Origin of the sequence: Staphylococcus shinii, from assembly GCF_017583065.1 — a bacterium.
Taxonomy (GTDB): domain Bacteria; phylum Bacillota; class Bacilli; order Staphylococcales; family Staphylococcaceae; genus Staphylococcus; species Staphylococcus shinii.
On the sequence record NZ_JAGEVL010000007.1, the window covers coordinates 1 to 57,671 of the forward strand.

The window sequence follows — 57,671 nt, forward strand, 5'->3', positions numbered from 1 at the left end:
AAATGACTAAGGTAATAAAGGTTCGCCTGAGCAAAAGCTCATGCATAAAAGCACCTAAGTCATAAAATGACTAAGGTAATAGAGGTTCGCCTGAGCAAAAGCTCATGCATAAAAGCACCTAAGTCATAAAATGACTAAGGTAATAAAGGTTCGCCTGAGCAAAAGCTCATGCATAAAAGCACCTAAGTCATAAAATGACTAAGGTGCTTTAATAATTACTTTTTCGAGTTCTAATATTTTTAAGAATTCGCTTGTTGCGTATTTCATCGCTTTTTCATCAATATTAAAACACGGGCTATGATGTGGGTGTACGGCATCGATTTCAGGATTGCCACATCCAGTTAAAAAGAATGCGCCAGGACGTACTTTTAAATAGTGAGAGAAGTCCTCGCCAATCATCATTAGATCTGACTCATTAAATCTTAAGTTCATATCATTAGCAGCTCGTTTAACTATTTCATAGTTGTTTGGATGATTGTGTACAGGTAAATAACCTTTAATATAGTCAAAGTCATATGTTATGTCATTGGCCACGGCCAAGCCTTGTAGCAATTTCTCCATTTTAGTCATAACATGAGTTTGAATTTCTGTATCAAATGTGCGTACAGTCCCTTTACAAAATGCAGAATCTGGAATAATATTATCCGCGGAACCTGCTTGTACCATGCCGAAACTAATCACAGCTTGTTTTACTGGGTCAATAGTACGGGATACAATTTTTTGTGCACTCATAATGAACTCTGCCATAATCACAACAGGATCTATCGTTTCTTGTGGCTTAGCACCATGCCCACCCTTACCTTGAATCGTAATGCTAAATTCATCAGGGGAAGCCATTAATGCACCAGGACGTGAATAAATCGTACCTGTAGGGTATCCAGACCATAAATGATTGCCATATATCTTATCAACGTCTTGTAGACAGTCATCATCAATCATTTCTTGAGAGCCACCTGGCATAATTTCTTCGCCATATTGAAAGATTAATACCACATCACCATTTAAAGAGGATAAATGGTTTTCAATAATCTCTGCAACACCTAATAAGATTGCCGTATGTCCATCATGCCCACATGCATGCATAACACCTGGGTTTTTAGATTTATAGTCTACATTTGTTAATTCTTCTATAGGTAATGCATCAAAATCTGCACGAAGTGCAACAGTAGGGCCATCACCATGCCCTTTAAACGTAGCCACGATACCATTACGTCCTACAGGTGTACGAATTTCACATGATAATTGACTTAATTGATTAAGTATAAAGTCACGTGTGTGATATTCCTCAAACGATAATTCGGGATATTGGTGAAGGTAACGTCGAACTTGTACCATTCTACTTTCTTTTTGTTGTGCTAGTTGAAACCAATCAAACAACTTCAACCCTTCTTCCTTAAGCATTTTTAACTATTATACCATTTAATAATGGACAACTGTAGGTGCAATTGATAGGAGATAAATTATATTGTGGGAAATGCATTGTGACGTGTGTTTATAATACTTTCCACTTTTATTAAAATAGGTTATGATTAATTTGAAAACTAAGATAATTCAAAGGGGGACTTGCAGTGGTTCAGTCACTACATGGCTTTTTAGATGAAAATATTCAATATTTAAAAGATAATGGATTATATAATGAAATAGATACAATTGAAGGTGCAAATGGCCCTGAAATTTCTATTAACGGGAAAAATTATGTAAACTTATCTTCCAATAATTATTTAGGACTAGCAACAGACGAAGACTTAAAGCAAGCAGCAAAAGATGCAATCGATACACACGGTGTTGGTGCCGGTGCGGTACGTTCAATCAACGGTACTTTAGACGTGCATGATGAATTAGAACAAACACTTGCAGAGTTCAAAGGAACTGAAGCAGCTATTGCATATCAATCAGGATTCAACTGTAATATGGCAGCTATTTCAGCAGTTATGAACAAAAATGATGCTATTCTGTCAGATGAATTAAACCATGCTTCTATCATTGATGGTTGTCGTTTGTCTAAAGCAAAGATTATTCGCGTAAACCACTCAGATATGGAAGATTTACGTGCTAAAGCGAAAGAAGCTGTAGAATCTGGTCAATATAATAAAGTAATGTATATCACTGATGGTGTATTTAGTATGGACGGTGACGTAGCTAAGTTACCAGAAATCGTTGAAATTGCAGAAGAATTTGGTTTAATTACTTATGTCGATGATGCTCATGGTTCAGGCGTAATGGGTAAAGGTGCAGGAACAGTTAAGCATTTTGGATTACAAGATAAGATTGATTTCCAAATTGGTACGTTATCAAAAGCAATAGGTGTTGTTGGTGGATACGTAGCAGGTACTAAATCACTAATTGATTGGTTAAAAGCACAATCTAGACCATTTTTATTCTCAACATCATTAGCTCCTGGAGATACAAAAGCAATTACAGAAGCTGTGAAGAAGTTAATGGCATCTACCGAATTGCATGATAAACTTTGGGAAAATGGTAATTACTTAAAAGAAGGATTACAAAAATTAGGCTTCGATATCGGTAACTCAGAATCACCAATCACACCTGTAATTATTGGTGATGAGAAGGAAACACAAGCCTTTAGTAGTCGCTTGAAAGATGAAGGCGTCTACGTGAAATCAATCGTTTTTCCAACGGTTCCTAAAGGTACTGGACGTGTACGTAATATGCCTACAGCAGCTCACACAAAAGAAATGTTAGATAAAGCTTTAGCTGCTTTTGAAAAAGTTGGTAAAGAACTAGGTACAATTAAATAATAATCATACAAGTCATTTATTGAAAATGTGCTCGATTGTGTTGATGATAGCGAGGCAAAATTCTAGTTGCATAACTTAGAATTCTGCCTCGTTTTATTTTTAATGTATAATAATCAAATAAATGTAATGATATAAGGTTGAAAATAGAGGTGGAATTAACAATGCAACTTATTATTATTAGGGGTAATTCTGGTAGTGGCAAATCAACAATTGCTAAACGAATACAACAGTATTTAGGAGAGGGCGTAATGTTGATAGGTCAAGATGAAGTACGCAGACAAATGCTTAATGTTCATGACCGACCTGGTAATTTAGCAATTCAATTAATAGAAGAAATCGTAACTTATGGCATTAATCATTGTAACTATGTCATACTAGAAGGCATTTTAAATAAATATAAGTATGGGACGATGCTCAACAACTTTTTTGAAAAGCCTAACGTCAATGTGCACGTGTATTATTTTAATCTTTCATTTCAAGAAACAGTTCGTAGACATCATACGAAACAGCAGACAGATTTTGATGAAAATGCGATGTCAAAGTGGTTTGTGCCGCAAGACACATTGAACATCCAAGGAGAAATATGTATTACCGAATCGATGAGTGAGGATTATATTATAAATATGATACTTAAAGATATAGGCGTATTATAATTCAATTCATTTAAACGACTTTATCTACTGCAAAGAAAACAAAACGGGCATTAATTTATGTTAAAGTGATTTTGCTGTATTAAGCAATTTTATCACGGATGCCTAAGCTAAAATGGTTAATATAAAAGTTAGGCATGAGTTCCACAGCTCATGCCTAAGAGTAAGTAATCTACAAAAACTATAGAACTTGCTTAAGTTCTACTAAGCTATAAAGTTGGAACGCCTGAACAAATGTTCATGTGTAACAACCGCTAACTGAATAAACTAAGAATTGGATCTTTAAAGGTTATTGCTATTTAAATGGATTTATTTTTGCTTTAGTATTATCTCGGCTTTCTTTATTTTGCATAAAAGGAATTGCAAACCATAAAATATGAAGCATACTTGCTAATATTACAAGTATAATTGGAATGAATATTTCAATTATACTAATGTTTATAACAAAAGATGCTAAGATAAATGCTGTTATAGAAGGCACAGCACAGACAACAACAACGGTTAATAAAACAAACTGAACCACTTGTGTAGCAACAGGACTATAAATGTCCAAAATTAAAATTGCAATGTAAAATAGCGTAATAAATACGAGTAACAAAATAATCCATCCTGTTGCCATTCCGCCTTGAGTTTTAATGTAATCTTGGTAAGGCGGAAGTGTAGGTAAAATAAATAGAATCATAGCTGACAACCATGACAAAATACCGAAAAACATAAAGAAAATTTTTGACGTGTCTGTTTTATTCATAAATAACAACCTCCTAAGATATGAAATCTCTATTGGCTATAGTAAATATTATTTGTAGATATCAATAAGACAGTACAAGTTGCTTTTATAAATGATAACGCTTTCATAACTTTATATACCCCTTTAAAGAAAGTTTTAACGCATAGTAAAAAGGTAATATATTAATAATACTGTAGTAGATTCATTTTATTATTATAAAAATTTACAATTTAACTCTTTAAATGATGTTATTACAGTGAAGAAGCGTGTAATAAGGGGATAGTTAATGAATAAAAATTTATGGTTGCATTTCACAACACAACGTCTTATCATTAGACCGTTGGAAGAAAAAGATTATGAATCATGGTTACAAGGTTTTGTAAACCGAAAGCCATCTCAATATAAGCATGATAAGGGCCAATTAGATATGTCAGAGGCCACTGAACCGTGGTTTGCGGCTTTGGTAACTAGACAGCAAGAAGCAATTGAATCGGATGATTTATATATCTTTGGTATCTTTGATAAAGCACACAATCACTTGGGAATGCTTAATATCAAAAATTTAAGCCGTGATAATTTTCAGTGGGCTGAGATTGGATATTTTATTCATAACCAGCATTGGCATCAAGGCTATGCTTACGAAGCATTAACAGAATTAATAAAACAAACTCGTGATACACTGAAATTTCATAGAATTGAGGCCCATATCAATATTGACAACCCGAGGTCTGTAAATTTAATTGAAAAAGTAGGATTCCAATTTGAATGTATCCGCAAGGGTTTTATTTTTGAAAATGGACAATGGACTGATCATTACGTTTATTATTTAAATACGCATGATGAAATATTAAAAATGTAAACCAAGAAAGGAAGGAGTGTCAACATGGAGTTTAGAGAATTAACAATGGGAGACGAAATGATGTATTGTGATTATATGAGAGAGTGGATTGATCACGATGAGAAAGTTGTACCTGAAATCACTAACATTACAAAATATAATAATTTTGAAGATTTAGTACATGAATTAGAGGATAATAAATCACATGATGCATCAGTAGACAATACGACGTTATTTTTAATCGATGACGATGAAATTATCGGTGCGGCAAATATTCGCCATAATTTAAATGAACAACTTAAAACAGTTGGTGGCCATGTTGGCTATGGCATCCGAAAGAAACACCGCGGCAAAGGCTTTGGTAATAAATTATTGAAAAAATCTTTAGATTATTTATCAAGAATTGGCGTACAAGAAGCATTAATTACATGTGAGAAGGAAAACAACGCCTCAGCGGCCGTCATTAAACATAATGGTGGAGAAGAAATTGAAGCTTCAACATTAGAAGATGGTACAGTAATACGTCGTTTCCAGATTGAAATCGCCTAATAATTAATTACAGAATATAAAACCTAATTTAAATTATGTAACAATAAATTCACCGGCAAGAGTCTTATGACTTTTGTCGGTGTTTTTTGTTGTTTTAACTGTCGAACATCAAGTACACGGTTTATTATGATTAAAGATATTTGTGTAAAATAACTCTTTTATGTTAAAACTATTTAAAAATTTTATAAAAAAACAGATATTAATAAAAATCTAATAAAAAACAATTATTGTTAACAATAAAGATTAAATCTAAAATCAAATGTATGTTTATAGTAAAATATATAGATTTTAATAAAGCGATACAGTATAATATAACCTAAATGATTTTTTTGATATTTTTTTATTATAAGAGTGAAATGTTCATAAGGGCGAAATAATAAATGAATGGAGGATGCGTTTATGAATATCAATATTTTGGGGTTCAATATTTTCGCTAAAGGTGGTACTTCAAGAAGTAACATTAATTTGATTAAATCTTTTTTAAAGCAGGGGTATATGGTTAATTACTTTAATAATTTAGACTTTGATCAAGATGCAATTACACGTTTATTTATTCATGAAGATATTGATAATGAAAACCTAAATATGTATAAATTTAGAGATATAAAATTATTATCTAAATGCGATATATTGATAATAACAAGAGAAGATTTATTTCAGTACGCCAAAGATGTCAAAGCTATTAATAACGCAACTAAGATTATTGGAGAAATACATGGTCCAATGGAATATATAGATGATTCCATAGATCTTTGCTTAGAAACTATAGACGGTATAAGAGTTAGTACAGAAGGAATTAAACAGAGGTTTATTTCTAAATATAACTATAAAGCAGTATTTAACAAATATGTTAATGCAGAACATATTAAAATTAAACCAGAACCTATAAACACAAAGAGAAATCTTTTAATAAAAGCACGTTTTGAAGATGGCATCAAAGATATTTCGTACGTAATTAAATTGGTGAATTATATCATTAAAAATACTAAAAGAGACGATATTCAACTTTATATTGTTGGTTATGGCCCATCAGAAGCATTATATAAAAATCTGATAAATTATTACAACTTACAAGACAATATACATATAAACGAGAAAGAACCGCTAAATTATATTTATATTTCATCATCTCCATATGAAACTTTAGGATATTCAATTTTAGAAACACTGGCTAGAGGCAACAGAGCGCTTATTTATCCAGGTAACGACGGGGTACTCAAAGAAGTTTATGACAAATATTATGGAATTCAATTTTTAGAAAAAAACCTTTCAAGGGACAGCAAATTATTGCTTTCTATGTTAAATAATAAATATTCAAAAGAAGATAGACTAACAGATGTTGAAGCTTTAAATTCAGAATTTCTTGATAATGAATACAGTATCCAATACTTAGAACAATTTAAAAAAACATCTCAAAATAAACGCCCTCTTGTTCCAACAAAATATAAAAAAAGAGTGCGTCTTAAACCCAAAAATAAAATTGAAAAATTAGATAATGGCAGGGTTTTATATAAAGATTTAAAAGAAAAGCCCTTTTTGAGTAAGGTGCTAAAGAATAATATTTTCTTCGAAGGATTAAAAAAATATTATAACAATCGCAAAGAAAGACTTAGTAAGAAAATATTAGATGATATAGAACCAGAAGAAAGCAATGTATTTATTGAATCATTCCATGGTAATAATTTTAGCGGGGATCCTAAATATATCGCACTTAGTATTCAAAAAAACTACCCACAAAAAAATGTTTTTGTAAGCTCAGCTAATTCTTTAGTAGACATTGAAATTAGAAACTACGGCTTTAAACCAATACGTTTTGGAAGTGAGGAATACAAGACTAAATTTAGACAATGTAAGTATGTCTTTATGAATAGTAATTCATGGGATAAAGTATATAAACATCCAGATCAAGTATTTGTACAAACTTGGCATGGCTTCCCTTTGAAGAAAATGGTAAATGATTTAGGAGACGAAAAAGAACGAAAAGATCAATTAAAAAAATTTAGACCACGTATGAAAAAGTGGGACTATTTATTAACATCTTCAAAAATGAATACGATGTTACTTGAATCTGCATTTAATTTAAAAGAAAATAAAAACCTACAAATACTGGACTATGGTGCTCCTAGAAATGAATATTTACTTAACCAAGTAACTATAGATGAACGTAAGAAATTGCAAAAGAAATATTTATTTACAACAAATGAACATAAGAAATATATCTTATTCTGCCCAACATGGAGAAAAAAAGAAAGAGAAAATTTAACAAGTATTGATTTAGTTAAATTGTTAGAATCTCTTCCTAAAGAATATGAAATCATTGTTAAATTACATCCAAACGAAGGTTTACTCAGAAGTAAATATAATAGTTTAGATGCTAGAATACATTGTTTTTATAATGAATTTGTAGATATTCAAGAATTATATATCCTTAGTGAAGCTATGATCACTGATTATTCATCAACAATCTTTGATTTTGCACATTTAAATAAGCCAATTCTATTACTACAAGAAGATATAGAGATGTATCAGAAGGACATTGGCTTCTACTTTAATATTTTTGAATTAGGCCACTTCCCAATTGTTTCTTTAGACGAAGAAAAACTCGCGCTGCAACTTAAAGGCATGAATTATATGGATTATTCAAAAATCGTGAACCGACTGATTTCAAAAGATAGTAAAGAAAGTTCGCAACAAATCTTAAAGACTGTTTTTGCAGAAACTAATAGTAATGGGATGGGTAAATAACATGAGTACAGAAATGATTTATAGAATCAATGAGCCAATTGACTTTAATAATGATAAAAGAATATTGATAGATACTGCGAGTAACTTAAACTATTTAGAAATGGTTAGAAAAAAACCTGAACTTCATGAACAATATAAGACATTATTAAAAAATGATTATATACTTTATTTTCATCAAGGGACTATTTCTAAATTTTATAAAAGAAAACATGTCAAAGAGCTTTTTCAAAGAAAAGATTTGAAACAATTTCGTGATCTTTTCTATACTTTAGATGAACCAGAGGGAAGAAAAGTAAATGAAAATGTTCCTAAGAAATTGTTAGTTATTTTTACTTGTATGCCTAATTTACAAGAATATGATAGTGCATTGATGCCTAAACGTATGTTTCCTAAATTCTTTGATGGTATTGAGAAGAGTTTAGTAAAAAACGTTTATACGATGCGTATTATGGATTTGAATGTTTCACATGGTTCTCATTATATTAGTACGACTAATTATCCAGAGTACGAAGAAGATATTCAAGATGCGATTAGAAATGTCGCGCGTAACTTAGGTATTAAAGATGAAAACGTGGTCCTATACGGTGGGTCGAAAGGCGGGACAGGTGCGCTATATCATGGTTCAGCATTAGACTTTAAGACAGTAGCTGTAGATCCAATCGTCAATATAGGTGGCAATTTAGCCCAAAACGATAGACGATTTATGAAAGGATTGAGAAAAGAAGATTTAGTTCCAACAATTGAGCATTATTTGAAGCAATCAAATCACGCAAAAAAACATGTGATTTGTTGTGATAATGTTAAATATTATTTTGATGAAACAAACCGAATTGATAGTAAGTTAATTAATAAAATTAACTTAGATGATGATATGATTGTGAACCATCCAGACGTTTCCCGAAACAGCGTGCCAGAACAACTTATGTTGTTAAATGAAATGTTATTAGATAAATAAAATTAATACGTTATAAGAGAAATTGTAGAATGATTGCAGTTTCTCTTTTTTTATTAGCGCAATATCTTCCATGCAAATGTAAGCGCACACATAAATAAAAGACTTCACTTAAATTTTCACGTATAATTGTTTTAGCACTAGGTGTTAAAAGTAAACTTAGAAATGAGGTTAATATATGTCGAAAGTAATTAAAGAAATACATAAAGCTTTTGAAAGTTTAGATGATGGATTGACTGTTCTAGCAGGAGGATTTGGATTGTGTGGCATTCCAGAACATAGTATTGAAGCAATTCGTGACAAAGGTACGAAAGGGTTAACGGTAGTTAGTAATAATTGTGGCGTCGATAATTTTGGTTTAGGTCGTTTACTAGAGCATAAACAAATTGATAAAATGATTAGCTCTTATGTAGGGGAAAATAAAATTTTTGAACAGCAACTTATTAGTGGAGAATTAGATGTTGAATTAACGCCCCAAGGAACGTTAGCTGAAAAATTACGTGCTGGTGGTGCAGGGATACCTGCTTTTTATACTAAGACAGGTGTTGGTACACAAATTGCTGAAGGTAAAGAAACACGCGACTTTGATGGCGAAACATATTTAATGGAACGTGCAATTAAAGGTGATTTTGGAATTGTAAAAGCGCAAAAAGCAGACACTTTTGGAAATCTTGTCTTTGAAAAGACAGCTCGAAACTTTAATCCGTTATGTGCAATGGCAGCTACAACAACAGTAGTTGAGGTAGAAGAATTAGTTGAAGTAGGCGAAATTGATCCGGATGAGGTGCATATGTCTGGTATCTATGTAGATTACATCTATTTGGGTTCACATTTTGAAAAAAGGATTGAGAAACGTACGTTTAAGGAGGTTAACCATGGATAAGCAATTACAACGTAAAAAGATTATTAAGCGTGCAGCGCAAGAAATTAAAAGTGATATGGTGATTAACTTAGGTATTGGTATGCCTACCTTAGTAGCAAATGAAATAAACGATCACGTAGAGAATGTTTATTTTCAATCGGAAAACGGATTGCTAGGTATCGGTCCATATCCTACAGAAGCAGAAATTGACCCAGACTTAATTAACGCAGGTAAGGAAACAGTAACGGCTGCAAAAGGTGCATCTTATTTTGATAATGCTGAATCGTTTGCCATGATTCGAGGAGGTCATATTGACTTAGCTATTCTTGGTGGTATGGAAGTTTCAGAATCAGGTGACTTAGCAAATTATATGATTCCTGGAAAGTTAGTAAAAGGAATGGGAGGGGCAATGGATTTAGTTGTCGGTGCACAAAAGGTTGTCGTTATTATGGATCATATGAATAAGCATGGAGTATCTAAGATTAAGACTCAATGCGAACTACCACTGACAGGTGCCGGTGTGGTGAATACATTGATTACTGATTTAGCTGTATTTAAATTTGAGAATGGTGTTATGAAACTTATTGAATTGCAACCTGATACGACGTTAGAGCAAGTAGAAGCTAGTACAGAGGCATATTTTGAAAATGAATTAAAGTAGGTGGAACAATATTGGTAAAAGATAAAGTGACGATTATAACAGGCGCAGCTAGTGGTATAGGGTTAGGTATTGCCAAAGTATTTTTGGAAAATGAAGCAAAAGTAGTATTAGCGGATTTAAATCAAGAAAAGCTCTTTGAAGAAACAGATAAATTGAAAGCCCAAGGCTATGATTGTATAGCTATACAAGTAGATGTTACAGACGAAGAGGCAGTGAAATCAATGGTTGAGCAAACTGTCGCATATTATGGACGATTAGATATCTTGTTCAACAATGCTGGTTTGCAACACGTTGAAAGTATCGAGTCTTTTCCTACAGAAAAATTTAGACAGATGATAGACATCATGTTAACAGGAAGCTTTATCGGAACTAAATATGCATTGCCTATTATGAAACGACAACAATTTGGTCGTATTTTGAATATGGCTTCGATTAATGGTGTTATTGGTTTTGCAGGAAAAGCGGCATACAATAGTGCGAAACATGGAATTATTGGCTTAACAAAAGTAGCAGCGTTAGAAACAGCGACAGCTGGTATAACAGTCAATGCAATTTGTCCTGGCTATATAGATACACCCTTAGTGCGTAATCAAATGGCAGATTTAGCAAAAGACAGAGGCGTTGAGGTAGAACAAGTGTTAGAAGAGGTATTGTACCCGCTAATCCCACAAAAACGTTTGTTAGATATTAAAGATATTGCAGATTATGCTTTATTCTTATGTAGTGATAGTGGTAAAAGTGTAACAGGGCAAGCGGTTCTTATAGATGGGGGCTACACAGTACAATAATTTAATACTAGGGCAATTCATTTTTAAATCAATGATAATTTCCAATTGAAATATGTTACGTTAATGTTAACAGCGTAAAGTTTAATTGGAGGTAAGTTGATAATGAAAAATTCAGAGGCAAATGATAATTTCACCTTGTTTGCTAGTTCTATAGCTTTTGCTATACTTTCTGATATTTTAGATAAACAAATTTATACAAAAATTCTCACAGCAATCATGATTTTAGTATTGATTTTTGTAGTGATTCGAAATCTTAAATTCACTTTATACCATATTAAAAATGAGAACCCGAATATTCAAACATTTATTAGCGTGAAGGTTGATTATTGGCTACTATTTGTTCGAAACCTTGTGATTTATGGTTTTTTAGCTTCATTGTTTTTTGTAACAGCTTATCTTAATGGGCGTACAATGTGGCTTTCAATATTAGCATTAGTAATAGTTATTATTGCATTTTTTATAGTTATATCTAAATTTGAAGATAAAACAGATATTATTAATAGTGAAGAAAATCATACAGATTAGAGGTGGCTTATGCGTTATATAGATGCACAAGAACAAGCAAAGTTGTTAAATATGGAAGAGATTGTTGATGCAGTGGCAGAATCACTAAAAGCATATTCTGAAGGTAAGACAAATACCCCACTGCGTTATTCATTACCTTTTAATGAAGATAATCGCTATCTCGTTATGCCAGCACTTTCGGATGAGTTAAAGATTGTAGGGCTTAAGACTGTGACAGTAGCTCCTAATAATACAAAAATTGGTAAAAATACCATTGTTGGCTCCGTTATTCTGTCGGATTATGAAACAGGGGAGACATTAGCTGTTTTAGAAGGATCTTATTTAACTAAGATTAGGACAGGTGCTATTTCTGGCGTGGCTACGCGATATCTTGCACGAGAAAATGCGAAAACACTGTGTGTAATCGGTACTGGAGACCAAGCACAAGGACTTATAGAAGCGGTATTAGCCGTTAGAGATATAGAGCGTATACAATTTTACAATCGTACTTATGATAAGGCAGTTAACTTTTCTAAACAGATTGAAAAAGACCATGAACATTTAAATCTAGTTGTATGTGATGATGTTGAAACAGCTATAGCAGATGCAGATATCATCGTAACAGCGACAAATGCACAAGCACCTGTATTCAAACAACGCCTAGCGCAAGGTGTACACGTAAATGCGGTTGGCTCATTTAAACCAGATATGCAGGAGTTACCCTCTCAAGCGATTGTGGATGCAGATAAAGTGGTGGTTGAAGCGGTAGAAGCAGCACTGGAAGAAACAGGAGATTTGATCAATCCAGTATCAGAAGGTGTGTTTGGCCGAAACCATCTGTACGGTGAACTTGGACATATCGTTGCTTCAAAGTTAGAAGGGCGCGTGTCTGAAGATGAAATCACGATATTTAAATCTGTAGGTGTTGCCATTGTAGATATTGTGGTCGCAAATTACTTTTATCAAAAAGCGATAAAATCATAATTAAAGTTTAAAAAGTGAGCTAAGGCAAACTTTATTGTCTTATCCCATTTTTAATATATAGTAATATACTGAATTTTAAGATTTTGTAATAACTCTTTTTTTAATAAAAGTCGCTTTTTCGTCATATAATAACGATAATTTATTACAGCAATAGTGCTTTTATCTATCATAGAACAGATAAAAAATTTAAAAAATGATGATAAATTGTAAAAAAACAATAACTTAACCTTTAAAAAAACATAGTATATTATAATTGATATTTTATATCTATGAAGGAGGTTAAAGTGAAACAAATATTAGTTGTATTATTCATTTTTATTTTAATACTATCTCAACCTGCCTATGTATTTGCTGAGTCGTCTATTGATGTAACAAGGGCGCATGGTAATAGCATAAGTGATTTTTATCAACCTAAAGGTAGCATTATAGCAGACAGTCAAACAGGTAGAATATTATGGGAAGAGCATATTGATAAACCATGGAGACCTGCAAGTATGTCTAAACTAATGACTTTATCAATTGTATTAGAAAAAATTCAAGATGGTACTTTATCCATGGATAAAGCGGTGACCGTAACTGCAGATGATGAACGTTTTAGTCATCACCCGTTACTAAGTAATAATATCATGCATAAGGGAACGCAATATACTATAAGAGAACTTATCAATTTACTAATTGTACCTAGTTCTAATGTCGCAACACGTATGCTCATGCAACAGATAGAGCCTGACACAGGTAAATTTGTAGCAATGATGAACCAAAAAGCTAAAGCGCTTAAGATGGAGCACACCCATTTTACCAATCCATTTGGCGCTGAAAATCGTAGTATAGGAAAAAAATATTTACCACCTGGTAGTAACTTAGATGAAGACAATTCGTCGACCCCGAGAGATTTTGCTAAACTGGCTTTTTATATAAAAAATACATACCCATATATAACGGCTTTTACAAAACATATTACGTATACCAGTAAACCCAATACTCCATATGAAGAACATTTTCATACGTATCATCATTCATTGGAAGGCGATGTTCATGAATATAAAGGGACAAACGGATTGAAGACTGGGTCGAGTGATAAAGCAGCATACAACTACACTGCTACAATAGACAGAGAGAACTTTGGGCTCGTACAAGTTGTTATGGGAGTAGGACATTGGGATGTTGATGATTCAGAGTATAAACGTCACGTTATCGGTAATGCTTTATTAGATAAAGTGTATAATCGATTTGAATATAGAGAAGTTATGCCTAAAGGTAAACAATATATCAATGGTAAATGGTATGACGTGGCAACATCCTTGCATGATGTCGTTGAAAAGGGACAACAAATTAAGTTTGAAGTTAAAAATAACCAATTATTAGTTGCGGATACTAAGCGACAATATCTCACAAGTGATATGAAACAACCAAGTGTCATGGTGACCCCCCTTAAACAAAATTATCTACATATAGCAAGTCAATATGGATGGTATTTACTAATTGCGCTGTGCTTAAGTGTTGTTTTATATATATTTATTAGAACTAAAAAAATACAGATAAAATGAAATAGGTTATGTAAGTAATAAAACGTTCAACCAACATTAAAAAAACTCCTAGAGTTAAACTTTAGGAGTCTTTAATGTTTAATTATTTAATTGAATTCATATCTTGTTTCCATGATGGATATATTAATTTCCCACCTTGATTTTTGAATTTAGTATTATCAGCACCACGTTCATGTGATTCTGAAGTTTGAATATTGATTTCAGGGTTCACATTTAATAAGCCTGCATACCATTCTGCCCATACATCACCTTTGACTGGCTCATCATCTACGATATTATAAATACCGGATTCAAAGTTTAATGCTTGAATTGCTACTTCTACTGCGTCATCAATATGAATAAATGATTGTATCCCCTCAGTCATTGTGACCGTTCCTTCAATAAACGAGTTATAAATCATACCATCTTTACCGTACCATGTACCTGGGCCGTATAGTAAGCCGTAACGAAGTACAACATGTCACTTTTCTTTTTATATTGTAGTAATTTTCTTTGTTAAATTGCAAAAAGTTTCGCTTATATTTGAATATCACTTTACTTGGTATATTAGAAAAGTAACATTTAAAAACAAAAAGCATCCTACATTAGTTTGTAGGATGCCATATATGCTAAGAAAGATAGCTCTAGGCTAGGAAACTATAATTAGATAGCAACAATAAAGGTTAAAAGTATACAAAACAATATACTTATAAATTGATTTGTATACTATTTATAAAATGAATTAAACCAACAAGGCCATTAAAACTTTTAAGTAACAACGATACCTAAAAAAATCTGAGTAAAATAATACCAATAATTATTAAAACAATTCCTATGGATTTACGGAAAGTTATTTTGTTTTTAGGTATACCAAGCAAACCAAACTGATCAATAATTAAGGCCATTAGCATTTGCCCTAACATACCAGCTATAGTTGTAAGCGCAGCACCTAAGTAAGGCATTAAAAAAATATTAACAGTAATAAAAATAACCCCAAAAATCCCTCCAACAAAATAAAAGGGATTAAGTTTTCCATGCTCTTTATCATTGTTTTTTAAAGAGAAATTTCTGTTTGTTAAAATTTTAATTAGTAATAGTGTAATAAAACCTACCATAAAAGAAATTAAAGAAGCCATGATTGTAGAATCTAATTGTTGGCCAAGCTGACTGTTAATAGTAGTTTGTAAAGGTGGACAAAAACCGAAAATAAATCCTAAAAACAACCATACATATAAATATAAACTTGATTTCTTTTTATTTGGATTTCTTACATAATTCATTAAAACAATACCTAAAATTAATAAAATAATACCTACAGCTTTAAAGAATGTAAAAGGTTGAACGGATGCTCCTAGCCAACCAAACGTATCGATAATAACTCCCATAATCATTTGGCCTGTTAAGGTAATAACAACAGTTAAAGAAGCGCCTAATTTAGGTAATAATAGTAAATTTCCGGTTAAAAAGATAACACCTAAAAGTCCCCCAGTAATCCAATAAAAATTTACTGATTGCTGTTCTATATAACTAAAAGTTAGCATAGTTGGGTTTAATAGTAGATTGAGGAATATTAGAAATACAGTTCCTACTGCAAAAGAAATTGTAGATGCATATATCGGTGATTTTGTATACATATTCAGTTTTGAATTGATAGATGTCTGAAAAGGGATAAACATCCCGCCAATAATGCCAATAAAAAATAGCCCAATTAACATTTTTACCACGCTTTCCATAATATAAGAATTTAAATTTTTAAATCGTAATCATTGGTTAATTAGTCTTGTAGTAAAATTATATAGGTAGTAGTATATTTTTTTATAATTCTTAATAGAAGATATTAATTATCTTCTTCAAGAACAAATGATATCCAATGTCCGAATTCACATGCTAAATGCATTTGATGTTGCCTTATCATTGAATTTGGTAAAATACCTGGAAATTCAACGAGAGCTTTAAAACGAAAGCCATCATTTTCTTTTTTAATTTGATGTCTCATTCCACCAATAATAGTGCCGTTATTTAATTTTGCAACGCCAGGGAGTTCAATGTCATAATCTGATGATTTTTTGGATTTTAATTTACTTTCATCATAGTAGTGAGCAAAAAATCTTGTTGGCAAGGGTGAACCACCTGTTAACTCAAGCACTTCTTGAACTTCTGAAGTTATCCCTTGTAGCACATAGTGATCTGGATTAGAACTAATATTCATAAAATCATGGTTTTCATTTTTTTCCATCATAATTTGATTTATAGATGCCATGACTTGCTCAGGATTTAGACTGCTATTAGGAACAAATATTTCTGCGATACTGAATTTTCTTTTTCCGAACGAGAGTTTTTCAGCGATCATGGACATAGCATTACCTATTGTATATCTCTTTTTCATCACATTTCTAATCTGGTCAAAACCTAATTCCATTTTTGCATTTACAATTTCGTTTCTCATCGCATTAATATCTTTGTTTTTTTTCAAAGCTGAAAAATTCTTTTCGAATTTTGCGTTAGCTTTTTTGTTTAAGTATTTGTGAGTAGCTGCTAATCTTTTGATCTCCCATTCCTTTATTTCATTGAATGTTAATTCATTTCCGTTAACTGAAAAAATTAATCTATTTTCTTTAATCATTATTAATCCTCCTAAGCATTTGATTACTCTTTATAGTAGACAATTTGACTAGTGGTAGCTAGTAATTGCCCCTCTGCCGTCCATAATTCTGCTGTTTGATCAAAATATCCATTGTAAAATTGAAACGCACGGGCGTAACCTAAGACTTCCTTATCACCATGTTTTTCTAGGACTTTGGAATCAGTATGGAAATAAATGGTAAGAGATACTGTACCGATAGGTACTAAGGCATTTCTTTTAACATAAATACGTGGGAAAAATGCATCACACATAGCTGTTAATGATATAAAATCAATGTTTCTTTTGGGGTTGTCTTTCATCCACTGAACCGTAATAGAGTCAGAAGGATCGTCTGAACTTGATGCAGAAAACATTTTTGGGATTCCTTTGATGATTCTTATGTCATAGTTATCTAACCAGGGAGGCATCTCTCCAAATTGAATAGGTTTTATATATTCTTCGGATGGAACATTTGGGAATTTAGCTTCTAAAGAGGACCAAGTCTCTCTTCGATTAGACAAAACTGCAGTTCCTGTAATGACAACTTCCTTATTTTGAAACATTTCAACGAACCAATGTTGTGTAGAACGGTTTGTTCTAATTGGAGTTGATTGGATACTTAAATTCCCAGCTAGAACGGGAGCTGCATAATTGATAGTTAAAGATATTGGTTCTCCAATACATTTGGGATGTTGTATTATAGATTTTAGAATTGTAGATGCTGTTATACCACCGTATTGTCCAACCATATTTGCGTAACGTTTTGATGTACGTCCATAATAAATGTTAGATTTTCTAAATAGTTCTGTAGCTCTATCCAATGGATGACGTTGTTCATTAGAGTCCATAATAAAGCCCCTTTCTTTTAATGTACTTATAAGTATATGCTTAATTTTTTATTTATATAAATAACCTCTTATGACATTGATATCTTAAAAGGTATCAATGTCATAAGAGGTTTGCCAGAATTAAAATTCGACTTAAGTTTTATTATAAGACAAAAATATGATTTTGTTTTATTCTTGTACTAATTCCTTGATAAACATTTTAAGCTGCTTTTTGGTTATTTTATGATCTTTTAAGCAAATACCCATAACATCCCCCAGACCAAAAGCGAAAAAACGCGCATATAATCTAGGATAAGTTGAATTGTTGATTTGTTTAGATAGACCACTAGACATTTCGTGTCCTCTTTTCAGTATTACATTTGCTAGTGCTTCGTTGATAGCTTGATTAGGGTTACCAAATTTATCTACCGTATTAATAAATATTCTTCTTCTAGGGTAAATAAAATCAACAAAACAATCATGAAATGGTTTATTTGAATGTTCTTTTAAGTAATCTAAAAATAATATGCCTAAGTAATCTGTGAATTCATTTAACAAATCATATTTATCTTCAAAGTATCTATAAAAACTACTTCTATGAATCATAGCTTTTTCACAAATATCATTAACTGTAATAGAATCAAGCATATGGGTGTCCAATAGATCTTGAAAAGCTATAATAATAATTCTTTTGGTTCTTTTTTGCGATAGGGACACATAATACCTCCTAATCAACACGTTTATTTAATTATTAAAGAATGTATAGATAATAACGGTTTTTATCATTTATTATAATATATTTATTTCTTTTATCACTTTTTCTATAAAATTAGATAGTTCAAATATTTGTTCTGAATTCCCCCCATGTTTACGGACAGATAAAGTATTGTTGCTTACCTCATCGTCACCTATAACAATAGTATAGGGCACTTTTTTAACTTGAGCATTTCTAATTTTATAGCCCATTTTTTCCTCACTTTTATCAACATTAACTCTTATACCTTTAGATTTTAGTTGTTTTTTAATTTTCTCAACATGAGCTAAATGTATTTTGTTATTAACGGGTATAATATTAACCTGGTTTGGTGATAGCCAGAGAGGTAATTTGCCACTGTAGTGTTCAAGTAGAATACCTAAAAATCGATCTATAGATCCATAAATAGCTCTATGAATAACTACAGGCTTTTCTTTTTCATTATTTTCATTAATATAATTTAAATCAAATTTTTCTGGCATTTGGAAATCGAGTTGTATTGTGCCACATTGGTGGCTTCTACCTAATGCATCTTTAATATGAATGTCTATTTTCGGCCCATAAAAGGCACCGTCTTTTTCATTAAGTGTATACTTTAAATTATTATATTTTAAAACATTTTCAAGAGAAGACTCAGCAAAATCCCATAAGTTGATATCTCCCATGTAATCATCTGGTCGTGTAGATAATTCAATTTCATAATCAAATCCAAAGATTGTATATACTTTATCAATTAAATTAAGAACATTAAGAATTTCACTTTCTATTTGTTTTTTATTTATATAGATATGGGCGTCATCTTGATTAAATGTCCTTACTCTAAACAGTCCATTTAAAGATCCACTCAGTTCATGTCTATGCACTTGACCAAATTCAGCCATGCGAATAGGTAAATCTCTGTAGGAATGATGTTCATTTTTATAAATGAGCATGTGCCCTGGACAATTCATAGGCTTTAATGAATATTTTATATCATCTACTTCTGTAAAATACATATTATCTTTATAGTGATCCCAATGCCCACTATTCTTCCATAATGATTCATTCATTATAAAAGGTGTATAAACTTCTTCGTAATCTTCTTCAAATTGTAATTTCCTTAAAAGATTTTGGAGTTCTAATCTTATAATTTGACCATTATGCTTATAGAAAGGCATACCTGGAGCATAATCAGAAAATGTAAATAAATTCAGCTCTTTACCTAATTTTCTATGATTTATATTTTCATATTTTTCAAGAAATAATTCATGATTCTCTAGGGCTTCTCCGCTAGAAAAAGCTATACCTGATATACGTTGTAGAGCTTCATTATTTACATCTCTTAACCAATTTGTAGATGAAATATTTTTCAACTTATAATTTTTAAGTTTTGATAAATTACTTATAATAGGATAAGTAATTAATGATATATAATCACCAATTTTAGCAATTTTAATATTTTCTTCATCATTATGTTCAATATGGTACTTCATATATGCTTTGTCCGCTAAAACTAATTTAGCTTTTTCTTTAGACATTTCCGATATCTCTATTGTTGGATTAGATTCAATGAGTTTATACAATGCTTTATTTATATCTTTCAAGTCATTTTTATTAATGTTCTTGATTGGATTATGAAAATCACAATAAAAAGAATTATTATCTACGCCTAAATCTGCAATTTTAATATTTTCAAATTGTTTTTGTATAACATAACTAATTAAAAAAGCTAATGTATATTTTATTGATTTCTCAGCTTCTTGATCTTCATAAGTTATAAAATCTACTTTACTATTTTCTTTAATCACATAAGTTATTTCCTTTAAATCACCATTAACATATCCTAGGGCAGCCTTTTTTGAGAAAGAGTTACCAATACTTTTAGCAATATGAAATAATGTTGTTTCCTGTGGCACCTCCAATTCATTATTATTTGATAATTCAATCTTCACATTATCTTCAAACATTGATAACACTCCTTTATTTTATATTAAAAAAACTGCGCTTATCCCTATAGATATAGGGACGAGCGCAGTCTCGTGGTACCACCCAAATTCCTCTAATTAGTCAATTAACCAATTAGAGCTCATTGAATAACGTAACATGTTATTAAACGATGTACTTTCATACATATCTCCAAAGTAGTAAAGTATTTATAAATTATAGAAGCTTCCAGCCGATGGCCTCTATTCCCTGTTTTTAGTTAAACACTTTTTCTTTTTCTCTGAACTCGATATTTAATTATCTATAATCATATATTAGTTAACTAATTATTTCAATGTGCAAATATCTTATAAATAATGATGTTTATATTTCTTTAACTTTAATTCTGTATACAGTTTGTCTAGTAATATTAACTTCTTTAGCTATTTGACTAATAGAAATTCCTTGATCTAGCATTTCTACAACACGATGATATACCAAACGCTTTTGAGGATCTTTAGCATTGGGAGAATACAGAACAGGTCTCCCGTTATATATACCTTTTTCTTTGGCTACTTTAATACCTTGAGCTTGTCTACGTTTACTTTCATTTCTTTCTTGTTCTGAAATCATTGCTAAAATTTGAATAATTAAATCTTTCATGAATTTATCTAGTAGTGGATTTCCAATCACTTCATTCATCATAGGTAAACTCGTTATCATTAATTGCACTTCTTTATCTTTTAAATAATTAACTGTTTGAATTATTTCATCATAATTTCTTCCTAATCTATCAATAGATTCGACAATTAAACGATCTCCCATTCTTAAAAAATCTAATACTTCCTGAAAAACAGGTCTGTTTTCTATAGATTTAACTGATTGTTTTTCTGTGAAAATTTTCTCAGCAACAAAATATTTTGAATTTTCAATTTGCCTATCTAAATTTTGATTAATGGTCGAAACTCTTGCATATCCAACAATCATTCCCCCCCCTTAACTTTCACCCTAATCACATAAAATGTTTAACGTTTATCTTTTATTATAATTTTATATTTTTGTTATATGATGATGTGAAAGGAGGCTAGATATAAAATATTTTGAATCAAAAAGCTGGAATTATGGAGGTGTTAAAATGGATAAGAATTTGGCCGACTACACACATTTTCAAAGCCAAGAAGCTATGAAAAAACATAAAATCATTGAAGCCTATATAAAAAAACAGAAGTCAGTTCAAGATATTAGTAATAATAAACAAATACCTCAAAGAACAATTTAATCTTGGGTAAAACGCTACGACAATAAGGGATTAATAGTATTAATAAACAAAAGACGAAAGGACTTAGATAAAGTTAAAGTAAACCAAGATACGCTCAATTATATTAAAAATGAATATCTATCTAACAAAGGTATACCTATAGCATCAATACACCGTAAAACTATATATTGGTGTAATCAAATGAACTACCCTTTACCTAATTATAAACAAGTTTATGCAAGTATTAAAAAAATATCTAATCATTTAAAATCCTACTCTAATTTAAATAGTAACAAATATGCTTGTCATAGTTACATCCTCCGATATGTACATATTAATAATTAAATTCACTTTTCTATCGATACATAAACACTTTTAGGTGAAAATGTATTATTCTTGGAGGATATTTATAACTTTATAGTAATGCGAAATTTTAAAGCAATTAATTTTCTTAACTACGTGAATATAGTATGATGCTTATAACAAATAAGTAATTAAGTTAGGAAGTTTTAATATGAAATCAATATTGCTAATAGGGCAGTCGAATATGGCGGGGCGAGGTTATTTGCATGATGTTTCGCCTATTTTAGATGAACGTATTATGGTTCTTAAGAATGGCAGATGGCAAATGATGGATGAGCCGATTCATAGTGATCGTTCTGTAGCGGGTGTAGGACTAGCTGCATCGTTTGCCAAGTTGTGGTTAGATGACCATCCCGATGAAACGATAGGTTTGATACCTTGTGCAGATGGTGGAACTTCTATGGATGATTGGGACCCTGAGGGTATACTTGCTAGGCATGCTATTACTGAAGCGCAATTTGCACAAGAAACGAGTGAAATTATAGGTATATTATGGCATCAAGGCGAGAGTGATAGCTTTAATCAACAATATAAAACGTATGCTTCAAAATTAAAGACGCTCATCGATCATTTTAGAAACACTTTGAAAATACCTGAAGTACCATTTGTGTTAGGATTGCTTCCAGATTTCTTAGGGAAGTCAGCATTTGGTCAGAGTGCAGTAGAATATAAAGAAATTAATGAAGCATTACAACAAACAGCTGAAGAAAAAGACAATTGCTATTATGTTACGGCAGAGGGATTAACTTCTAATTCAGACGCCATTCATATTAACGCGATTTCCCAACGTCTCTTTGGTATACGCTACTATCAAGCATTTGCAAAATCTGAACACGTTGTCCACCCGTTACCAGAAGAAACACAAGCAGATATATTATTATATAAACAAGAACAAACAAAAAACGAGGAGTTGTATATGCTTGTTGCTCAGTTCTCCAAAAATGAAATTACTTATGAAAATTTTATAAAAAGTATGAAAGAGTTACAATAAATCAAAATTTCCTGGGAAATGAACTTTCTCCAATCCCCCTGTCCTGCCTTTTTTAAATATTTCAATACATTTAGGGTAATTGTAATATTACAAGATATTTGAAGAGGTGAGGATATGGTCAGATTTTCAATTAGACGCGTTGTGCTTACAGGGGCAATCGGCGGGTTCTTAGCAGGCGCTGTAAAAATAGGAGGGGAAGGTCTTTTACCACCACGAACGCCTAAACGTGATGAAGAACCACCACCTGTTAAGATGATGGAAATATTTAATGTGCCTGATAAAATACGTAATGCATCTTATGTATATAACGGCAATGAAGTGTCATTTTCAGTCATGGGTATCCACTATGGTTTTTCTATAGTCAATGCTACATTGTACGCACTATTAAGTGAAAAATACAACTCAATTTCAAGTTGGAAAGGTGGAATGTTTGGTATAGGTGTCCACGTGTTATTTCATGAGATTATGTTACCCATGCTAAAACTTACGCCTAAAGTTGATGAAATACCACCAGAAGAACATTTTTCAGAATTGATTGGTCATATCATATGGATGAATACGATAGATTTTGTGAGAAATTCAGTGAAATAATTTTACGTAGTATAAATTAACGCCCTCACCATATACATCTTATAGTATGTGTTGAGAGCGTTTTTGATTGTAATAGCTTAATTAATACGACCTTTATTAATTTTTGTGAGACTTTCATTAACATCGAATATTTTAGCATTTACATAAGGTACACCCATAGATTTTATACGTTGGCTATGCATCTCTAAATACTGATTTGCATGAGTTTTATTATCAAACGCGTAAATACCACCTGCTTCTTGTTCGGACTCATTTTCAGTCCAAATCTTCCATAAAAATCCTGGTTCATGATTTATGGATTCTGCTAAATCTTTAAATTGTTCAGCCATTTCATTGCCAAATGGTCCATTTAAAGGAAAGTCTACTTGTAGAATTGTTACCATTTAAAACATCCTTTCGATTTAAATTAACTATAAGTTCATCATAACTAGAATTAGTAATTACGTGTACCAACAAAAGCTCAAGTATGTCGTATATTTCTTTAAAAATAGAACGTTAATAGTTAAAACAGTATAATTTTCGTTATTTTTAAAAATAAAATCATTTTGATTTAAAATCAGTTTTAAAGGGAAAGTAATTAAAACTATGTTTATAAGGAGGATAACTATGGATTATACATTATTAGGTAATTCGGGCTTATCGGTATCAAAATATGCGCTTGGTAGCATTCCATTCGCGGGGACAAATGGTTTTGAAAACGCGGGTGGCATATCTCAAGAGTTGAGGAATTACATGATAGACTATGCATTGGATCAAGGAATAAACCAATTCGATACGGCTAATTTATACGCTAAAGGTGATGCAGAAATTGCATTGGGTAAAGCGATTAGAGACAAACGTGAACAGATGGTGATCAGCAGTAAGACTGGCTTTCAATTAACAGATAATCCAAATGATGGTGGGGCAGGTAGAGTTAACATAGAGCGCTCTATTGACGCTTCTTTAAAACGGTTGAATACGGATTACATTGACTTATATTATACACATTTATGGGACGGCCAGACGCCTGTAGAAGAGACGATACAAGTAATGAATGATTTGATTAAAAAAGGTAAGATTCGCTATTGGGGCGTATCCAATTATAGTGGTTGGGCATTAGCGAAGACGCATTCTCTAGCAGTATCAAATCATATGGCTCCTCCAATAGCACAACAGATTTATTATACACCCGAATCAAGAGAAGCAGAATACGAGTTATTACCTGCTGGCAAAGAATTAGGGGTAGGTAATAGCATTTGGTCGCCTCTAGGGGAAGGATTGTTAACAGGTAAAATTAATAGACAACAGTCTGGTGAGTCAGGCACAAGACAAGGTGATGGCTGGGCGGAACCTTATATAAAAGATAAAGAACTATTTTATAACCTCGTAGATACATTACAAGAAATTGCTAATCAACATCGTGTTTCAGTAGCACAAGTAACGCTTGCTTGGCTTAGAGATCGTCCGAATGTTGATTCTCTTGTGTTAGCTGCTAGAACCAAAGAACAACTACAAGATAATATTGCTTCATATAATTTAGAATTAACAAACCAAGAAATAGCCGCTATTACTGATTTAACTACTCCAGAGCCGATATATCCTCTATGGCATCGTGCTATGAATTCTTATGAGAAAGCATCAAAATCAGAGAAAGTTTATTTGGACGGTTATAATCAATTAATGTCTAATAAAGATACTTTGTTATAAAAAAATTTTATAATTAAAATTTGCTAGCCGAGGCAATAAGTCTCGGCTATATTTTTGCGTTGATTAAATATTACTTTTGAGATGAAAATAGAAATATTAAAGCAAATTATAAAAAGTTTTACTAAGCATAAATTAATTTTTTCATTATACTATTAGAAATAAAAAATAATTTATTAAATGTTTAATATCATATTGCAATTAAAAATATTAGGTGTATGATTAAGGTGAATAATTACACTTTTGCAGATAGGTGCTCTAAAAATGGAGGAGTGATTATATTCGTTAGTTTGGTTATATATAAGTAAACTTAACATTGGTACTGTTTATAAGGACAATCTCTTGCATATTTAACGAGTAATGGTCAAGAAGTAAAAGTAATAACGTCAAACGTGAAGTTATAGTGAAGCTGCTGCTAATCTAAACTCTTTAAACCCTTGGATACAATTATAATGGATACACAACTCATGAAGTATTACTTCCAGTAAATAATGGAATTGTACAATTGCTAAAATACGGTAATAGCACAATTGATAGCTATAAAGTGAATTCATATCATTCTACCGGACTTGATTAATCAAAGATGGTATATGACACTACAATTAATTTTAATAATCAAAATTACCTATATCAGATAGAAATTCATTAGTAATAAAAAGTTGTTGTTTGGCAAAAAAGGACATTAATTTCAAGGAGTGATTTATTATGCGTAAAACAGGCAAGATACTTTCAGCAACTGTCGTTGTTTCAACGCTTGTCGTAGGTTCTTCAGCAGCATATATTACGACAAATAGTCCGAGTGCACAAGCAGTTGAGCAAAAGCAAAAATGGGGACATGGTGAAGGTGGTGCTGGTGGTGCAAATACTGAAAGTAATGCAGAACTAAAAGCTGAAACACCATGGTACAACTACGAGGGTTATACGACATATGACCCATCATTCACTCAAGATTATAACTTTGTACGCGCTTTAAAATACGACAATGTTTCAATTAATGGTTATAAAGTAGATACAGATGCTAAGAAAGAGTTTGACCATGTTAAAAAGGTTTATGACACTTCTGTATCCTTTAATAGCGATAATGAAGTTGTTCAAATAACATTCTTCACAAAATCGAACTCAGTTGCTAAAGCAACATTCAAAGATGCACACAATTCTAATGAAATTATTGAGGAAGGGAAATTAGGTAATAAAGATGGAACATTTGTAAAATATGAAACTAATAATGGCTTCTATACGGCTTTCTTTGACCAAAACGATAATTTAATGGAAATCACAATTGGTCAATAAAATAAGTTAATAACGATAATAATTTAAAATTGTGGATTGAGAGGCTGGGGCATTAATTGTCTCAGTCTATATTAAATTAATGATTCCTATACATAAGCTATTTACTTATGTGTTCTAGTTTTGAGAATTAGTAGTGCTTATGCATAGTTCAGTTCGGATAAATCTTTATTCCTTTCAACTATAGTCATTATAATCAGGAGCACGGCGGAATCTTTTTAAATAAATTAGATTTTTGTCTGACTCTATTATAATGTTATTTTTCATTAGTGAATTTAACAGTTATAATTATAAAAAATCTAATAAAAACATTTTAAACAATTAGGAGGATGATTTTTATGAAAAAAGTATTTTTAGCTATTATGGTGAGTATGATTACACTGTTACTAGCACATTTAACGCATTATAATAGCGCCTCTGCGAGTGAGATAAAACATATTGAAGACAAGAATGATGTAACTATAGGTGTTTATGGTATGAATACTGAAAATGGTAAAGTATACAAACACAACGCTGACGAACGATTTGCTTTTGCGTCCACGTATAAAGCGATTGCGAGTGGAATTTTACTTAATAATACGTCTCAGGATAAACTCAATAAAAAGGTAAAAATAAATGAACAAGATATTGTTGCGTATTCTCCAGTTACCGAAAAATACATAGGAAAAACAATGTCATTAAAATCTTTAGTGAAGGCGTCGATGCTCCAAAGTGACAATACTGCAAATAATAAAATAATAAAGGAAATTGGCGGAATTAAAGGATTTAATAAAGAACTTAAAAATTTAGGAGATGCTACTTCAAAACCTCAAAGATTAGAACCAGAGCTAAATAATTATGATCCAACTAAAATTGCTGATACAACGACGCCAAAAGCAGCAGCCACAACCTTAAATAAATTGTTATCTAGCAGCCAAATGGATAAAGAAAATCAAACGCTATTAAAACAAGTTATGGTTGAAAATGAAACTGGTGATAGTTTGATTAAAGCTGGCGTACCTAAACATTATACGGTAGGAGATAAAAGCGGCCAAGCTTTAACTTATGGAACGCGTAATGATTTGGCATTTATATACACTGACGAACACAAAAAGCCTATTATTTTAGCAATTTATACGAAACAAGGTCAAAAGAATGCAAAACCAGATGATAAAATAATCGCAGCGGCAGCGGAAAAAGCAATTGAAAAATTGAAATGATAACTTTGAGTTATCGAGAAAACAAAACAATCACTTATAATAGTTAAACAAAGGGTTATAGAGGAGTTCAAAATGGAAATTAAGCAGATGAAGTATTTTGTGGAAGTTGTGAAAAATGGTGGTATGACTCAGGCATCGGAGCACCTTTATATCGCACAATCTACAATTAGCAAGAATATCAAAAGCATTGAAGATGAATTTAATATTACGTTGTTCGATAGACGCAAAAAACACATTATACTGACGGATATTGGTCAAATATTTTATGATAAATGCGTTGAAGCTTTGGCTGTATTAGATGATTTGTCGCTAGAAATGGGAGATGTCACAAACTTAGAACGTGGACATATTCGTGTGGGTATTTCTGCTATTATGAATGTTCGTTTATTTACAGAAAGTTTGAATGAATTTCACAATAAATATCCAAATGTAACGTATGAAGTGATAGAAGGTGGTGGAAAAGCTGTTGAATCCTATCTGAATAGCGACGAAATTGACGTTGGTATCACGACGTTACCTGTAGATGACGACATTTACCATGCAGTGCCTTTATATAACGAAAAGTTATTATTAGTGGTGGACAAAAATGCAGAGTTAGCGAAACAATCATCTGTGTATTTAGGGGATTTGAAGAGTGAACAATTTATCATGTTCCATGATGATTATTATTTAAAAGACCAAATTATTGAGAGTTGTAGGAAAGTTGGGTTTCATCCGAAAACAGTAGCAAAAATGTCGCAAATTACTTTTATTGAAAATATGATTCGTGATGGAATTGGTGTGAGTATCTTACCCGAGAGCATAGTACGTATTTTAAATGATGGCGTTGTAGGTATTGAGATTACGGGCGCCGATGCGGCATGGAATTTAGGTTTGATTTGGAAAAAAGATAGTTATATGAACCATGTGACGCATGAATGGATTCAATTTTTAACAGAGTACAAATAATATTAATCTACACCAGCAAATTAATATTATTAGGTAATTGAAGTATTCCAAAAGAGAATGTTAAGCATTCCAACTATGTATTTTATTCATGTTAAAGGCCATACTATAATAGAGTTGTAGAGGGTTATAAGTACTCATTAATAAATTATTCATATCGATTTATAAATAAGTATTTCATGATGTATTTATTTTATCGTACACCTAAGATACGATAGCAGTTTAATAGACAGTGGTTGTTAACTGGGTTCATAATTTATAAAGAAAAAAATCGTCTGAAGTTAGTGTATTACTTGGATAATGCATTACTGCTACACAGAGTCGATGTAGCGAAACCTAACATGGTTGTTATTTGTAAGCATTAAACAGATAAAAGATGTATTACTCATAAAAACGTATTCATAATATTTCGAAATGGTAAATAAAACCAATATTAAATTAACTTTCTCCCAGTCATGAATGTTAAAAACACCCCATCGAACGCTATTGGTTAAGCATTATTTCGACACAAGACGACGCAACGTAGATAAAACGAACCTATATATAACGTTATTATTACTGGAACTTAGTAAAACTTATCACTACTGACTGCTATAAATCGATAAGATGGCACGCGCATCTATGAAGTCACTTATTAGATTTAAAAAACAATTACCAGATAAAACTATAATACATTGGACGAAATAAATATTTCGTTTGAAATCATAAAAATGCGGTAACCCTCTAGATAAATATCTCTCAAACAATCACGCCCAAAACTACACTGTCCATGTAGTCTTGGGCGCTTTGTTTGTGTATATTGATTAGTTATCATCACTTGCAGAAGGGTGTAGGTGATACGCAGGTTCCGTAGGTTCATCTTTAATGACTTTATCTAAAGTTGTAACGATTTGTTGTGCAATTTCGGCAGTGGGTACACCTATAGCGTGAACAGGGTAATCCAATTTTTTAATTTGTGGAATATTATCATAAGAATAAATTATAGGTTGATGATCTGAATCCATAGCGTTAATCGTTCCTACAGTAATATCGTAGCTTCCACAAATGACACCCGGTGAGAGCGCTCCATCGTTTAAAAATTGTTTTACTGCAGCCTCCGCGTCTATCGCATTTAATCCGTTAGAATCGATAATTCGATAGGTAACATTGTTGTTTTCACAGTAATTGATGATGGCTTCTTTTTTGGCAATTTGACGCGCATCTGTTGTGTTGATATCACCAATATAGTCTATCGTATCGATACCTTTAGCAAGCAATCCTTTTATTGCTAGAATCATCGCTTCAGCGTGGTTCACGTTAACAATTGGGTAAGGGATATTACGATCGACGCCATAAGCCACTACAGGTACGTTGTTATATATTTCTGGAGGTAGATTAGAGTCGTCACCTTCGTCAAAAATTACGATACCGTCACAGCCAAATTCAACAAATTTTTTCGAAGCAGCAGCGACATCATCGATAGACACAAACATGACATAACCTAATGATTTAATAGCCAAATTAATTTCTGTAATGAGATGCGTTACGGCGACACGATCTACTGATGGCCAGATTAATCCAATTGTGCCACTTTTTTTAGAAACAAGAGCTCTTGCTGAATGATTAGGGATATAATTCATTTCAACGGCCTTTTGTTGTATCATTTCTTTTGTTTTTGGTTTAACTAGTTGGGAATTTTTCAATGCTTTACTGACTGTGGAATAGCTGACACCACAGGCTTCGGCAACGTCTTTTAAAGTCACAGCCATAAAACTTCTCCTTGAAATAGATTGATTTAAGTTAGAATTAATTATACCATAGAGACAAGCATTACAATATTTTTTTGGATATTAATAACAACGTTGTTATTTTTCTGCCAAACTATTTTTTAAAGGGGATGACAAGATGAATTCCATAGAAACAATGAAGACAATTCAACAAGGGCAACATATTGCGGTGATGCGTACAGATAATGCTGAATCATTTTTAGATATTGCGCACACCATCATAGATAAGGGACTTAACATTATTGAAGTAACATTAACAACACCGAATGGCATCGATATTATTGGCGAATTATCTAAGAGAGAAGATGCAGTTATTGGCGCTGGTACAGTGTTAGATAGTGTTTCTGCACGTAATGCTATTTTAAATGGTGCTAAATTTATAGTAAGTCCATCTTTCGATAAAGAGACTGCAAAAATAGCTAATTTATATGATGTACCATATATTCCTGGCTGTATGACAGTTAAAGAAATGGTCGAGTCTTTACGTTATGGTTGCAAAGTATTGAAGCTATTTCCAGCGACACAATTTTCTCCAAAGTCTATAAAGGATTTTAAAGGACCTCTACCTCAAATTGAAATTGTACCAACAGGAGGCGTTGGTAAAGATAATCATCAAGAATGGTTAGATGCAGGTAGTTTTGCAGTAGGTATAGGCAGCGAAATTACAAAAATTTATCAACAACAAGGTAAAGCAGGGTTAGCGCAATATGTAGCAGAATTAAAAAGCGAGGGATAATTTATGACGGTATTTGGATTTGGCGAAGTGTTACTACGCTATACTCCGCCTAATTATGAACAGCTTAAGGACACACATACATTTGACGTTAATGTCGGTGGTGCAGAATTAAATGCGCTCATTACACTAGCAGAATTTGGGCATAAAACAGAGATGTTAACGGTGTTACCACAACATGCGCTGAGTCACATAGCATTACAAAAAATGTATCAAACACGTGTAGGTACTGAATTTGTGAAACAACAACAAGGTAGAATTGGAACTTATTATATGGAAGAAAGTTTTGGTTATAGAAGCGGTAAAGTTATATATGATCGTGAGCATTCCACATTTGCTGAACATGGGAACACGGTTGTCGATGACTTAGCTACGCAAAGTGGTGATTACTTTATTTTCACAGGTATTACATTAGCTGTGAATAAAACAATTCGTGAGTAAATTGTATCGGTTCTTACTAAATTAAAACAACAGGGTACTAAAATTGTGTTTGATATTAATTTCCGTAGCAATTTATGGACAAAAGCAGAAGCTTTACCAGTAATTCAATCTGTATTACCGCTTGTCGATGTATTGTTCTTTGGCAAAAAAGATGCCACACACTTGTTAGAGACTAATGATGAACATGATGATATAGAAACGTGTGCTAAGACGATACAAAAGCAATTTGATATACATTTAATGGCTTCCAGTAATAGAAATATTGAGCAAAGTACATTGCAAGGTATTACATTAGCTGGCGAAAAATTTATTAACGGTAAAGCATATTCATATACTGTACTTAATCGAATTGGTGCCGGTGATGCATTTATGGCTGGATTCTTACATGGTCTTGTAAAGGGCTGGCAATTAGACGCTGTAACTGACTTTGCTACAAAATGCTCAGTGATACAACATACGACAAATGAAGATGCATTAAATATAGAAGAAAATGCAGTTCATAATCTGTCATCTCACTTTGGTGAACTGAAACGTTAAGATCTAAATTAAAAGGAGCGAAAAACATGAAAAAATTTTTAGCTCTGTTTGTAAGCGCATTCTTTTTAGCTGGCATGTTAGACATTGCGTTATCAGATTATAAAGTTAGCGCAGAAAGTAAGAAAAAAGAAATTATGTTAGCGCATAATCAGCCAACCGAGCATCCAGTACACAAATCACTTGAAATTTTTAAAGATAGATTAGAAAAAGAATCCCATGGACAGATAAAAGTTAATATATACCCAAATGGACAATTAGGTAGCGAACGTGAAGCAATTGAAATGACACAAACAAATGCAATACAGATGACTAAGGTTTCAGCAGGAGCATTAGAAAGCTTTTCACCAACGTACTCCTTGTTTAATATGCCTTATTTATTTGAGTCACAAGATAGTTATCGACATGTGATGCAAAAACAATCCGTACAAGATGCCTTTTTCAAATCAACTGCTGATAAAGGATTTTTAGGTATTACTTATTATGATGCAGGCATGCGTAATCTCTATACAAAAGATAAAAAAGTTGAAACAAGCAAAGATTTAAAAGGATTGAAAACTCGCGTGCAACCTAGTAAAACGAGCGTCGATTTAATTAAATCACTTGGCGGTACGCCTACACCTATGGATTTTGGAGAGGTGTACACTGCAATGCAATCAGGTGTGATTGACGCTGGAGAGAATAACGAAACAGCATTAACAAGTAATAATCATGGTGAGGTGGCTAAACATTATTACTATACGGAGCATGCCATAGTTCCAGACATATTAATTATGAATAAAGAAACCTATGACAGTTTTTCTGAAAAACAAAAACAGTGGTTGAAAGATGCAGCGGCTTATTCAACTGACAAACATGAAACGATTTGGGATAACGCGATTGAAGATAGTAAGAAAACAGCTAAAGAACAAATGGGAGTGAACTTTCATGATGTAGATAAATCTTCCTTCAAAGCGTCTTCTAAACCTTTACAAGATGAATTTAAAAAGAATCCTGACACTAAAGCGGATTATAAATTAATCGAAAAGGAGGAACAACGCTATGAAGAAAGCAAAGACCATCATTGATAAATTATTGCTAACTTTAGCTGGTATTGCACTTTTCGTAATGGTTATCCTCTCGATTTATCAAGTATTGACACGTTTTATCTTTAATAGTCCAAGCACTGTAAGTGAAGAAATAGTGAGGTTTTTATTAATTTGGTTTGGTTTACTAAGTGCAAGTTATGTATTCGGTATTAAACAACATATAGCGATATTATTTATCCGAGAAAAACTACCCAAAAAAATACAATTAATAATGGAAAAAATTTCGGATATTATTTTAATAATTGTAGCACTTGTTCTAATGATTTGGGGCGGTTATGAGGTAGTTAAACTAACATGGTTACAAATCGCACCATCAACTGGTTTGTCAATGGCTCTGATGTACGGTGCACTTCCCGTTTCAGGTTTGTTTATTATTTTTTACGCCATATATAACCTGTTAGATAAGCAAGAATTAGCGACCGTCCAAGAAGTTAATAAGGAAGATGTAGGTGAGCATATATGACAATAATGGCAGGTTTAGTATTGTTTATAACTTTTTTCTTCTTCCTATTATTCGGTTTGCCTATTGCACTGGCGATTATCTTGAGTTCTATCATCACGTTGTTAATGATTCTACCATTTGATGTGACCATAGTGACGGCAGCGCAACGAATGGTTACGGGTATTGATGATTTTACGATGCTCGCTATACCACTCTTCGTTTTGGCTGGTATCATTATGAACAATGGTGGCATCGCATTTAGGTTAGTTAATTTTGCGAAAGTCCTTGTAGGTCGTTTGCCTGGCTCATTGGCGCATACCAATATTGTTGGTAATATGCTGTTTGGTTCGATTTCAGGGTCGAGTGTAGCAGCTGCAGCTGCAATGGGGCGCATCATGGGACCTATGGAAGAAAAACAAGGATATAGAAAAGAATACTCGGCTGCTGCAAATATTGCTTCTGCACCTTCGGGTTTAATGATACCGCCAAGTTCATTATTAATTGTTTATTCACTTGTGAGTGGGGGGACATCAATTGCTGCATTATTTATAGCTGGTTATATACCTGGGATTTTATGGGGCATTGCCTGTATGATTGTAGCTTTTACTATGGCCAAAAAACAAGGCTATAAAGTATCTGAAAGTATTGGCTGGAGAGATAAATTATTTTTAACATTAGATGCTTTACCAAGTTTGTTGTTAATTGTCATTGTTATTGGCGGTATCGTTTCAGGGATATTTACTGCGACTGAGGGTGCTGCTGTAGCCGTACTTTATTCGACTGTTTTATCGCTTATTTATAAAAGTTTATCATTGAAACAGATTCCTAATGTAATTAAAGAAACAGCAGAGATAAGTGGTATGATTTTGTTCTTAATTACTGCTTCTGCTTTATTTTCTCTTGTCATGAGTTATACCGGATTACCCGAAGCAATTTCAAATGGCATTATTTCTATGACAGATAATCCAATTATTTTATTACTATTAATAAATGTCATTTTGTTGGTTATTGGTACTTTTATGGACATCACACCAGCCGTATTAATATTTACACCGATATTTTTACCAATTTCAGAAGTTTTAGACTTAGACCCAATTCACTTTGGTATTATTATTGCTTTTAATTTATGTATTGGAAATATCACGCCACCGGTTGGCAGTGCCTTATTTGTAGGTGCAAGTGTTGGTGGCGTGCGTGTAGAGGCAGTGTTCAAATATTTAGTACCTTATTTCATCGCATTAATTATCTTAATGTTATTTATAACATTTATACCAGAACTTTCATTATTCCTTCCTAAATTATTAGGATTATAGAAAAGGAGCAAAATATTATGTCATTAATTACTGATGATTTTTTACTAAACAATAAAACAGCAGTGAAGTTATATGAAAAGGCGAAAGACCTACCTATATATGATTTCCACTGCCATTTAGACCCTAAAGAAATTTATGAAAATAAAAACTATGAAAACATTACACAGCTTTGGTTAGGAGGGGATCATTATAAATGGCGTTTAATGAGAGCTTACGGTATTGAAGAAGCATATATCACTGGTAATGCAGATGACTTTGATAAGTTCCAGGCATTTATGCATATGCTGCCGTATTCAATCGTTAACCCGATGTACCATTGGTGTGCGCTTGAATTAAAACGTTATTTTAATGAGGATACTGATTTAGATAAAGTAAATGTAAAAAAACTTTATAAAACATTAAACCGTAAATTAGCTAAGACGTCACACACGCCACAGAATTTAATAAAGCAAAGTAATGTGAAAGTTGTATGTACAACAGATGATCCATGTGATGATTTGAAATATCATCAATTATTAAATGAAGATAAAAAAGTAACATTCAAGGTGTGCCCTACATTTAGACCAGATAGCTATGTGTTTTTAAGTAGTGCAACAGTGCAAGAGAAAATAGATAAATTAGATGAAGCGACTGATTGTGATGTTAGTAATTTAAATAATTATATCGAAGCGTTGAAAGCACGTGTACATTACTTTGATAGACAAGGAGCTAGGAGTTCGGACCAAAGTTTTGAAAAAACACCACTGATGACAGCTTCGTCTGAAGAAGCTAATGCTATATTCGAAATGTTAGTAAGCGGTCAAAGTGTTTCAGAAACTGAACAATATGAATTAGCGGGCTATATTTTAACAGAAATTAGTAAAGTCTATCACGAATTGAATTGGGTAGTTCAGTTCCATTTAGGCCCTACAAGAAATAATAATACAAACATGTATGACAAAGTAGGTCCAGACAGTGGTTTCGATAGTGTTGGTGAACAACTCAGTGCTAAAAGATTAAACGCCATGTTAGACCACCTTGAACAACATCAAGCACTTTCAGATACTATTATTTACCCAAATAATGGAAATGACCATTTAATGGTACAAGCAACTGCAGGTAACTTTTCAAATAGTCAACACAAAGTACAGTTAGGTGCAGCATGGTGGTTCAATGATACGAAAGAAGGCATGGAAAAACATTTAGTGGAATATGCTAACGTAGGTTTGTTATCTAAATTTGTTGGCATGCTTACAGACTCACGCAGTATGATTTCTTATACACGCCATGAGTATTTCAGAAGAATCTTATGTAATTTCTTGGGAGATAAGATTGAAAAGGGAGAAATTGCATTATCACCATCAACAATCGATCAAATAGTGAAAGATATTTGTTATAACAATGCAGTTAATTTATTCAAAATTGAAGGAGTTAAGGAGGAATAATTATGGAATTATCATTTCGTTGGTATGGTGAAGATGACCCAGTAACTTTAAAGAATATTAAACAAATTCCAGATATGAAACAAATTGTTACGGCGATTTATGATATCCCAGTTGGTGAAGTTTGGACATCTGAAAGAATTTCTCAGTTAAAACAATCTATTGAAGCGGAAGGCTTAAAGTTTGAAGTAGTAGAAAGTCTGCCGGTTAGTGAAAAAATTAAAATGGGGACGACGGAACGTGATGCTTTAATTGAAAATTATAAAGTATCGTTAAAAAATTTAGCGGCTAATGGCGTTAAAACAGTCACATATAACTTTATGCCTGTATTTGATTGGACACGTTCACAGTTAGATTATGAACTTGATGATGGCTCTAATACGTTAATTTATAAACATGATCAATTGAAAGACATCGATCCTTTAACAACTGATTTGAATTTACCGGGATGGGACGAAAGTTATTCTAGAGCAGAGATGAATCAACTCATTACAACATATCGTGAAATGTCAGATGAACAACTGTGGGAAAACTTAAAATATTTCTTAGAAGCAGTGTTGCCAACTGCAATTGAACACGATATTGATTTAGCAATTCACCCGGATGATCCACCATGGTCAATTTTTGGTATCCCTCGTATTATCAAGAATAAAGACAGCTATAGACAATTATTAGCTATAAATGATAGTAGACATAATGGTATTTGTTTCTGTACTGGATCTCTTGGTTCATTAGCTGAGAATGATTTGCCAAGTATGATTCGTGAATTTGGCGAGCATATTCATTTTGTGCACATGCGTAATGTGAAACGTTTAGATGAATTTTCATTCGTTGAAACAGGGCACTTATCTAAAAATGGATCTGTAGATATGAAAGCAGTTGTAGAAGCCTTAAGAGATATTGACTTTAAAGGTACAATCAGACCCGATCATGGACGTATGATTTGGGAAGAAACAGGAAAAGCAGGTTATGGGTTGTTCGATAGAGCATTAGGGGCAACATATATTAATGGTTTAATTGAAGGAGTGAGCAAATAATGACTGAACAATTTAAAAACGTTAATGTCGTTATTACAGGTGCCACAGGCGTAATAGGTTCAACATTTGTGAAAGCACTTGTAAAAAAAGGCGCGAATGTTGGTATTTTAGGGCGTTCCGAAGAGAAAATTGTGGACTTGCAAAATGAAATTGATAAAGAAAAAAGACAAACTGTAGCATTAGTCGCAAACGTATTAGATAAAGCGTCGTTACAACAAGCTAAACAAACCTTTAACGATAAATTTGGAAAAATATCTGTGCTTATTAACGGTGCAGGAGGTAATAACCCAAACGCTACTACTAATGATGAAATGTACGATGAAGATGGTGACAAAACATTCTTTGATTTAACCGAAGAAGGCGTAGATAAAGTCTTTAAGTTAAACTATACGGGTACATTCTTACCATCACAAGTGTTTGGTAAAGATGTTGTAGAAGTTGAAACTGGGACAATTATTAATATATCATCGATGAATGCTTTTACACCATTAACGAAGATTCCAGCATATAGTGGTGCAAAATCATCAGTAAGTAACTTTACGCAGTGGTTGAGCACATACTTTGCAGGCCATATACGTGTGAATGCGATTGCACCAGGTTTCTTTGAAACAAACCAAAATAAAGCACTATTACGTAATGAAGATGGTTCATATTCTGAACGTGCTTCGAAAATTTTATCTCAAACACCAATGAATCGTTTTGGTGAACCTGAAGAAATATTAGGTACACTTTATTGGTTAATGGATAATAATATGAGTGGCTTTGTTACTGGTATCGTCGTACCAGTCGATGGAGGATTCTCGTCATATTCTGGTGTTTAGAGCAAATTTGTAACTGATTGAGCTATCAGTAAATTGACGATGCGAATGAGAATATAATCAAATTTCCCTATGGAAGTTGTCGGCGTCAGTATAGTATCAAAGTTGTGACGTTATAATGAATATGGGACCTAAAACATCTCTGACTAGAGAATAAGCATCAATTTCTATTGAAATTATATATATGAACTGTTCTAAAATAGTGGGGCTAAAATAAAAAATACTTTCGTTGGATCTATATCTATCATTTCGATAAGTGTGTCATTTAAATTCTAGTCGTTAACGATTTTGTAACATACTGAAGCCCGGCGGATATTAGAAGTGAGAGACTCCAGGCTGGAACCATATTATAGGTGAGCGTGCACGGTCAAAATTGTAAAGTTGTTATATAGCAAGGGCTAATCCGTTTTTAATACGCATTAGTCCTTTGTTTTGAGAAAAAGGGATTTGTGTCCCAAACTCATTGTGCAAGATGACAAAACAAACGTTATAACAACATTATTAATAGTTAATATTCTTGTAGGAGTGTGATACGAAATCAACGTTAAGGCAGTTGGTTTCTAATCCACTCTTATTTTTATTGGGAAAGTATGCTGAGTTTAGACGATAAATGTTACATTTAATTAATTTTGTGAATTGGCGCGAAATGCTTATTTAATGAAACGTTAAACCTAAGAGTGAGTAACTGTTATCATTGTAAAAATAACTACAGATTAATTGCGAAAAAGCATTGATAATAATTATCAATTAATCCATAATGTAATGCATATGCACATTTATAATTTATAGATTAGGTGGGATGTTGTGAAATCATTTTTGAATTATTATAAGCCATACAAAGGGTTGTTTTTTATAGATTTTGGTTCTGCCATAGTTGTTGGGTTATTAGAATTAATTTTCCCGCTCATAACAAGTATTTACATAGATCGCTTGTTACCAACTAATAATTGGAACCTTATTGTGATTTTTGGATTAGTATTGCTAGGCATCTTTGCTGCTGAATCAGTGCTTAAATTTGTAGTAACATACTGGGGACATAAATTAGGTACGAATATAGAGCGAGATATGCGGAATGATTTATATAGTCATATTCAAAAATTAAACTTTAAGTATTTCGATAATCAAAAATCTGGAAAATTAATAGGACGCCTAACCAATGATTTAATGGATATTGGGGAAGCGGCACATCATGGGCCAGAGGATATATTTTTATCTATTATGACTTTGGTGGGTGCGTTTGTGATTATGTTGACAATTGACGTAAAATTAGCACTAATTACATTCTGTGTTGTGCCAATTGTTTTTATATTAGCTATATATTTCAGTCAAAAAATGTCTCGAGCATTTAAAGGGCTGTTTGCGAATGTGTCTCGTTTTAATGAATTGATAGCAGATAATGTTGGCGGTATCAGATTAGTTCAAGCATTTACTAATGAGCGTCATGAACAACAGAAATTCAATCGTATTAATGATAATTTTAGAGCTACCAAATTAAAAGCATATAATTACATGTCGTGGAATATTACGATTAGTCATATTGCCCAAAAACTAACACTAGTTATCGTGTTAATCGTAGGTAGTTATTTCGTATTACATGGGGACTTGAGTTATGGTGGGATCGTAGCTTTTATTATGATTACGAATGTATTGTTTAAACCATTAGAACAAATCAATATGATTATCGAATTATTTCCAAAAGCAATTGCAGGTTTCAACAATTTCAGAGAAATTTTAGCAATAGACCCTGAAATACAAGATGATCCACAAGCTACTAAAATGCCCGTGAAACCTGAGACAATTGAGTATAAAGACGTGTCATTTGGCTATGGAGAGACACCCATTTTAAATCATATGAATTTAACAATTCATCAAGGTGAGAAGATTGCATTAGTTGGTCCAAGTGGAAGCGGAAAGACTACAATTAGTTCATTATTACCACGTTTCTATGAAGTGGATGAAGGTGATATTTTAATAGATGGACAAAGCATTCAATCTATCCAATTAGCATCATTACGTTCAGAAATAGGAGTTGTGCAGCAAGATGTTTTCTTATTCTCTGGCACGCTAAGGGATAATATTGTCTATGGACATTTAGATGCTGATGAAACACAAATATGGGATGCCATTCGTAACGCGCAACTCGAAACGTTTATAAATGAACTACCATTCGGTCTTGATACCCTCGTAGGTGAACGAGGTACAAAATTATCTGGAGGACAGAAGCAACGTATATCGATTGCTAGAATGTTTTTGAAAGATCCATCTATTATTATTCTAGATGAAGCAACAAGCGCACTAGATATTGAAACAGAAAATAAAATTCAAAAAGCGTTTAAAAAACTTTCTGAAGATCGAACTTCTTTAATTATTGCGCACCGGTTATCAACGATTAAAGATGTAGATCGTATAATATTTATTAAAGACGGTCAAATATTGGAAGAGGGAAGTCATGAAAGCCTCATGAAACAGGATGGTCCTTATAAGCAACTGTATGCATCACAATTTGCGGAAGTTGAGGCATTTTAATTTTGAAGTATATAAATAAGAAGCGTGCATCACTAGGTTCGAGACCTAATGGTGCACGCTTCAATGTTCTTACAAATAGAAAATGGTGTTAGTAGATTGACTGTGTGGCTAGAATGTTTCGGATTGTGCATCTGTATTTACTGTAATAAGTTTATTAAAGTGATTATGATAAGCTTCCCAATCAATTTTTGAGTTAGTTTGGTCAGTAATCAACACATCGATAATGTCGTTAGGACAAACATGATAAAGCGACACCTTATCGAATTTAGAGCTATCGGTAAGTACATAAATTTGTTTGGCTTGTTTAACCATTTGTATTTTTGTAGAAGCTAGTGTGTCATTAAAATGCGTAACTCCTTTTTCTAAGTCGATTGCAGGCGTTGCAAGAAATAATTTAGAAGGGTTAAAGTGCTTAAGCGCTTCGTTTGTCAACATACCATTCAATAAGTAATTGTCTTTATATAAGGTACCACCAGTAACAATTACTTGGTTAGATGTTGATTTTAAAATTGAAGCAATATGGATGTCATTAGTAATAATTGTTAAATTACTTTTTTGTGCAAGTGCACGTGCAAAATGCAATGTCGTCGATCCAGAATCAATGAACAATGTGTCATTCGCTTCAATAAATTCAGCTGCTTTTTGACCTATAGCTACCTTTTCATAATAATAGCTAGTTTCACGGTCATCAAAGTTTAATTCATCCCAAACTTCAGTGTCATTTAATACGACGCCGCCATGTGTCCGTTTGATTTGGTTGTACTGTTCTAATTTATTTAAGTCACGACGAATTGTTGCCTCATGTACATTGAATTCATTAGCTAAGGTGTGTATTGTAGCTTTTTTATTAGTTTTTAAAAATGTAATAATATGTTGTTCTCTTTCAGCTGGTAACATCGACGACAACCTCCTAAATATATTGTTTGGTTATTGTTAATTATGATGGATATTCATCATTTTGCATATGTTTTGGCATTTTAATAAAATAAGTCATAAATGTACTGATAAAGTATAGAATGGCTAGAACCCAAATGACACCGATTGCTTCTATACTACCGATAAATAGGTAAACAATCATCGGGCCGACAAATACGGGTAAACCGGCGCCTAAATTAAGCACGGATAAAGCTGCACCCTTATCTTTTTTAACAAGGGAAGGTACTAATGCAGAAAGTGGTACATATGCTGCAATAAACGCGCCCCAACAGAAACCAACAATTGTTAATAATACTAAATTACCATCTGTCCAAATTGGGACATAACCCATCAATAATACCGAAATACCGCTACCAATGCCACCGAAATACATTACAGTGTTACGCCAGCCGATTTTGTCCCCAACAACACCGAAAATAAGATTGAATAAGATATTACCAACAAAAATAGTGGACCATACCGCTAACCATTTTGAAGTCGGGATGCCAAAAGATGATAAATAGATAGGTAAAAAGACTGGAAACGCGAATTGTGCTGTCGTATTAATTACACGGACAATACCACCTAATAAAACTTTTGGTTCTTCTGCTACAATAGTCACACCTTTAAATACTTCTTTAAGTTTTTCTAATGCGCTGCCTTGGCTTGAAGGGAGTGTATCTTTATTTAATATTAAAGTAAAGAACCCACCGAGAACAACCCAAATTAATGAGCTCCATAATGTATTTATGTGGCCTAAATATTCAATTGCCCAAATAGAATAGAGGGCGCCAAGCACATTTAAACCACCTGTGAATACAAACCAGAACCAACCTACTGCTGCGCCAAGTGTTTTTTGTTCTGAACGATATGATATCCATACTAAGAATGAGTACGCAAATAATGGATAGCCCAAACCTCTTAATGCGTATGCTGGTAACATTAGTGCTAAATTTTGAGAAGGAATTGCAAAGCCGACGAAGAAAATTGTACCGATAATATAGAAGAATAAACCTAATAACATGGTACGTTTACCGCCAAGCGCTTCCGCAAATACACCACTTAACCAACTTGCTATAGCAACTGTAACTCCGTATGCAGAGAAGAGTAAGCTTGTTTCTTGAACTGAGAAACCATGTCCATGTAACCAAGGGCTTAGCCAACCGATCTCTAACCCGTCACCCATCATAAAGATGATGATACCAATATAGCCCCAAATAATTTGTCGAGGCATACCTAGAATAGAACTTGAATTATTCATTTATAAACCACCTTTTTATTCATTTTGCCAATGATATTGTAAATAAGTTTTCTTCCATCCTTTGTGTGCAGCTGTATCATCTAACGCTACTTTCAAATCATCTGTGTTATAAATATGGTAATATTTGTCAGGAATCAATTGTCTTAATGCTTTTTGATATTGTTTGTTACTGAAAGCATTGATAAGTTGTTCGAATTCGCGCTTTGTACTGCGAGAACTGCCTGAAAATGTTAATCCTTTTTCCAGTACATCTCGTGTGTTGATACCGACACGTTCTTCTGTGACTCCCATTAATACAATATGGCCTTGTCTATCAATTAAATCAATTGCTTGATTAATAGCAGATTCTGAGAACTTGCCTCCTGCACATTCAAAGACAGTATGGACTCCACGATGTTGTGCAAAATCATAGTCAAAGACTAAATGAGTCGTTGCAAAGCTTTCAAAAGCTGCTAATTTTTCTTCAACAGCTCCAAATACTAATAATTGTTCTTGCTCAATACCGTAAATATAATGTAATGCAGTGGCTGCTAAATAACCTACTGGACCATCACCGAATATAGCAACCTGAGGAGAGTTATCCGTAGTGATATGTTCAAGCTGATTGATAGGGAATAACGAAACAGAACATAATTCCGCTAACAAAGCAACATCTTCATCTAAAGTATCAGGTACTTTAACTACATTATCTCCAGGTACAACCAGCTTATCTTGGCATATACCATCAAAGCCGCTTCCCATAAATAATGCGTGTTCATCATAATTATCTTGATAGGAAGAAGGCGCAAATGATTGTTTACGTAAATAAGAAGGAATATTTGGAACGATGACAACCTTATCTCCCTGAATAAAGTCCGGATGCTTGGAATCTTCAACAATACCGATTCCTTCATGAAATAATGCCATAGGTAATTTTTCTGCAAGTGCTTCGGGACGACGGTTACCTGTATAATAGCGTAAATCTGCATGACAGACGCTTGCTTTTGTTGGTTTAACGATAATATCTCTATCGTCATAATCATGAATAAGTGTAGCTTGTTCGAATTGACCAGGTTCAGTTAATCGGAAAGCATTCGATTGAATTTTCATATTTGCGCATCTCCTTGTTTTTTATTGTTCATCTATGTTTATATCGCTAATAGTAAACGCTTACATAAGTATTTGTCAAACTATTTTTGCTTTATAATGCATTTATTTGTCGTTTTATGATTTTTTATGTTGATTTTTGTAACAATCTTAATTATGCTTTAAGAAAGCGTTTTCTTATTAGAAAGTGAATGGGGGCTTAAACAATGACTTACAGTATAGGTGTTGATTTTGGTACAGGGTCAGGAAGAGCATTTTTGATTAATACTGAAAATGGAAAAATTGAAGGGCAATATATAAAAAATTATACACATGGCACAATAGAAGGCACGTTAGGTGGAGAAAAGCTACCTCAAAGCTTTGCGCTGCAAAATGGTAATGATTATATGGAAGTCATTGAAACAGGTATTCCTGCAATTTTAGAAAAAACTGATATTTCACCTTCTGAAATCGTCGGCATAGGTATTGATTTTACGTCTTCAACAGTTATATTTGTAGATGAACAAATGGAGCCTATACACAACAAAGCAGGTTTTCAAGATAATCCACACGCTTATGTAAAGTTATGGAAACATCATGGTGCACAAGATGAAGCAGATTTATTATTTAAGACGGCACTAGAAGCTAAAAATAGATGGTTAGGTTACTATGGATTTAATGTTAGCAGTGAGTGGATGATTCCTAAAATCATGGAAGTTAACAATAAAGCGCCTGAAGTTATGGCCGTTACTGCAAATATTATGGAAGCAGGTGACTGGATTGTAAATCGTCTGACTGGTCAGAATGTAAGGTCTAATTGTGGTTTAGGATTTAAGTCTTTTTGGGAAGAAGAGACGGGTTTTCATTATGATTTATTTGATAAAGTAGACTCAGATTTATCAGACATTGTACGTACAAAAGTTGATGCGCCTGTGGTTAACATAGGTGATAGTGTCGGTACGCTGAGTAAAGAGATGGCTGACAAGTTAGGACTGTCACAAGATACACAAGTTAGTCCTTTTATTATTGACGCACATGCAAGTTTATTAGGTATTGGTTCGGAAAAAGATAAAGAAATGACAATGGTCATGGGAACGAGTACATGCCACTTAATGCTTAATAAAGAGCAACATAAAGTTCCTGGTATTTCTGGCTCAGTTAAAGGAGCTATCATCCCAGATTTATACGCTTATGAAGCCGGACAAACGGCAGTAGGCGATTTATTTGAATATATTGCGAAGCAAGCCCCTTATGATTACGTTAAAGTAGCAGAGTCACGTGGGATTTCTATATTTGATTTACTTAATGAAAAAGCGTCTAAACTTTATCCAGGTGAAAGTGGTCTTATCGCCTTAGATTGGCATAACGGTAATCGTAGCGTATTAAGTGATAGTAATTTAAAAGGCAGTATCTTTGGGATGAGCCTACAGACAAAACATGAGGAAATATATCGTGCATATTTGGAAGCAACCGCTTTTGGTGCAAAGATGATTATGCAACAATACCAAGGATGGCAAATGGAAGTTGATCATGTGTTTGCTTGTGGTGGTATTCCTAAAAAGAATGGTTTGCTCATGGAAATCTATGCCAATATATTGAATAAAAAGATTACTATAATTGATAGTGAATATGCACCAGCCATAGGTGCAGCAATTTTAGGTTCTATTTGTGGTGGTGCACATCCTGATTTTAATTCAGCTATAAAAGCAATGAAAGAACCAGTGCTTTATCAAGTAGAACCAGATCCTCAACAAGTACGTATTTACAAAAAATTATTTAGCGCTTATAAAGAATTACATGATTTACATGGTTATAAAAAAGCACGTATTATGCGTAATGTTAGTGCTTTAATGTAAATTTATAGCATTAATGCGATGTAAAAAAGTAAAGACTACAGCTAAAAATGCTGAGTATTTGTGGTTTATAGGTATTAAAAGAGGAAAAAGATATAGTAACTAATGATACTAAGGGGATGACTATTGTGGAATGGGAAATCGTTAATTTAGATATGGAGTTTAAGGTGAACGCTTCGGTCGAAAAAGTGTTTGAAGCATGGACAAATCCAAATGTTTTTAAGCAATGGTTATTTACTACTAAAGAGACAAATAAAGTAGCACAGAACCAGTTTGAAATAAATGGGGAGTGGGAGATAGTTGATGAAAGAGGAGGTAAAACATATAGAGCCACAGGCACCTATATGGATATTGTAAAACCATATAAATTGATGTATTCGTTTAAAATGCCTCAATTTAGCTATTTAGAAGATATCATAACCGTTGAATTTATAGATTTAGAAAATGAGACGCAAGTTAAATTTAATCAAGGTTTAAAAGTACCATTAGATGATACGTTTAATAAACAATCATACGAACAATCAAAGGAAGATGCTAAAAAGCAAACAGAAGAAGGATACAATAAAATGTTTGAACAACTAAAGCAAATACTAGAGTGAAAATATATAGCATTATCATATGTATGATAAGCCCCTCATTACATAATAAAGGTAGTGAGGGTTTTAGTATGTATTTTAGTTAGCTATTTTTTGTAATGAGAAGTTACTTTTTTCTATCATGTTCTAAATAAGGTTAAAGGCTAATTGTCAGCGATAGAGAAACAACATTGTTTATATTAATAAAGACTAAACATCCAGGGTGATTAGAAGTTGAAGCGCTATTTTACGCTATTATTTATGCATGAGGGAAAATAGCAAAGTTATAATTTACTCTATAAAAAAAAACTACTAATCACCCGTGAATACAGTTGATTAGTAGCTTGAAAAATTATATTTAGAAGTTGTACAGAGAATGTAAGACGACGATACTTGATTATAAAAGATTAGGACATAAAAGTACTAATAGCATCAATTAAACTATAAATACCTAAAAAGCTTACGACTAAAACCACTATTCCCCCGATAATATTAAGCCAAATGGTATTCGTAAAGTGACCCATTAAGTTTTTCTTATTAATAATAATAAAAATTAAAATGGCCACAATAGGTAAGATAATACCATTTAAAGCTTGTGCAATGAGTAATACTTGAAGCGGTTCAAAGCCTAAGGCCGAAGTGATAATACCTATAATTATAATAATCGTAAATATAGACTTATATTTTTTACTGTTCATACCACCTTGCCATCCGAGTAGACTGCTAATAGTAGCAGCAGCGCCTGTGGGTGAAGCAATAGCTGATGATAGACCTGCAGCAAATAATCCAATACTGATTGCAATTGGAGCTGCGTCGCCTAATACAGGTTCCAATGGCCCTGCAAGCTGTATAACGCTTGTGACTTCTTTACCTTGAATTAAAGTGGCTGCAGAGATTAATACTGCGGCAGATATGATACCACCTATTGATATCGAGACGATTGTATCCCACCGTGCGAATTTTAATTCTTTTATGTGGCCAAACCGTTCATGGACTGCCGTAGAATGGATAAAGAAGTTGTAGGGCACAACTGTTGTACCAATAAGTGCAATAACTGTGAGAATTGAACCATCTGGTATTGTAGGGACAAAAATGCCTTTTAAGATACCAATAATATCCGGCTTTATTACAATCATGGTAGTAATAAAAATAATGCCCATAATAACCATGAGTACGATCATTATTTTTTCTAAAAAACGATAATTACCAAATAAGCCGATTAGTAATATAAAGAATCCGATTACCGGAGCTACCCAATGCTCAGGCAAATTTAGCAAATATGAAGCACCAAGTGAGGTGCCAATCAAGTCACCACTGATATATGCTGCACAACCAATGGTTACTGCGATTAAAGTGAACCAAACTATAATCAGCTTGCCAATTTTATTTTTAAATAAGTCTTGGATAGCCTCGCCTAAACCTTCACGCGTGACAAGAGATAAACGAATAATCATCTCTTGTAGCACAATTGTAGCAATGATGGAAAATACTACTGCCCAAAGTAAACTATATCCAAATCCTGCGCCACCTTGAGTCATGGTAGTCACAGTACCTGGACCAATAAAAGAGGCTGTAATAATCATTCCTGGACCAAGTGAACGTAAAACTTTCTTAGCACTTTTTATCATCTAAACCACTCCTCAAATTATTTTGATTGATTTAAATAAGCGACGTGGCCAGCAAGCACATATAGTACTGCTGTAGAGACAAAGTGGGCTGAGTTCTGGTTGGCATCCATCATTGGGTATACTTCTACATAATCCATACCACAAAGACCTAATTTACCAAATTCATGAATCATCGTTAATAATTCATAAGAAGTTATGCCGTTACCGTCTACGGGCCCTCCTGGATTAAAAGCAAAGTCCAATACATCACTACAAATTGTTAAGTACACAACGTCAACATTTTGACTTGCTTGATCGTAAATGTCGCGAGCATATTGTTTTAAATCTTTAGCTTCACGAATATCATTAATTGTTAAAGTAACAGCGCCAGCTTCTTGAGCGTAACGTCCAGTAGCAGGTTGATTTCTAGGACCGTGGATGCCTGTATGAATAATACTTTCATTTCGTATGCCCTCGGTGTTATAAAGGTGCATAAAAGGCGTGTTACGTGCATAAGATTCACCTTCATAGTCGGGCATATTATCATAATGAGCATCTAAATGTATGATGCCAACTTTTTTACCAGTTTCTGTTAAAGATTTAAGGATAGGGTATGTAACACCGTGTTCACCACCAAAACCAACTAAAAATTTTTCGCTTTCCCAAAGTGGTTTAGTAAAACTTGCAATATTATCATAACTTTGTTTATTATCGTGTGCGACAAAAGGAACATCACCCACATCTCCGATAGTTAAGTGTTCGCTGATATCAATATGATTTAATTCAGGTAAATATTGGCTGTAGCGCGCGGAACAACTGCGTATTTGTTTTGGACCTAATTCAACTCCAGTATAATCGCCCCAAGTACTTTCGCCTTCGAACGGTGCACCATAAATTATGACATCTGTGTCTAAAGTGTTTGTTTGAGTCAGGTTCTTACTATTTAAAAAGCATGGAACATTACCGTAAATATTATTTTTCATAATGTATATCCTCCCCTTTATTGTAAATAAGTATATAGATAATTATTTTGTATTTCAAATAAATCTGAAAATTCGCATTTCTATAAAACGGTAATATATAATAAATAACTTACATAGATATAAAATATATTTTAAGTAGAAAACTTTACATCGTTGGTATTAATTGGTGTTTATTAAGTAGTAGATTAGTGATAAATAAACAAAAACATCCACTAACGTCATTTAACGCCAGTGGATGTTATATATAATATCTATTTCATTATTTACACGCTTTATGAACCGGCCTGTTACGTATTAAACGCTAAGCCCAACCACGGAAGCGTGATGCTTCAGCAGTACGTTTGATTCCTAAGACATAAGCAGCTAAACGCATATCCATTTTTCTATCTTCTGCTAAGTCATATATTGTATTAAATGCTTCAACCATTTTTTCACGAAGTTTCATATTAACTTCAGCTTCAGGCCAATAATAACCCTGATTATTTTGTACCCATTCAAAGTAAGAGACAGTTACGCCACCAGCACTAGCTAAAACGTCAGGAATAATTAAGACGCCACGCTCAGTTAAAATACGCGTCGCTTCTGGTGTTGTCGGTCCATTAGCTGCTTCAGCGATAATTTTTGCTTTAATTTGATGCGCATTATCCTCAGTGATTTGATTTGATAGTGCAGCAGGTACTAAAATATCACAATCAACCTCAAATAATTGTTCTTTAGGTATACTATCATCAAATAATTGTGTGACTCTGCCATGTTGCTCTTTGAGTTCAACGAGACGATCTACATCTAGACCGTTAGGATTATGTAACGCTCTGAAACTTTCAGAAATAGCTACAATTTTAGCACCCATATCATGTAAGATCTTTGCGATAAAGCTTCCAGCATTACCAAAGCCTTGAATTGCAACACGAGACCCTTTAATATCAATATTCTTACGCTTTGTTGCTTCTTCGATTGTGATAACTGCACCTAGCGCAGTTGCTCGGTTACGACCTTGTGAACCACCTAAAGAAAGGGGTTTACCCGTAATAAATGCAAAGGCATTTGAACGATTAATCTTACTATATTCATCCATCATCCAAGACATGATTTGCGGATTTGTGTAAACATCTGGCGCTGGAATATCACTCTCAGGGCCAACAAATTGTGAAATGGCTTTAACGTAACCTCGGGATAAACGTTCTAATTCTTGATTACTCATTTGTCGAGGGTCACAGATAATACCACCTTTACCACCACCAAAGGGTAGATTTGTGATGCCACATTTCAACGTCATCCACATAGATAATGCTTTGACTTCCTCTTTATTTACATCGGGATGAAAACGAATTCCTCCTTTAGTAGGACCAACAGCATGATTGTGCTGTGCACGATACCCAGTAAATGTTTTAACCGTTCCGTCATCCATACGGACGGGTACACGTACTTCTAAAAATCTTAAAGGTTCTTTTATGAGTTCATACATGCCATCGTCAAAACCTAATTTATGTAAAGCTTCTTTCGTAATTTCCTGTGTTGAAGTTACTAAATCATTATGTTCTGTCATTACATTACTCCTTTACCTATTACTTATTACTTATATTTCATGTTAATGGCATGTAGAATGAAAATCAATACTAAAAACTGAATTTTTATAAAAGTAAGAAAATTCAGTTAACAAGATAACGCTTACTTTTTCAAGTAACTTACTATCTTGTATGCGTATGTGCGTTGAACTTAGCTTAGTATATTTTGTAACTTTATATTGACTAAATTTTCAGAAATCAATAGAATGATTAATAATATAAAAAATTATATATTGAGTACTTAAAGATAAGGAGCACATACAATGGAACAAACGACATTCAAACGTGCGATGAAGCAGCGTCATCTTATGTTATTAAGTTTTGGCGGCGTCATTGGTACAGGTTTATTTTTAAGTTCTGGATATACATTACAGCAAGCGGGACCGCTAGGAACTGTATTGTCTTATTTAGTAGGTTCAATACTTGTATACTTAGTTATGCTTTGTTTAGGACAATTAGCTATTAAACATCCTGTAACAGGAGGATTTCATACATATGCTAGCAAATATATTCACCCATCTGTGGGGTATATCGTTGCATGGTTTTATTGGTTAACGTGGACGGTAGCTTTAGGGTCTGAATTTACTGCGGTAGGCATTTTGATGCAAAAATGGTTTCCTGAAATACCCGAATACATATTTGCTGCCAGTGCGATTATATTAGTATTGATTTTTAATATCGTATCGACAAGGTTTTATGCGGAAGTAGAATTTTATTTTTCAATGGTAAAAGTGATTACCATAATTGTATTTATTATTTTAGGTATATGTGTCATCTTAGGCACGATTCATTATAGTGGATATGAAGGCATAAATACCATTACGCAGAGATATACTAATCCGACTTTCCCTAATGGTATAGGAGCAGTATTTTTAACAATGTTGGCTGTAAATTATGCATTTAGCGGAACAGAATTGATAGGAATTGCGGCCGGTGAAACGGAAAATCCTAAGCAGGTAATTCCTAAGGCGATACGCGCCACTTTATGGAGACTTGTTATCTTTTTTATAGGAACGATGGTTATTATTTCGATATTAATTCCTAGCTATCAAGGGAAATCTTTAGAAAGTCCTTTCGTGGTTATTTTCCAAAAAATGGGGATTCCATACGCTGGGGATATTATGAATTTGGTGATTATTACAGCATTATTATCTGCTGCTAATTCAGGGTTATATGCCGCAAGCAGAATGATATGGAGTTTATCAAATGAAGGTGTATTTCCTAAATGGTTTGGACGTTTAAATAAATATCGTATGCCTATAAATGCGACGCTATTTAGTATGGTAGGAGGCTTGTTAGCTTTATTATCCAGCGTTTACGCAGCCGATTCACTATATGTTGTACTCGTGTCTATTGCAGGTTTAGCAGTGGTAATTGTTTGGATGAGTATATGTGTTTCTTACTTTAATGCTAAAAGAATTGATCACAGTTTGAAGATACATCAATCGGTACCTATTATTGGATTTATCTTATGTTTAGTATCGTGTGTTGGAATGATTTTTGACTCTAATCAAGCACCAGCCCTTTATTTTGGTATACCTTTTGCAACAATCGCATTATTATATTATTTTGTTAAGTACCACAAGAAATGAGGCAAATAAATGAGGTTATTAGAAAAGTTAGAAGATCAATCACCATTAGTGTTAGATGGTGGATTAGCAACAACATTGGAACAAGCAGGGTGTAATTTAAATTCATCTTTATGGTCGAGTGAAGTATTAAAAAATAATCCTGTCAAAATTAAAGAAGCACACCAAGCATTTACAGATGCAGGAGCAGACATATTACTTACGAGTACATATCAAGCAAGTTATCAAACATTTTCAGATATTGGATTGAAAGATATTGAAATAGAGCAGTTATTTACTACAGCTGTTGGTCAAATCATGGAATCGACTGCTTCAACGCAAGTAATCGTTGGTAGTTTAGGACCTTATGGCGCATATTTAAGTGATGGTTCTGAGTATACAGGTGATTATGAATTAAGCTACGTGGATTATTTTAAATTTCATCGCGCACGTATAGATGCATTAATTACAAGAGGGGTTCATGATTTTGTTTTTGAAACGGTGCCTAAATTTGAAGAGGTTAAAGCTATTGTTGAGTATATTGTGCCGTATTATAAGAATCAAACATTTTGGTTATCTGTAACGGTAGATGATTTTGGTAATTTATCTGATGGTACAAATTTTGAAGATTTATGCGAATATATCAAAACACATAAAGAAGAAATTCCAATATTTGGTATTAATTGTTCTTCTGTAGTTGGTGTTAATCAAGCAATCGATAAAGGGCTCACTAGTTTACCGCAGACAATTGCACTTTATCCTAATGGTGGCGCACAGTATAATGCGGAAACAAAGCAGTGGGAGAGTAAGGGCGACAGTCACTTGATTATTGAACAAGTCTCCAAGTGGTTAAAACAGGGTGTTAAAATAATTGGCGGTTGTTGCCAAACGACACCAGAAGACATTAAAAACATACACGTTAAAATAAATGCATAGACTTGATTATAATATATATGAATATATTAAATGAATTTTTGTTATAACTTATGGAAAATACGCTGCAAGAAATAATTTTTTAGATTATTTCTTGCAGCGTATTTTAATGTAAAACGATAAGATATTAAGTAAAATTTTAAAATTGATTATATTGTTAGCACTATATAACTTTCGTAAAACAAAGAGAAATTCAACTTACTTGAGTTTTAAATTTCAGTCAGTGACAAATAAACTACTTTGTGTTTTATTTATAGAGACGTATCACTTTTCGTCTTGTTTCTTTTTTCTAAAGAAGAGAAGCGTAGTACCTATTAGTAGTAATAAACTACTCCAAATAGTTGTATTATGCTCTTTTTCACCAGTATTAGGTAATTGTTTCTTTTCAGCTGATGACTGTGGAGCATCTGTTGTTGAACCGGAGTTGTTTATTACTGTATTGCTTGGGCTAGCTTTTACAGTCGTACTAGTATTGATAGTTTCTATATTTAATTTTGTATATTTTTGTGAGTTGAGTTCAAATACTTTATTGTGTTCATTTGGTAAAACTTCAACTATCTTATCTTTAGTTGAGAGCTCTCTATTTGCTTCAGATGTCGGTTCCGGATTTGGCGTAGGCTCAGAATCTGGTGTTGGTTCTGGGTCAGGTGTTGGCTCAAGATCAGGTGTTGGTTCTGGATCAGGTGTCGGCTCAGGATCAGGTGTCGGTTCAGGGTCAGGTGTTGGTTCAGGATCAGGTGTCGGCTCAGGGTCAGGTGTCGGTTCCGGATCAGGTGTTGGTTCAGGGTCAGGTGTCGGCTCAGGGTCAGGTGTCGGCTCAGGATCAGGTGTTGGCTCAGGATCAGGTGTCGGTTCAGGATCAGGTGTTGGCTCAGGCTCAGGTGTCGGCTCAGGATCAGGTGTCGGTTCCGGATCAGGTGTCGGCTCAGGGTCAGGTGTTGGCTCAGGATCAGGTGTTGGTTCTGGATCAGGTGTTGGTTCAGGATCAGGTGTCGGCTCAGGGTCAGGTGTTGGCTCAGGATCAGGTGTCGGTTCCGGATCAGGTGTTGGTTCAGGTTTAGGTTTCGGGTCGGTTCCTTCTCCATTTGCATTATTTTGATAGAATAAAACTCCGTTATCCCAACTTGCTTGCGTATAATAATTCTCATAATATGGTGAGAATCCTGAAAGTGTTGTTCTAAATGTTAGTGATTGCGCCTCACCATCATAAGCGCTATCAAATTTTACTACATAGACACTATCTAAATTATCAAAGTCTATTTGATAATTACCATTAGTAACATTTAAATTAACGTTGTTCGTTACATCTTGGAACATTGAAGTATCTGAAGTATCGGCATATACGCTTTGGTTTAATTCATTAGGCTTAGTTACTTTAAAAACTTTTACGGATGGTATATTACCGTCTTGATGATTACCTTTAAGTATTTGACCATAAACAGTGGCACCAGAAATTTTAAAGTTATTTGGATTAATATAAGCGAGATGAGAAAAAGTATTATTTTGTTTATTTAATAAAGTAATACTTCCGTTAACGCTTAATCCGGCATTGTTTATACCATTTAAATATTTTATATAAACATCTTTTTGAGTCTTATGTCCATTTATTGTTGCAACAATTGATTGATTACTATCTTTAGTTACATATTTAGGATCGACAAATAAATTTAGAGACAAATTTGTCTTTATGTTCTCTCTGTTATTAACATAATCTGTAAATGTATATATAATTTTACCATCTTCTAAAATATTTCCATTTGCAATAACTGTTTCTCCATTTTTAATTTCTGGAAATTTAGTTATGGCAGATACGCCTCGTGTATTTACATTATTAGAAAGTGAAATATCAAAATAATCACCTTCTTTAACACCCTCACCAAACGATAATTCATATTTTAAGGTTGATTTTTCACCGTTATGTGGTTTAACCGGATCATTTGATTCAATATTACTATTAACCACAGTAATTTTATCACTTACATCTTTACCAACTATATTTTCATTACTAGCTACTTCAGGGTTTGGATTCGTACCATTATATGTAGAGATTGTGCGTTTTGGTGAAGTAATGTTTTCAATTGATGATATTTGTGCTTTATCTTTATTAGGTTCACTTACTTCATTTTTCTGTGGTGTGTTTTGTTCAGATGTAGCGACAGATTGCGTAGTTTCATTTTGCGAATGGGCTACGTTAGAAGTTGGTACAGAGTTAGATGGTGTTTGTTCACCAGAACTAGCGTCTTTATTGTTGCTGTTCGTATCTAATTTAACATTTTCGTTTTTATCGTTCATATCTTCTTGAGGTGATTCTTCAAGTTTAGTGCTATCTTCAATTTTTAAAGTTTCATCTGCTTCGATTCTTTTATCATTGTTAACGGATCCCGTCTTTTCCACATCATTTTTATTTAACGCTGTATCATTAGGTGCAGTTATTTCATTGTTAATAGCAACCTCATTTGATGTATTGTTTTCACTTTGTGCTGTACTGTTTTGATTATTTGAATCGATTTTTGTTTCTTCATTCGTAGTCTCTGATGCTTTTGCCTCCCCAGAAGCACTTAGACCAATGGCTAGACAAGTACCTAAAAGTACTGAAGCAGCCCCAAATTTATATTTGCGAATACCAAATTTTTCATTTTTCTTTATAAACATAACATTCTCCTCTTTTTAAAATTCATATTATATTGTGATATAGATAAGTATTATAATTTATTTTATATATTTACGCAATGTAATAATTAATTGTTTTGAATTATTTATTAAATGATAAAAATAAGATTAGCTTTGATAATCGTTTAAAAGTTAATTATTTTATGAATTTTAAAAAATGACGCACAAAATGTTTTGGGCGTAAAAAACTACTCAATCCTCATGAACTTTGAGAATCAAGTAGTGTGTTAGAGTAATTATATTTTACTGTGTATAAGTAATATTATATTTACGAAGGCTGTTTTTGTCTTAATGCAAATTCTTTAAATGTGATAAAGCGTTTATGGCTTTCATCATATAATTTAAATTTTAACGAAGCGAAACTTTCTCTAATCGTAATTGAGGTTGCATGATGTAATGGTGTAACATTGTCATGCGTGGCTTCTAAAGCATAATTTGGAATTCTAGGGTTTAAATGATGCACATGATGATACCCGATATTACCAGTTATCCATTGAATAAATTTTGGTAATTTATAGTAAGAACTGCCATCAATAGCTGCTTTAACATAATCCCATTCGGATGATTCTTCAAAATAGGAATCTTCAAAAGTATGTTGGATATAAAAGAGCCAAATACCGATCATTCCTGAAATAAAGACCATAGGAGCAAAAATAGCAAAAAATTGACTAACCCCTAATAGATAAATAAGCCCCCCATAAATGACTAATAATAAAATATTATTAAGCCATGTATTAGTACGTTCTTTTGTTTTAGCACCTTTTGCGTTAAAGCGATTAGATACAAATACTAAGAAAAACGGTCCTAAAACAAACATTACAAATGGATTGCGATAACATCTATAAGTTAAACGTTTAAAACGAGACGAAATTTGATATTCTTCAACTGTCATGACCCAAATATCTCCAATGCCACGCTTCTCCAAATTCCCACTACCTGCATGGTGCATTAAATGTTCTCTACGCCATTTTCGATAGGGAAAGAAGGTTAAAAAACCTGTCACATTACCTAATAAATCATTATGCTTCTGTTTTTTTAAATATGAACCATGACATGCATCATGAAAAATAATGAACGTTCTAATTAAAAAGATTGAAGCACATATACTAATAATAATTGCTAATGACCAATGTACTTGATATAAAAACCCACTTGCTACTAACAACGCAAGGAGGGGGATTATTGTATTGATTATTTGGATTGTACTCTTTGTATAGCTCGTTTTTTCAAACGGTTTGACCATCTTACGTAACAATTTCTTTTTATCTTTTTCCATTTACACCAAACTTTCTATCCACTCAGAAATCAATTTTTACTGAAGTGTTTAATTCAGTGTATAGAAGTGGGACACCTATTACAAACATTTATTTGAATTATTTGAATACTTTTTAATAAAAAGTGAAATAATGGCTAGTAGAAAGCTTTATCTAAAAATAAAATTTAATTCTCAGTTAATTTAAATGTTTATATTTTAATCAATTAATGCGTTGAAAAATTTAAAATTGTAAAACCTCAATGATATTTAAATAATTTTATATCAATAGTTGTAATTTTCAGAAAAAAAGAATATTATACAACCAAGCATTGTG

At 33.0% G+C, this 57,671-nt stretch carries 49 protein-coding genes and 2 pseudogenes; 32 read left to right on the forward strand and 19 right to left on the reverse strand.

Going from position 1 to position 57,671, the window contains the following annotated elements:
• Positions 1 to 198 precede the first annotated feature (198 nt).
• Positions 199 to 1,377, reverse strand: a complete 1,179-nt coding sequence (locus J5E45_RS09635) for a M20 family metallopeptidase (RefSeq protein WP_069792825.1) — start codon at positions 1,375 to 1,377, stop codon at positions 199 to 201.
• Between the two features lie 191 nt (positions 1,378 to 1,568).
• Here J5E45_RS09635 and J5E45_RS09640 point away from each other — a divergent pair, with 191 nt between their 5' ends.
• Together J5E45_RS09640 and J5E45_RS09645 are read left to right on the forward strand one after the other, a co-directional pair.
• Positions 1,569 to 2,759, forward strand: a complete 1,191-nt coding sequence (locus J5E45_RS09640; protein ID WP_101050508.1) for a glycine C-acetyltransferase — start codon at positions 1,569 to 1,571, stop codon at positions 2,757 to 2,759.
• A gap of 161 nt (positions 2,760 to 2,920) precedes the next feature.
• Entirely contained in the window at positions 2,921 to 3,412 is a 492-nt protein-coding gene (locus tag J5E45_RS09645; protein ID WP_107550191.1) for a kinase, read from the forward strand.
• A gap of 292 nt (positions 3,413 to 3,704) precedes the next feature.
• On the opposite strand, the gene J5E45_RS09650 is transcribed toward J5E45_RS09645, so the two are convergent.
• Positions 3,705 to 4,157 (reverse strand): hypothetical protein, encoded by a 453-nt coding sequence (locus tag J5E45_RS09650; RefSeq protein WP_039068579.1) that lies wholly within the window; start codon positions 4,155 to 4,157, stop codon positions 3,705 to 3,707.
• Between the two features lie 265 nt (positions 4,158 to 4,422).
• On the opposite strand from J5E45_RS09650, the gene J5E45_RS09655 reads away from it, so the two are divergent.
• The 10 genes from J5E45_RS09655 (at position 4,423) to J5E45_RS09700 (ending at position 14,566) form a co-directional block, all read left to right on the forward strand.
• Positions 4,423 to 4,995: a GNAT family N-acetyltransferase gene (locus tag J5E45_RS09655; protein ID WP_039068578.1), complete on the forward strand. Its 573-nt coding sequence runs from the start codon at positions 4,423 to 4,425 to the stop codon at positions 4,993 to 4,995.
• Positions 4,996 to 5,019: 24 nt separating this feature from the next.
• Positions 5,020 to 5,523: a GNAT family N-acetyltransferase gene (locus tag J5E45_RS09660; protein ID WP_039068576.1), complete on the forward strand. Its 504-nt coding sequence runs from the start codon at positions 5,020 to 5,022 to the stop codon at positions 5,521 to 5,523.
• Between the two features lie 399 nt (positions 5,524 to 5,922).
• A complete protein-coding gene (locus J5E45_RS09665; protein ID WP_039068575.1) occupies positions 5,923 to 8,268 on the forward strand; it encodes a CDP-glycerol glycerophosphotransferase family protein in 2,346 nt (781 codons plus the stop codon).
• 1 nt (position 8,269) lies between these two features.
• The gene (locus tag J5E45_RS09670) at positions 8,270 to 9,223 is read left to right on the forward strand and encodes an accessory Sec system protein Asp2 (RefSeq protein ID WP_069792822.1); all 954 of its coding nucleotides are present in this window, start codon (positions 8,270 to 8,272) and stop codon (positions 9,221 to 9,223) included.
• A gap of 175 nt (positions 9,224 to 9,398) precedes the next feature.
• Positions 9,399 to 10,103 (forward strand): CoA transferase subunit A, encoded by a 705-nt coding sequence (locus tag J5E45_RS09675; protein ID WP_208182129.1) that lies wholly within the window; start codon positions 9,399 to 9,401, stop codon positions 10,101 to 10,103.
• Positions 10,096 to 10,743 carry a 3-oxoacid CoA-transferase subunit B gene (locus tag J5E45_RS09680; RefSeq protein ID WP_039068571.1) on the forward strand — a complete coding sequence of 216 codons (648 nt, stop codon included), beginning with the start codon at positions 10,096 to 10,098 and terminating at the stop codon, positions 10,741 to 10,743. The genes J5E45_RS09675 and J5E45_RS09680 overlap by 8 nt, the downstream gene beginning before the upstream one ends.
• 11 nt (positions 10,744 to 10,754) lie before the next feature.
• Entirely contained in the window at positions 10,755 to 11,531 is a 777-nt protein-coding gene (locus J5E45_RS09685) for a 3-hydroxybutyrate dehydrogenase (RefSeq protein ID WP_039068570.1), read from the forward strand.
• Between the two features lie 102 nt (positions 11,532 to 11,633).
• Entirely contained in the window at positions 11,634 to 12,056 is a 423-nt protein-coding gene (locus tag J5E45_RS09690; RefSeq protein WP_208182130.1) for a hypothetical protein, read from the forward strand.
• 9 nt (positions 12,057 to 12,065) lie between these two features.
• Positions 12,066 to 13,019, forward strand: a complete 954-nt coding sequence (locus J5E45_RS09695) for an ornithine cyclodeaminase family protein (RefSeq protein WP_069792818.1) — start codon at positions 12,066 to 12,068, stop codon at positions 13,017 to 13,019.
• A gap of 284 nt (positions 13,020 to 13,303) precedes the next feature.
• The gene (locus J5E45_RS09700) at positions 13,304 to 14,566 is read left to right on the forward strand and encodes a DUF1958 domain-containing protein (protein ID WP_208182132.1); all 1,263 of its coding nucleotides are present in this window, start codon (positions 13,304 to 13,306) and stop codon (positions 14,564 to 14,566) included.
• An 82-nt stretch (positions 14,567 to 14,648) separates the two neighbouring features.
• Here J5E45_RS09700 and J5E45_RS09705 read toward each other — a convergent pair.
• The 7 genes and pseudogenes from J5E45_RS09705 to J5E45_RS09735 all read right to left on the reverse strand — a co-directional run.
• Positions 14,649 to 15,026, reverse strand: a pseudogene (locus tag J5E45_RS09705) (NAD-dependent epimerase/dehydratase family protein); the annotation flags it as partial.
• Between the two features lie 304 nt (positions 15,027 to 15,330).
• Positions 15,331 to 16,260 carry a DMT family transporter gene (locus tag J5E45_RS09710; protein ID WP_069792815.1) on the reverse strand — a complete coding sequence of 310 codons (930 nt, stop codon included), beginning with the start codon at positions 16,258 to 16,260 and terminating at the stop codon, positions 15,331 to 15,333.
• A gap of 122 nt (positions 16,261 to 16,382) precedes the next feature.
• Positions 16,383 to 17,168 (reverse strand): hypothetical protein, encoded by a 786-nt coding sequence (locus tag J5E45_RS09715; protein WP_039068566.1) that lies wholly within the window; start codon positions 17,166 to 17,168, stop codon positions 16,383 to 16,385.
• A gap of 23 nt (positions 17,169 to 17,191) precedes the next feature.
• A complete protein-coding gene (locus tag J5E45_RS09720; protein WP_052253442.1) occupies positions 17,192 to 18,016 on the reverse strand; it encodes a thioesterase family protein in 825 nt (274 codons plus the stop codon).
• Between the two features lie 168 nt (positions 18,017 to 18,184).
• Positions 18,185 to 18,712, reverse strand: a complete 528-nt coding sequence (locus J5E45_RS09725; protein ID WP_052253441.1) for a TetR/AcrR family transcriptional regulator — start codon at positions 18,710 to 18,712, stop codon at positions 18,185 to 18,187.
• A 72-nt stretch (positions 18,713 to 18,784) separates the two neighbouring features.
• On the reverse strand, positions 18,785 to 20,695 hold the full coding sequence (gene thrS, locus J5E45_RS09730; protein WP_208182134.1) for a threonine--tRNA ligase: 1,911 nt from the start codon (positions 20,693 to 20,695) through the stop codon (positions 18,785 to 18,787).
• 340 nt (positions 20,696 to 21,035) lie between these two features.
• Complete coding sequence (locus tag J5E45_RS09735; RefSeq protein ID WP_069792813.1) at positions 21,036 to 21,638, reverse strand: recombinase family protein; 603 nt, start codon at positions 21,636 to 21,638, stop codon at positions 21,036 to 21,038.
• Between the two features lie 148 nt (positions 21,639 to 21,786).
• Here J5E45_RS09735 and J5E45_RS14390 point away from each other — a divergent pair, with 148 nt between their 5' ends.
• From J5E45_RS14390 to J5E45_RS09750, 3 genes are all read left to right on the forward strand, one after another.
• Positions 21,787 to 21,930 (forward strand): hypothetical protein, encoded by a 144-nt coding sequence (locus J5E45_RS14390; RefSeq protein WP_237282876.1) that lies wholly within the window; start codon positions 21,787 to 21,789, stop codon positions 21,928 to 21,930.
• Positions 21,931 to 22,423: 493 nt separating this feature from the next.
• Positions 22,424 to 23,263 (forward strand): sialate O-acetylesterase, encoded by an 840-nt coding sequence (locus J5E45_RS09745; protein WP_069792812.1) that lies wholly within the window; start codon positions 22,424 to 22,426, stop codon positions 23,261 to 23,263.
• 114 nt (positions 23,264 to 23,377) lie between these two features.
• Positions 23,378 to 23,854 carry a DUF1440 domain-containing protein gene (locus J5E45_RS09750; protein WP_208182135.1) on the forward strand — a complete coding sequence of 159 codons (477 nt, stop codon included), beginning with the start codon at positions 23,378 to 23,380 and terminating at the stop codon, positions 23,852 to 23,854.
• A 77-nt stretch (positions 23,855 to 23,931) separates the two neighbouring features.
• On the opposite strand, the gene J5E45_RS09755 is transcribed toward J5E45_RS09750, so the two are convergent.
• A complete protein-coding gene (locus J5E45_RS09755) occupies positions 23,932 to 24,237 on the reverse strand; it encodes a monooxygenase (protein ID WP_039068559.1) in 306 nt (101 codons plus the stop codon).
• Positions 24,238 to 24,460: 223 nt separating this feature from the next.
• Between J5E45_RS09755 and J5E45_RS09760 the strand changes: the two genes are divergently transcribed.
• The 4 genes from J5E45_RS09760 to cidR all read left to right on the forward strand — a co-directional run bounded on the left by J5E45_RS09760 (position 24,461) and on the right by cidR (position 28,971).
• Positions 24,461 to 25,540, forward strand: coding sequence for an aldo/keto reductase (locus J5E45_RS09760; RefSeq protein WP_039068558.1), 1,080 nt, complete (start codon positions 24,461 to 24,463; stop codon positions 25,538 to 25,540).
• A gap of 702 nt (positions 25,541 to 26,242) precedes the next feature.
• Entirely contained in the window at positions 26,243 to 26,827 is a 585-nt protein-coding gene (isaB, locus tag J5E45_RS09765; protein WP_208182137.1) for an immunodominant staphylococcal antigen IsaB family protein, read from the forward strand.
• A 335-nt stretch (positions 26,828 to 27,162) separates the two neighbouring features.
• Positions 27,163 to 28,023 carry a class A beta-lactamase gene (gene bla / locus J5E45_RS09770; protein ID WP_039068556.1) on the forward strand — a complete coding sequence of 287 codons (861 nt, stop codon included), beginning with the start codon at positions 27,163 to 27,165 and terminating at the stop codon, positions 28,021 to 28,023.
• A gap of 72 nt (positions 28,024 to 28,095) precedes the next feature.
• Complete coding sequence (gene cidR / locus J5E45_RS09775; protein ID WP_039068555.1) at positions 28,096 to 28,971, forward strand: cidABC operon transcriptional activator CidR; 876 nt, start codon at positions 28,096 to 28,098, stop codon at positions 28,969 to 28,971.
• Between the two features lie 800 nt (positions 28,972 to 29,771).
• Here the strand turns inward: cidR and J5E45_RS09780 are convergent.
• Positions 29,772 to 30,716 carry a LacI family DNA-binding transcriptional regulator gene (locus tag J5E45_RS09780; RefSeq protein WP_039068553.1) on the reverse strand — a complete coding sequence of 315 codons (945 nt, stop codon included), beginning with the start codon at positions 30,714 to 30,716 and terminating at the stop codon, positions 29,772 to 29,774.
• 136 nt (positions 30,717 to 30,852) lie between these two features.
• Between J5E45_RS09780 and eda the strand changes: the two genes are divergently transcribed.
• From eda to J5E45_RS09825, 9 genes and pseudogenes are all read left to right on the forward strand, one after another.
• On the forward strand, positions 30,853 to 31,470 hold the full coding sequence (gene eda, locus J5E45_RS09785; protein WP_039068551.1) for a bifunctional 4-hydroxy-2-oxoglutarate aldolase/2-dehydro-3-deoxy-phosphogluconate aldolase: 618 nt from the start codon (positions 30,853 to 30,855) through the stop codon (positions 31,468 to 31,470).
• A gap of 3 nt (positions 31,471 to 31,473) precedes the next feature.
• A pseudogene (locus J5E45_RS09790) lies at positions 31,474 to 32,445 on the forward strand (sugar kinase).
• A gap of 26 nt (positions 32,446 to 32,471) precedes the next feature.
• Positions 32,472 to 33,509 carry a TRAP transporter substrate-binding protein gene (locus J5E45_RS09795; protein WP_069792810.1) on the forward strand — a complete coding sequence of 346 codons (1,038 nt, stop codon included), beginning with the start codon at positions 32,472 to 32,474 and terminating at the stop codon, positions 33,507 to 33,509.
• On the forward strand, positions 33,484 to 33,993 hold the full coding sequence (locus J5E45_RS09800; protein ID WP_101050496.1) for a TRAP transporter small permease: 510 nt from the start codon (positions 33,484 to 33,486) through the stop codon (positions 33,991 to 33,993). The genes J5E45_RS09795 and J5E45_RS09800 overlap by 26 nt, the downstream gene beginning before the upstream one ends.
• Positions 33,990 to 35,285 carry a TRAP transporter large permease gene (locus J5E45_RS09805; RefSeq protein ID WP_107548763.1) on the forward strand — a complete coding sequence of 432 codons (1,296 nt, stop codon included), beginning with the start codon at positions 33,990 to 33,992 and terminating at the stop codon, positions 35,283 to 35,285. Before J5E45_RS09800 ends, J5E45_RS09805 begins: the two co-directional genes overlap by 4 nt.
• A gap of 17 nt (positions 35,286 to 35,302) precedes the next feature.
• Positions 35,303 to 36,709 (forward strand): glucuronate isomerase, encoded by a 1,407-nt coding sequence (gene uxaC / locus J5E45_RS09810; protein ID WP_069792807.1) that lies wholly within the window; start codon positions 35,303 to 35,305, stop codon positions 36,707 to 36,709.
• A 2-nt stretch (positions 36,710 to 36,711) separates the two neighbouring features.
• Entirely contained in the window at positions 36,712 to 37,743 is a 1,032-nt protein-coding gene (locus J5E45_RS09815) for a mannonate dehydratase (protein ID WP_107548764.1), read from the forward strand.
• Positions 37,743 to 38,564 carry an SDR family oxidoreductase gene (locus J5E45_RS09820; RefSeq protein WP_039068542.1) on the forward strand — a complete coding sequence of 274 codons (822 nt, stop codon included), beginning with the start codon at positions 37,743 to 37,745 and terminating at the stop codon, positions 38,562 to 38,564. Before J5E45_RS09815 ends, J5E45_RS09820 begins: the two co-directional genes overlap by 1 nt.
• A gap of 801 nt (positions 38,565 to 39,365) precedes the next feature.
• Positions 39,366 to 41,087 carry an ABC transporter ATP-binding protein gene (locus tag J5E45_RS09825; protein WP_101050493.1) on the forward strand — a complete coding sequence of 574 codons (1,722 nt, stop codon included), beginning with the start codon at positions 39,366 to 39,368 and terminating at the stop codon, positions 41,085 to 41,087.
• 108 nt (positions 41,088 to 41,195) lie between these two features.
• Here the strand turns inward: J5E45_RS09825 and J5E45_RS09830 are convergent, their stop codons facing one another.
• Genes J5E45_RS09830 through J5E45_RS09840 form a run of 3 tightly spaced genes read right to left on the reverse strand, consistent with a single transcriptional unit; the run spans position 41,196 to position 44,352 of the window.
• Positions 41,196 to 41,984: a DeoR/GlpR family DNA-binding transcription regulator gene (locus J5E45_RS09830; RefSeq protein ID WP_039068541.1), complete on the reverse strand. Its 789-nt coding sequence runs from the start codon at positions 41,982 to 41,984 to the stop codon at positions 41,196 to 41,198.
• 40 nt (positions 41,985 to 42,024) lie between these two features.
• On the reverse strand, positions 42,025 to 43,263 hold the full coding sequence (locus J5E45_RS09835; protein ID WP_039068540.1) for an MFS transporter: 1,239 nt from the start codon (positions 43,261 to 43,263) through the stop codon (positions 42,025 to 42,027).
• Between the two features lie 15 nt (positions 43,264 to 43,278).
• Positions 43,279 to 44,352, reverse strand: a complete 1,074-nt coding sequence (locus J5E45_RS09840) for an alcohol dehydrogenase catalytic domain-containing protein (RefSeq protein WP_069792806.1) — start codon at positions 44,350 to 44,352, stop codon at positions 43,279 to 43,281.
• Positions 44,353 to 44,555: 203 nt separating this feature from the next.
• Here J5E45_RS09840 and J5E45_RS09845 point away from each other — a divergent pair, with 203 nt between their 5' ends.
• Positions 44,556 to 46,184: a ribulokinase gene (locus J5E45_RS09845; RefSeq protein WP_039068538.1), complete on the forward strand. Its 1,629-nt coding sequence runs from the start codon at positions 44,556 to 44,558 to the stop codon at positions 46,182 to 46,184.
• Between the two features lie 116 nt (positions 46,185 to 46,300).
• Positions 46,301 to 46,780 carry an SRPBCC family protein gene (locus tag J5E45_RS09850; RefSeq protein WP_232785905.1) on the forward strand — a complete coding sequence of 160 codons (480 nt, stop codon included), beginning with the start codon at positions 46,301 to 46,303 and terminating at the stop codon, positions 46,778 to 46,780.
• A 383-nt stretch (positions 46,781 to 47,163) separates the two neighbouring features.
• Here J5E45_RS09850 and J5E45_RS09855 read toward each other — a convergent pair whose 3' ends face one another.
• The 3 genes from J5E45_RS09855 to J5E45_RS09865 all read right to left on the reverse strand — a co-directional run bounded on the left by J5E45_RS09855 (position 47,164) and on the right by J5E45_RS09865 (position 50,892).
• On the reverse strand, positions 47,164 to 48,384 hold the full coding sequence (locus J5E45_RS09855; RefSeq protein WP_039068536.1) for an Nramp family divalent metal transporter: 1,221 nt from the start codon (positions 48,382 to 48,384) through the stop codon (positions 47,164 to 47,166).
• A 17-nt stretch (positions 48,385 to 48,401) separates the two neighbouring features.
• On the reverse strand, positions 48,402 to 49,346 hold the full coding sequence (locus J5E45_RS09860) for an agmatinase family protein (protein ID WP_039068535.1): 945 nt from the start codon (positions 49,344 to 49,346) through the stop codon (positions 48,402 to 48,404).
• 301 nt (positions 49,347 to 49,647) lie between these two features.
• Positions 49,648 to 50,892, reverse strand: coding sequence for a Glu/Leu/Phe/Val family dehydrogenase (locus J5E45_RS09865; protein WP_069792804.1), 1,245 nt, complete (start codon positions 50,890 to 50,892; stop codon positions 49,648 to 49,650).
• 282 nt (positions 50,893 to 51,174) lie between these two features.
• Here J5E45_RS09865 and J5E45_RS09870 point away from each other — a divergent pair, with 282 nt between their 5' ends.
• Both J5E45_RS09870 and mmuM read left to right on the forward strand, forming a co-directional pair.
• Complete coding sequence (locus tag J5E45_RS09870) at positions 51,175 to 52,503, forward strand: amino acid permease (RefSeq protein WP_069792803.1); 1,329 nt, start codon at positions 51,175 to 51,177, stop codon at positions 52,501 to 52,503.
• 9 nt (positions 52,504 to 52,512) lie between these two features.
• Positions 52,513 to 53,415, forward strand: a complete 903-nt coding sequence (mmuM, locus tag J5E45_RS09875) for a homocysteine S-methyltransferase (RefSeq protein WP_208182138.1) — start codon at positions 52,513 to 52,515, stop codon at positions 53,413 to 53,415.
• A gap of 261 nt (positions 53,416 to 53,676) precedes the next feature.
• Here mmuM and J5E45_RS09880 read toward each other — a convergent pair whose 3' ends face one another.
• Both J5E45_RS09880 and J5E45_RS09885 read right to left on the reverse strand, forming a co-directional pair.
• Positions 53,677 to 56,064 (reverse strand): fibrinogen-binding adhesin SdrG C-terminal domain-containing protein, encoded by a 2,388-nt coding sequence (locus tag J5E45_RS09880; protein ID WP_208182140.1) that lies wholly within the window; start codon positions 56,062 to 56,064, stop codon positions 53,677 to 53,679.
• Positions 56,065 to 56,350: 286 nt separating this feature from the next.
• The gene (locus J5E45_RS09885) at positions 56,351 to 57,358 is read right to left on the reverse strand and encodes a fatty acid desaturase (RefSeq protein ID WP_039068947.1); all 1,008 of its coding nucleotides are present in this window, start codon (positions 57,356 to 57,358) and stop codon (positions 56,351 to 56,353) included.
• Positions 57,359 to 57,671: the final 313 nt, after the last annotated feature.

Bases quoted from the DNA above. Each gene is read 5' to 3' on its own strand.
- J5E45_RS09645 (WP_107550191.1), top strand. From the start codon at position 2,921: ATGCAACTTATTATTATTAGGGGTAATTCTGGTAGTGGCAAATCAACA.
- J5E45_RS09650 (WP_039068579.1), bottom strand. From the start codon at position 4,157: ATGAATAAAACAGACACGTCAAAAATTTTCTTTATGTTTTTCGGTATT.
- J5E45_RS09655 (WP_039068578.1), top strand. From the start codon at position 4,423: ATGAATAAAAATTTATGGTTGCATTTCACAACACAACGTCTTATCATT.
- J5E45_RS09660 (WP_039068576.1), top strand. From the start codon at position 5,020: ATGGAGTTTAGAGAATTAACAATGGGAGACGAAATGATGTATTGTGAT.
- J5E45_RS09665 (WP_039068575.1), top strand. From the start codon at position 5,923: ATGAATATCAATATTTTGGGGTTCAATATTTTCGCTAAAGGTGGTACT.
- J5E45_RS09670 (WP_069792822.1), top strand. From the start codon at position 8,270: ATGAGTACAGAAATGATTTATAGAATCAATGAGCCAATTGACTTTAAT.
- J5E45_RS09675 (WP_208182129.1), top strand. From the start codon at position 9,399: ATGTCGAAAGTAATTAAAGAAATACATAAAGCTTTTGAAAGTTTAGAT.
- J5E45_RS09680 (WP_039068571.1), top strand. From the start codon at position 10,096: ATGGATAAGCAATTACAACGTAAAAAGATTATTAAGCGTGCAGCGCAA.
- J5E45_RS09690 (WP_208182130.1), top strand. From the start codon at position 11,634: ATGAAAAATTCAGAGGCAAATGATAATTTCACCTTGTTTGCTAGTTCT.
- J5E45_RS09695 (WP_069792818.1), top strand. From the start codon at position 12,066: ATGCGTTATATAGATGCACAAGAACAAGCAAAGTTGTTAAATATGGAA.
- J5E45_RS09710 (WP_069792815.1), bottom strand. From the start codon at position 16,260: ATGTTAATTGGGCTATTTTTTATTGGCATTATTGGCGGGATGTTTATC.
- J5E45_RS09715 (WP_039068566.1), bottom strand. From the start codon at position 17,168: ATGATTAAAGAAAATAGATTAATTTTTTCAGTTAACGGAAATGAATTA.
- J5E45_RS09720 (WP_052253442.1), bottom strand. From the start codon at position 18,016: ATGGACTCTAATGAACAACGTCATCCATTGGATAGAGCTACAGAACTA.
- thrS (WP_208182134.1), bottom strand. From the start codon at position 20,695: ATGTTTGAAGATAATGTGAAGATTGAATTATCAAATAATAATGAATTG.
- J5E45_RS09735 (WP_069792813.1), bottom strand. From the start codon at position 21,638: ATGATTGTTGGATATGCAAGAGTTTCGACCATTAATCAAAATTTAGAT.
- J5E45_RS14390 (WP_237282876.1), top strand. From the start codon at position 21,787: ATGGATAAGAATTTGGCCGACTACACACATTTTCAAAGCCAAGAAGCT.
- J5E45_RS09745 (WP_069792812.1), top strand. From the start codon at position 22,424: ATGAAATCAATATTGCTAATAGGGCAGTCGAATATGGCGGGGCGAGGT.
- J5E45_RS09750 (WP_208182135.1), top strand. From the start codon at position 23,378: ATGGTCAGATTTTCAATTAGACGCGTTGTGCTTACAGGGGCAATCGGC.
- J5E45_RS09755 (WP_039068559.1), bottom strand. From the start codon at position 24,237: ATGGTAACAATTCTACAAGTAGACTTTCCTTTAAATGGACCATTTGGC.
- J5E45_RS09760 (WP_039068558.1), top strand. From the start codon at position 24,461: ATGGATTATACATTATTAGGTAATTCGGGCTTATCGGTATCAAAATAT.
- isaB (WP_208182137.1), top strand. From the start codon at position 26,243: ATGCGTAAAACAGGCAAGATACTTTCAGCAACTGTCGTTGTTTCAACG.
- bla (WP_039068556.1), top strand. From the start codon at position 27,163: ATGAAAAAAGTATTTTTAGCTATTATGGTGAGTATGATTACACTGTTA.
- cidR (WP_039068555.1), top strand. From the start codon at position 28,096: ATGGAAATTAAGCAGATGAAGTATTTTGTGGAAGTTGTGAAAAATGGT.
- J5E45_RS09780 (WP_039068553.1), bottom strand. From the start codon at position 30,716: ATGGCTGTGACTTTAAAAGACGTTGCCGAAGCCTGTGGTGTCAGCTAT.
- eda (WP_039068551.1), top strand. From the start codon at position 30,853: ATGAATTCCATAGAAACAATGAAGACAATTCAACAAGGGCAACATATT.
- J5E45_RS09795 (WP_069792810.1), top strand. From the start codon at position 32,472: ATGAAAAAATTTTTAGCTCTGTTTGTAAGCGCATTCTTTTTAGCTGGC.
- J5E45_RS09800 (WP_101050496.1), top strand. From the start codon at position 33,484: ATGAAGAAAGCAAAGACCATCATTGATAAATTATTGCTAACTTTAGCT.
- J5E45_RS09805 (WP_107548763.1), top strand. From the start codon at position 33,990: ATGACAATAATGGCAGGTTTAGTATTGTTTATAACTTTTTTCTTCTTC.
- uxaC (WP_069792807.1), top strand. From the start codon at position 35,303: ATGTCATTAATTACTGATGATTTTTTACTAAACAATAAAACAGCAGTG.
- J5E45_RS09815 (WP_107548764.1), top strand. From the start codon at position 36,712: ATGGAATTATCATTTCGTTGGTATGGTGAAGATGACCCAGTAACTTTA.
- J5E45_RS09820 (WP_039068542.1), top strand. From the start codon at position 37,743: ATGACTGAACAATTTAAAAACGTTAATGTCGTTATTACAGGTGCCACA.
- J5E45_RS09830 (WP_039068541.1), bottom strand. From the start codon at position 41,984: ATGTTACCAGCTGAAAGAGAACAACATATTATTACATTTTTAAAAACT.
- J5E45_RS09835 (WP_039068540.1), bottom strand. From the start codon at position 43,263: ATGAATAATTCAAGTTCTATTCTAGGTATGCCTCGACAAATTATTTGG.
- J5E45_RS09840 (WP_069792806.1), bottom strand. From the start codon at position 44,352: ATGAAAATTCAATCGAATGCTTTCCGATTAACTGAACCTGGTCAATTC.
- J5E45_RS09845 (WP_039068538.1), top strand. From the start codon at position 44,556: ATGACTTACAGTATAGGTGTTGATTTTGGTACAGGGTCAGGAAGAGCA.
- J5E45_RS09850 (WP_232785905.1), top strand. From the start codon at position 46,301: ATGACTATTGTGGAATGGGAAATCGTTAATTTAGATATGGAGTTTAAG.
- J5E45_RS09855 (WP_039068536.1), bottom strand. From the start codon at position 48,384: ATGATAAAAAGTGCTAAGAAAGTTTTACGTTCACTTGGTCCAGGAATG.
- J5E45_RS09860 (WP_039068535.1), bottom strand. From the start codon at position 49,346: ATGAAAAATAATATTTACGGTAATGTTCCATGCTTTTTAAATAGTAAG.
- J5E45_RS09865 (WP_069792804.1), bottom strand. From the start codon at position 50,892: ATGACAGAACATAATGATTTAGTAACTTCAACACAGGAAATTACGAAA.
- J5E45_RS09870 (WP_069792803.1), top strand. From the start codon at position 51,175: ATGGAACAAACGACATTCAAACGTGCGATGAAGCAGCGTCATCTTATG.
- mmuM (WP_208182138.1), top strand. From the start codon at position 52,513: ATGAGGTTATTAGAAAAGTTAGAAGATCAATCACCATTAGTGTTAGAT.
- J5E45_RS09880 (WP_208182140.1), bottom strand. From the start codon at position 56,064: ATGTTTATAAAGAAAAATGAAAAATTTGGTATTCGCAAATATAAATTT.
- J5E45_RS09885 (WP_039068947.1), bottom strand. From the start codon at position 57,358: ATGGAAAAAGATAAAAAGAAATTGTTACGTAAGATGGTCAAACCGTTT.